This is a genomic window from Brevibacterium sp. UMB1308A (assembly GCF_030230605.1).
Taxonomy (GTDB): domain Bacteria; phylum Actinomycetota; class Actinomycetes; order Actinomycetales; family Brevibacteriaceae; genus Brevibacterium.
The window spans coordinates 1-57671 of sequence record NZ_JASPDO010000002.1; the positions used below are offsets into that span (position 1 = coordinate 1).

The 57671-nt window shown below is 56.9% G+C and carries 50 protein-coding genes and 1 tRNA gene (1 of these 51 running past the window's edge); 28 read left to right on the forward strand and 23 right to left on the reverse strand.

The window, feature by feature from the left end; all coding sequences use genetic code 11:
• Positions 1-81: 81 nt before the first annotated feature.
• Together QP868_RS01270 and QP868_RS01275 are read right to left on the reverse strand one after the other, a co-directional pair.
• A tRNA-Arg gene (locus QP868_RS01270) sits at positions 82-154 on the reverse strand.
• 133 nt (positions 155-287) lie between these two features.
• Positions 288-1430, reverse strand: a complete 1143-nt coding sequence (locus QP868_RS01275) for a thiolase family protein (RefSeq protein ID WP_284924721.1) — start codon at positions 1428-1430, stop codon at positions 288-290.
• Between the two features lie 140 nt (positions 1431-1570).
• Between QP868_RS01275 and QP868_RS01280 the strand changes: the two genes are divergently transcribed.
• A complete protein-coding gene (locus QP868_RS01280) occupies positions 1571-5956 on the forward strand; it encodes a DUF4011 domain-containing protein (RefSeq protein WP_284924723.1) in 4386 nt (1461 codons plus the stop codon).
• Positions 5957-6201: 245 nt separating this feature from the next.
• On the opposite strand, the gene mscL is transcribed toward QP868_RS01280, so the two are convergent.
• The 4 genes from mscL to QP868_RS01300 form a co-directional block, all read right to left on the reverse strand.
• Positions 6202-6678: a large conductance mechanosensitive channel protein MscL gene (gene mscL / locus QP868_RS01285; RefSeq protein WP_284924724.1), complete on the reverse strand. Its 477-nt coding sequence runs from the start codon at positions 6676-6678 to the stop codon at positions 6202-6204.
• Positions 6679-6813: 135 nt separating this feature from the next.
• The gene (locus QP868_RS01290) at positions 6814-7470 is read right to left on the reverse strand and encodes an SAF domain-containing protein (RefSeq protein ID WP_284924725.1); all 657 of its coding nucleotides are present in this window, start codon (positions 7468-7470) and stop codon (positions 6814-6816) included.
• Positions 7471-7597: 127 nt separating this feature from the next.
• The gene (locus tag QP868_RS01295) at positions 7598-7933 is read right to left on the reverse strand and encodes an FmdB family zinc ribbon protein (protein WP_284924727.1); all 336 of its coding nucleotides are present in this window, start codon (positions 7931-7933) and stop codon (positions 7598-7600) included.
• A gap of 111 nt (positions 7934-8044) precedes the next feature.
• The gene (locus QP868_RS01300) at positions 8045-8674 is read right to left on the reverse strand and encodes a 5-formyltetrahydrofolate cyclo-ligase (protein ID WP_284924728.1); all 630 of its coding nucleotides are present in this window, start codon (positions 8672-8674) and stop codon (positions 8045-8047) included.
• A gap of 22 nt (positions 8675-8696) precedes the next feature.
• Here QP868_RS01300 and galU point away from each other — a divergent pair, with 22 nt between their 5' ends.
• The 4 genes from galU (at position 8697) to QP868_RS01320 (ending at position 12335) form a co-directional block, all read left to right on the forward strand.
• On the forward strand, positions 8697-9593 hold the full coding sequence (gene galU, locus QP868_RS01305) for a UTP--glucose-1-phosphate uridylyltransferase GalU (protein WP_284924729.1): 897 nt from the start codon (positions 8697-8699) through the stop codon (positions 9591-9593).
• Positions 9590-10165: a hypothetical protein gene (locus QP868_RS01310; protein ID WP_284924731.1), complete on the forward strand. Its 576-nt coding sequence runs from the start codon at positions 9590-9592 to the stop codon at positions 10163-10165. Before galU ends, QP868_RS01310 begins: the two co-directional genes overlap by 4 nt.
• A gap of 2 nt (positions 10166-10167) precedes the next feature.
• Entirely contained in the window at positions 10168-10779 is a 612-nt protein-coding gene (locus tag QP868_RS01315) for a GNAT family N-acetyltransferase (protein ID WP_284924732.1), read from the forward strand.
• A gap of 68 nt (positions 10780-10847) precedes the next feature.
• Complete coding sequence (locus QP868_RS01320) at positions 10848-12335, forward strand: hypothetical protein (RefSeq protein ID WP_284924733.1); 1488 nt, start codon at positions 10848-10850, stop codon at positions 12333-12335.
• An 80-nt stretch (positions 12336-12415) separates the two neighbouring features.
• Here QP868_RS01320 and QP868_RS01325 read toward each other — a convergent pair whose 3' ends face one another.
• The gene (locus QP868_RS01325) at positions 12416-13873 is read right to left on the reverse strand and encodes an NAD-dependent succinate-semialdehyde dehydrogenase (protein WP_284924735.1); all 1458 of its coding nucleotides are present in this window, start codon (positions 13871-13873) and stop codon (positions 12416-12418) included.
• Positions 13874-13941: 68 nt separating this feature from the next.
• Complete coding sequence (locus QP868_RS01330) at positions 13942-14241, reverse strand: GNAT family N-acetyltransferase (RefSeq protein WP_284924736.1); 300 nt, start codon at positions 14239-14241, stop codon at positions 13942-13944.
• A 34-nt stretch (positions 14242-14275) separates the two neighbouring features.
• Here QP868_RS01330 and QP868_RS01335 point away from each other — a divergent pair, with 34 nt between their 5' ends.
• Both QP868_RS01335 and QP868_RS01340 read left to right on the forward strand, forming a co-directional pair.
• The gene (locus tag QP868_RS01335) at positions 14276-15241 is read left to right on the forward strand and encodes an ornithine cyclodeaminase family protein (RefSeq protein WP_284924737.1); all 966 of its coding nucleotides are present in this window, start codon (positions 14276-14278) and stop codon (positions 15239-15241) included.
• Positions 15234-15833 (forward strand): GNAT family N-acetyltransferase, encoded by a 600-nt coding sequence (locus QP868_RS01340; protein WP_284924738.1) that lies wholly within the window; start codon positions 15234-15236, stop codon positions 15831-15833. The genes QP868_RS01335 and QP868_RS01340 overlap by 8 nt, the downstream gene beginning before the upstream one ends.
• Here the strand turns inward: QP868_RS01340 and QP868_RS01345 are convergent.
• Positions 15817-17226: an SLC13 family permease gene (locus tag QP868_RS01345; RefSeq protein ID WP_284924739.1), complete on the reverse strand. Its 1410-nt coding sequence runs from the start codon at positions 17224-17226 to the stop codon at positions 15817-15819. The two genes, QP868_RS01340 and QP868_RS01345, sit on opposite strands and share 17 nt — an antisense overlap.
• A gap of 174 nt (positions 17227-17400) precedes the next feature.
• On the opposite strand from QP868_RS01345, the gene QP868_RS01350 reads away from it, so the two are divergent.
• Genes QP868_RS01350 through QP868_RS01360 form a run of 3 tightly spaced genes read left to right on the forward strand, consistent with a single transcriptional unit; the run spans position 17401 to position 20771 of the window.
• On the forward strand, positions 17401-18363 hold the full coding sequence (locus QP868_RS01350) for an NADPH:quinone oxidoreductase family protein (protein ID WP_284924740.1): 963 nt from the start codon (positions 17401-17403) through the stop codon (positions 18361-18363).
• Positions 18364-18379: 16 nt separating this feature from the next.
• Positions 18380-19150: an enoyl-CoA hydratase gene (locus QP868_RS01355; RefSeq protein WP_284924741.1), complete on the forward strand. Its 771-nt coding sequence runs from the start codon at positions 18380-18382 to the stop codon at positions 19148-19150.
• A complete protein-coding gene (locus QP868_RS01360) occupies positions 19143-20771 on the forward strand; it encodes a long-chain-fatty-acid--CoA ligase (protein WP_284924743.1) in 1629 nt (542 codons plus the stop codon). The genes QP868_RS01355 and QP868_RS01360 overlap by 8 nt, the downstream gene beginning before the upstream one ends.
• A 39-nt stretch (positions 20772-20810) precedes the next feature.
• Here QP868_RS01360 and QP868_RS01365 read toward each other — a convergent pair whose 3' ends face one another.
• On the reverse strand, positions 20811-21671 hold the full coding sequence (locus tag QP868_RS01365) for a hypothetical protein (RefSeq protein ID WP_284924744.1): 861 nt from the start codon (positions 21669-21671) through the stop codon (positions 20811-20813).
• A gap of 42 nt (positions 21672-21713) precedes the next feature.
• Positions 21714-22064, reverse strand: coding sequence for a nuclear transport factor 2 family protein (locus QP868_RS01370; protein WP_284924745.1), 351 nt, complete (start codon positions 22062-22064; stop codon positions 21714-21716).
• 169 nt (positions 22065-22233) lie between these two features.
• On the opposite strand from QP868_RS01370, the gene QP868_RS01375 reads away from it, so the two are divergent.
• Complete coding sequence (locus tag QP868_RS01375) at positions 22234-23613, forward strand: NAD-dependent succinate-semialdehyde dehydrogenase (RefSeq protein WP_284924746.1); 1380 nt, start codon at positions 22234-22236, stop codon at positions 23611-23613.
• Positions 23614-23672: 59 nt separating this feature from the next.
• The gene (locus QP868_RS01380; protein ID WP_284924747.1) at positions 23673-24128 is read left to right on the forward strand and encodes an NUDIX hydrolase; all 456 of its coding nucleotides are present in this window, start codon (positions 23673-23675) and stop codon (positions 24126-24128) included.
• On the opposite strand, the gene QP868_RS01385 is transcribed toward QP868_RS01380, so the two are convergent.
• The 3 genes from QP868_RS01385 to QP868_RS01395 form a co-directional block, all read right to left on the reverse strand.
• A complete protein-coding gene (locus QP868_RS01385; RefSeq protein WP_284924749.1) occupies positions 24105-24320 on the reverse strand; it encodes a hypothetical protein in 216 nt (71 codons plus the stop codon). The genes QP868_RS01380 and QP868_RS01385 overlap by 24 nt on opposite strands.
• Before the next feature lie 100 nt (positions 24321-24420).
• Positions 24421-25020, reverse strand: coding sequence for a DUF805 domain-containing protein (locus tag QP868_RS01390; RefSeq protein WP_284924750.1), 600 nt, complete (start codon positions 25018-25020; stop codon positions 24421-24423).
• Between the two features lie 157 nt (positions 25021-25177).
• Positions 25178-25978, reverse strand: a complete 801-nt coding sequence (locus QP868_RS01395; protein WP_284924752.1) for a DUF805 domain-containing protein — start codon at positions 25976-25978, stop codon at positions 25178-25180.
• A gap of 45 nt (positions 25979-26023) precedes the next feature.
• On the opposite strand from QP868_RS01395, the gene QP868_RS01400 reads away from it, so the two are divergent.
• Positions 26024-27763 carry a formate--tetrahydrofolate ligase gene (locus QP868_RS01400; protein WP_284924754.1) on the forward strand — a complete coding sequence of 580 codons (1740 nt, stop codon included), beginning with the start codon at positions 26024-26026 and terminating at the stop codon, positions 27761-27763.
• Positions 27764-27909: 146 nt separating this feature from the next.
• Here QP868_RS01400 and QP868_RS01405 read toward each other — a convergent pair whose 3' ends face one another.
• The 3 genes from QP868_RS01405 to QP868_RS01415 form a co-directional block, all read right to left on the reverse strand.
• Positions 27910-28746: a MetQ/NlpA family ABC transporter substrate-binding protein gene (locus QP868_RS01405; protein WP_284924755.1), complete on the reverse strand. Its 837-nt coding sequence runs from the start codon at positions 28744-28746 to the stop codon at positions 27910-27912.
• A gap of 115 nt (positions 28747-28861) precedes the next feature.
• A complete protein-coding gene (locus tag QP868_RS01410; protein WP_005885233.1) occupies positions 28862-29524 on the reverse strand; it encodes a methionine ABC transporter permease in 663 nt (220 codons plus the stop codon).
• Complete coding sequence (locus QP868_RS01415) at positions 29511-30551, reverse strand: methionine ABC transporter ATP-binding protein (protein ID WP_284924757.1); 1041 nt, start codon at positions 30549-30551, stop codon at positions 29511-29513. Before QP868_RS01415 ends, QP868_RS01410 begins: the two co-directional genes overlap by 14 nt.
• 207 nt (positions 30552-30758) lie before the next feature.
• Between QP868_RS01415 and QP868_RS01420 the strand changes: the two genes are divergently transcribed.
• From QP868_RS01420 to QP868_RS01450, 7 genes are all read left to right on the forward strand, one after another.
• Complete coding sequence (locus QP868_RS01420; RefSeq protein WP_284924759.1) at positions 30759-32876, forward strand: acyltransferase family protein; 2118 nt, start codon at positions 30759-30761, stop codon at positions 32874-32876.
• Between the two features lie 75 nt (positions 32877-32951).
• Entirely contained in the window at positions 32952-33512 is a 561-nt protein-coding gene (locus tag QP868_RS01425; protein WP_284924761.1) for an acyltransferase family protein, read from the forward strand.
• Positions 33460-34676 (forward strand): IS3 family transposase gene (locus QP868_RS01430; RefSeq protein ID WP_284924762.1). Its coding sequence is split into 2 segments (ribosomal slippage): positions 33460-33721 and positions 33721-34676, totalling 1218 coding nucleotides; the frame shifts between segments, so codons are not numbered across the junction. The genes QP868_RS01425 and QP868_RS01430 overlap by 53 nt, the downstream gene beginning before the upstream one ends.
• Positions 34677-34740: 64 nt before the next feature.
• The gene (locus QP868_RS01435; RefSeq protein WP_350309954.1) at positions 34741-36369 is read left to right on the forward strand and encodes an acyltransferase family protein; all 1629 of its coding nucleotides are present in this window, start codon (positions 34741-34743) and stop codon (positions 36367-36369) included.
• 16 nt (positions 36370-36385) lie between these two features.
• Positions 36386-37354: a glycosyltransferase family 2 protein gene (locus QP868_RS01440; RefSeq protein ID WP_005885229.1), complete on the forward strand. Its 969-nt coding sequence runs from the start codon at positions 36386-36388 to the stop codon at positions 37352-37354.
• On the forward strand, positions 37355-37834 hold the full coding sequence (locus tag QP868_RS01445; protein ID WP_005885228.1) for a GtrA family protein: 480 nt from the start codon (positions 37355-37357) through the stop codon (positions 37832-37834).
• Positions 37831-39333 (forward strand): hypothetical protein, encoded by a 1503-nt coding sequence (locus QP868_RS01450; RefSeq protein ID WP_284924764.1) that lies wholly within the window; start codon positions 37831-37833, stop codon positions 39331-39333. Before QP868_RS01445 ends, QP868_RS01450 begins: the two co-directional genes overlap by 4 nt.
• On the opposite strand, the gene QP868_RS01455 is transcribed toward QP868_RS01450, so the two are convergent.
• The 6 genes from QP868_RS01455 to QP868_RS01480 form a co-directional block, all read right to left on the reverse strand.
• Positions 39233-41386, reverse strand: coding sequence for a DUF6716 putative glycosyltransferase (locus QP868_RS01455; RefSeq protein WP_284924765.1), 2154 nt, complete (start codon positions 41384-41386; stop codon positions 39233-39235). The two genes, QP868_RS01450 and QP868_RS01455, sit on opposite strands and share 101 nt — an antisense overlap.
• Position 41387: 1 nt before the next feature.
• A complete protein-coding gene (locus tag QP868_RS01460) occupies positions 41388-42818 on the reverse strand; it encodes a polysialyltransferase family glycosyltransferase (protein ID WP_284924767.1) in 1431 nt (476 codons plus the stop codon).
• Positions 42815-43807: a glycosyltransferase family 2 protein gene (locus QP868_RS01465; RefSeq protein ID WP_284924768.1), complete on the reverse strand. Its 993-nt coding sequence runs from the start codon at positions 43805-43807 to the stop codon at positions 42815-42817. Before QP868_RS01465 ends, QP868_RS01460 begins: the two co-directional genes overlap by 4 nt.
• 58 nt (positions 43808-43865) lie before the next feature.
• A complete protein-coding gene (locus QP868_RS01470; protein WP_284924770.1) occupies positions 43866-44747 on the reverse strand; it encodes an N-acetylneuraminate synthase family protein in 882 nt (293 codons plus the stop codon).
• Between the two features lie 57 nt (positions 44748-44804).
• Positions 44805-45986: an acylneuraminate cytidylyltransferase gene (locus QP868_RS01475; protein WP_284924778.1), complete on the reverse strand. Its 1182-nt coding sequence runs from the start codon at positions 45984-45986 to the stop codon at positions 44805-44807.
• An 89-nt stretch (positions 45987-46075) separates the two neighbouring features.
• The gene (locus QP868_RS01480; protein ID WP_284924779.1) at positions 46076-47623 is read right to left on the reverse strand and encodes a dolichyl-phosphate-mannose--protein mannosyltransferase; all 1548 of its coding nucleotides are present in this window, start codon (positions 47621-47623) and stop codon (positions 46076-46078) included.
• 62 nt (positions 47624-47685) lie between these two features.
• On the opposite strand from QP868_RS01480, the gene QP868_RS01485 reads away from it, so the two are divergent.
• The 8 genes from QP868_RS01485 to QP868_RS01520 form a co-directional block, all read left to right on the forward strand.
• Complete coding sequence (locus QP868_RS01485; protein ID WP_284924781.1) at positions 47686-48345, forward strand: DUF4190 domain-containing protein; 660 nt, start codon at positions 47686-47688, stop codon at positions 48343-48345.
• Between the two features lie 62 nt (positions 48346-48407).
• Positions 48408-49247, forward strand: coding sequence for a 16S rRNA (cytidine(1402)-2'-O)-methyltransferase (gene rsmI / locus QP868_RS01490; protein ID WP_284924782.1), 840 nt, complete (start codon positions 48408-48410; stop codon positions 49245-49247).
• A gap of 18 nt (positions 49248-49265) precedes the next feature.
• On the forward strand, positions 49266-50849 hold the full coding sequence (gene metG, locus QP868_RS01495) for a methionine--tRNA ligase (protein WP_284924783.1): 1584 nt from the start codon (positions 49266-49268) through the stop codon (positions 50847-50849).
• On the forward strand, positions 50849-51787 hold the full coding sequence (locus QP868_RS01500; protein ID WP_284924785.1) for a TatD family hydrolase: 939 nt from the start codon (positions 50849-50851) through the stop codon (positions 51785-51787). Before metG ends, QP868_RS01500 begins: the two co-directional genes overlap by 1 nt.
• Positions 51788-52056: 269 nt before the next feature.
• Positions 52057-52350 (forward strand): co-chaperone GroES, encoded by a 294-nt coding sequence (groES, locus tag QP868_RS01505; protein ID WP_005885208.1) that lies wholly within the window; start codon positions 52057-52059, stop codon positions 52348-52350.
• Positions 52351-52392: 42 nt separating this feature from the next.
• A complete protein-coding gene (groL, locus tag QP868_RS01510) occupies positions 52393-53991 on the forward strand; it encodes a chaperonin GroEL (protein ID WP_284924788.1) in 1599 nt (532 codons plus the stop codon).
• Between the two features lie 167 nt (positions 53992-54158).
• The gene (locus tag QP868_RS01515; protein ID WP_284924789.1) at positions 54159-56891 is read left to right on the forward strand and encodes a choice-of-anchor M domain-containing protein; all 2733 of its coding nucleotides are present in this window, start codon (positions 54159-54161) and stop codon (positions 56889-56891) included.
• On the forward strand, positions 56888-57671 hold the start of the coding sequence (locus QP868_RS01520) for an anchored repeat ABC transporter, substrate-binding protein (protein WP_284924790.1). Its footprint extends 794 nt past the window's final position; the window shows 784 of its 1578 coding nt (coding positions 1-784); it begins with the start codon at positions 56888-56890; its stop codon lies beyond the right edge, outside the window. The genes QP868_RS01515 and QP868_RS01520 overlap by 4 nt, the downstream gene beginning before the upstream one ends.

Sequence of the window (57671 nt, forward strand, 5' to 3'; positions counted from 1 at the left end):
ACACTGCTCTAACCCTGCGGCGTAAAGTGTCAACCATGTCGCGACTGACAATGTCAACGATGTCCCGACTGATCACAGGTGCGCCCCCGGCGTGATTCGAACACGCGACACCGGCTTTAGGAGAGCCGTGCTCTATCCCCTGAGCTACGGGGGCAACTAGACCAGGCAATACTACCAGGTCGCTGTATGTAGGTATAAGGGCCGGTAGCTCAAAGTGAGTGGGACGGCGCGGATTTTGCGCCGTCCCACTCACTTTGCGCGGTTTGGCCTACTGGTTTTTTCCAGGCTTACAGCAGTTCCAGGATCGTTGCGTTGGCCTGGCCACCACCTTCACACATCGACTGCAGGCCGTACTTGATGTTGTTGTTCACCATGTTGTGAATCATGGTCGTCATCAGGCGAGCGCCCGAACCACCCAACGGGTGACCCAGTGCGATCGCTCCACCGTGCGGGTTCAGCTGCTCAGGGTTGGCGCCAGTTTCCTTCAACCAAGCAAGCGGAACAGGTGCGAACGCTTCGTTAATCTCAAACGTTCCAATGTCGTCAATCGACAAGCCCGACTTCTTCAGTGCCTTCGCCGTTGCTGGGATCGGAGCGGTGAGCATCATGACAGGGTCGTCCCCAGCCAGCACGGCAGTGTGAACGCGGACCAGAGGGGTGAGCCCCAGTTCCTTAGCGCGCTGTGATGTCATCACCAGCATCGCGGCGGAACCGTCAGAAATCTGCGACGCGTTACCAGCGTGAATAACACCGTCTTCCTTAAACACAGTCTGCAGCTTCGCAAGCTTCTCTACACTGCCACCTCGGCGGATACCCTCATCAACGGACACCGTGCCATTTTCCGTCTCTACCGGAATGATCTGAGACTCAAACGCGCCAGCGTCAGTGGCCGCTGCTGCGAGTTCGTGCGAGCGCACAGCGAACTCGTCCAGTTCAGTGCGCGAGAAGCCCCACTTTTCAGCAATCATTTCCGCGCCGATACCCTGGTTCGGGTCATCACCTGGGTAGCGGTCTTTGAACTTGGTGCCATATGGCGACTTGCCCATTGAGGACGAGAACATGGGGTTGCGCGACATGGACTCGACACCACCAGCAATCGCGATGTCATACTGTCCAGACGCAACACCAGCAGCAGCGAAGTGCAGTGCCTGCTGGGACGAACCGCACTGGCGGTCAACAGTGACACCTGTGACGGACTCAGGGAGTCCAGCAGAAAGAGCTGCGGTGCGTGCGATGTCGCCCGTCTGCTCGCCGGCCTGCGTGACACAACCCCACACGACGTCGTCAATCAGGTTGGGGTCAATGCCAGTCGTTGAAACGATGTCTTCAATCACCAGAGCCGAAAGGTCTGCCGGGTGAATTCCACTGAGCATTCCTTCGCGTTTACCGGTGGGGGTGCGGCGCGCGGCAACAATAACTGCGTCGTTCATTCTTCTCCTTGTGCGGTAGGACCTATCCCGGCCAGCTTATGTGCTAAGTCACACTTTCATGAAACGTTGTCCAAGGTGTGGAGTAGGCGGTGTGGCACCACTAAGCGAAGCGTGAAAACAGATAGTGTTGCGATGTGTCTATGAGCAATTCCTCTATTAACTCTGCAGTCGCCGAGTGGAACGAACGTGCCACAAAAATCGGTGGCCGAGACACGATGTTGAACTTTCGTGACTCGCGTGAGGGCTCACTCGACCTCTCCGGCGCCCATCCTTCTGGTGTAGCGCAACTGCTTGCCGGGCGTGCCACACGCTTGTCCAGCCTCATCCGCAACACCGAACAGCTTGCGGATGCCCGACGCCGAGTCAAATCGATTCGCCACAAGGCGGACCAGCTGTCTTATGAACGCGGAATTCACACTGCGCACTTAGCGATCGGTTTCGCTCAGTGGTCCCGCGACATTGACGGCACTCGCACCGACTACTCCGCGCCCATTCTGCTGCGCCACGTTGAGCTCGTGCCTCGCGGCACCAACGTCGAAGACTTCGAAATCACCCTGGCCAACGACACAGTGGTCAACCCGGCCCTGGTGGAATACCTGCGCAAACACCACCGCGTTCACATTGATACCGACGAATGGATCGCCGCCACGCAAGAGTCGCACGGGTTCGACCCCACCGGCGTGTACAAGCGACTGCGGACAGCAACCCGGTCGGTACCCGGCCTGCTCGTCACCCAACGCCTCGTGGTGTCGACATTCGCAAACATCACCACTCCGTTCGGACGCGATGACCTCCCCCTGGACCACCCCGTTGTGCGCGCCCTGGCCGGCGACGCTGACGCTCGGCGCTCCCTGGCCCGAGGTGGTTCCAGTGACCCCGCCCCTGCGCCTGCCTCAGGAGAAGGGAAAGAAACCGCCGAGGTGGCGACGACCTCGGCGAAAAAGCCCGGACTGTCCGCAGGCGTTTCTGACGACAACACGAAGAACCTTCCCACGCTGGGAGCCAACGCAGACTCTGAGAAGTCCGAAGGTGCGGGCACAACGCTTAAGACCTCGGGGGAGAAAAAACAGAAGCGGTTGCGCAAAAGGCGTGAACTCCGCTCCTCGCTGGACGTGCAGACGACCCCACGCCTACCAGACCGATCGCCGTCGTCAGAATTCCTGGCCCTGGACGTGGACGGTGACCAACAGGCCGTTGTCGACGCTGCGCTAGCAGGGGAGTCGTTTGTTGTAGACACACCACCCGGGACAGGCGCCACTCAAGTGGCAACAGCGCTCGCAACCTCCTTGGCCCACGCGGGCAAGAGCGTGCTCTACGTTGCGCAAAGCTCAGACGCACTCGACGACTACGCTAAACGGCTCGACGACGCCGGGGTGCGGAACTTCGTCGTTGACGGACGAGAACGCATGAGCGACCTAAAAAAGCAGCTCGTGTCACTCATTATTTCCGCGGAACGAAGTGCCAAACCAGACCTGAATCAACTGCTCAACAAACTCACCGACACCCGTGAGCGACTGAGCGCGCACACAGCGTCCCTGCACCAAAAACGGGAGCCGTGGGGCACCTCGGTCTTTGCCACCCTGGAACACCTCGCCGCACTTACGGCCTCAGACCCGGGGCCGCTCACAGACGTGCGGTTCGACGACCGAGTCATGAAACTCGACCCGGTTGAGCGAGACGCCCTCAGAGAAGACCTGCTCAAGCTATCTGACCTGGGCGCTTTCACCATGGATGTGGAAGACACCGTGTGGTTCGGAGCCCGATTCGCCAACGACGAAGACGCCGAAACCGCCCGAGCAACCGCCGAACGAGCCGCCCGCCTAGTCACAGAACTGACAAAGCAAGCCGAACCCGTTTTGCGTTCAGCCGGCATGAACCCGGCCCGCAACGTCGACGCATGGGGCGCGTGCCTAGAAACCATCGTTGCCGTGTCACGCATGCTCAAACGATTCACGGAACAGGTGTTCGACGCCAACCTGGAAGAGCTCATCGCAGCAACAGGAACCGGTCAGTACCGGAGGCAACACAACATCGACCAGGGCATGTTTGAACGTGCCCGCCTGAAAAAGGAAGCCGCTGCACTCACCCGCGGCCCCGTTGCTGACCTGCACGAAGAGCTCAAAGGCGTCCGCGAACTCCGCGACCAGTGGTACCGACTCACGCGCGACACCTCAAAAACTCCGCACGCCGTTGACGGAGCAGATGAAGCGTTCGACGTGTACCAAGAACTCGAACTCAAACTGCGTCAACTCGACCCCATCATGGACGACACCCCTGACGGTGGCGACCTGGGACGCATGCTGGTCGAAGAACTCCAAGCCCGTTTGAGCGCAATGGGAGAAGATCGAGCTGCACTGGCAGATTTGCCGGCACGCACCTCGGCGGACGACAAACTACGAGAAGCCGGACTGGGCGACCTGCTCGACGACTTGCGCGCACGCAAGGTCCGGCACGCCGGTGTAGGAGCCGAATTCGACCTTGCCTACTGGGCCACAGTGCTGCAACAAATGGCTGCCGCCGACGCGCAGATCGGTGGTCACGACACTCGCGCACTGGACGACCTAGCGCGAGAGTTCCGCGACGCTGACCGGGAGTTCGTGAAAGCCGGCGGGGAACGTCTCATGTATGCCCACGCCGCAGGGTGGCGGCGCGCAATCGCAAGTTTTAAAGCTGAAGCGGAAAGTGTGCGCACCGCATTGCGCGCGCCTCACCTGCACATTCAACAGCTTGCGCTTGAGTCCCCACGCGTGTTGTCTGCGCTGGCACCAGTGTGGATGATGAGCCCGTTTGAAGTGCCCAACGTGTTTGCGGCGCAAGAGTTTTTTGACGTGGTCATCATTGCCGACGCGGCGCGTTTATCAGTTCCTGAGGCACTGCCCGCAATTGCGCGGGCCCGCCAAGTTGTGGCTCTAGGTGACCCGAGGCTTCCCGGGCCTAAACCGTTTTCCGTGAGCGTGAATCGGCACGCGGCTCCAGCACAGTCGTCTTCGGCAAGCGTGTTTACGGAGCTGGCAGAATTCTTGCCACTGAAAGGATTGCGCACGTACCACCGGGCAGCTCCACAAGGGTTGCTGGACTTGGTGAATGGGCACTTCTACGAGTCGGCAATTTCGTCCCTGCCTACGGCACGTACCAGCGAAGGTACGGGGCTTGAATTTGCATACGTCCCAGATGCAACGGGCGTGCCAGACTCTGTAACAGGCCAGGTGGAGAGCCCTGACCAGGAAGTTTCCCGCGTGGTGGACCTGGTGTTGCGTCACGCACGTACCAAACCACGTCAGTCCCTTGCGGTGATCACCTTGACACCGTGGCATGCGCAACGTGTCGCGTCAGCGGTGCAGACGGCGATTCGCCAGTACCCATACGTGGCGTCGTTCTTCACCGACACAACAAAAGAACCTTTTGTTGTCACCGATGTTGAGCGTGTGCAAGGTTTTGCACGCGACGCGGTGATTTTCTCTGTGGGTTATGGGCGAACCCTCCAGGGCCGAGTCTTGTACAACTTTGGCTCGCTTGAAGAGCCAGACAGCGAGAAGCTCTTGGCCGCGATTGTTACGCGTGCTCGGCAAAAGCTGACCCTGGTGTCTAGCTACGGTCCCACTGATCTGGAACGGTCACGCCTCAAGCATGGGTCACGGTATTTGCTCGAACTGATCACCGCTGTTGTCGCGGCGTCGCGCAGTGAAGCTGCCCGAGGTGGCGAACAGGGTGCTGGTGCGGCAAGTTCCCGTGGCGCGGGTGCAGGCACTGGTGCGCCAAACCCGCTGGTCGTCGACATTGCTGAACGTATGCGCAAGCTGGGTGCTCACCCCATTGTGAACTACAACGGTATCGACATTGCGGTGCCGGTGGGTAAGACCGTGGAACAGGGCATGGCATTGGCAATTGAAACGGACGGCTCCGCCTACGCGTCGACCCCGAGTGTGCGTGAACGCGAGCGTCTGCGCCGTGACTCGCTTGAGCGCCGTGGTTGGACGTGTGCGCGCATGTGGTCGATGGATGCGTTTGTTAATCCGCAAGCGGTTGCTCAACGCATGTTTGATTTGTGGCGCGAATCGGTTGAAGCGCACTCACCGCAGTCGGTGCTGGATGCCGCACGGGCAGCCTCGGTTGTGACTGGGCGCCGGGGCTCACGTCCTCAAGTGACTCCGGGCTTGCCCCTGCACGCGTACTCTGAGTCTGATCTTCACCAGATGCTCGAATGGATTCAGTCGGACAACCAGTTCCGCGACGACACCGAACTTGAGCATCAGTTGAAGAATGCGCTGGCTTACCGTGGGCACACTGATCTCAACGACACCATCGCTAAGGCTGTGCGCCGTTACCGTGAAGCGCAGGCACGTGCGAAAGCTGTGTTTGAAGAGCAGTCGCATGAAGGCTCTGAAAACGGCCGAGGTGGTGAAGAGCAGGAGCTCGACCAGGACGCGATCATGCCCACGTATGACACGGGCGTTCTGCGGGATGAGGACTTGATCGACGCAGGCCTTCGTGAAGATGAGCGAGACGAAAAGCGTGGCGACGCGTAAGGGGAGTTCGGAAGAACCGTCAGAAGCCGCGCGTCGGAAACGAGCACAACTGGCTAAAGAAAAGTACCGACGTTTGCTGGGTAACCGATCAGGTGAGACCGCGGCGGGCGACTCCGGCTTGTCGCACGAAAAACCACCTCACTGGGGCGACCAGTTGTTTACACGGCCCGAGCGTAGGTAGACAAAAAGCAAGCGCCCCGCACATCAATGCGGAGCGCCTGCTAGAAACTGATTGAGCGAAAAGCTTAGTGCTTGCCAGCTTCACCAAAGGTGGTGTCAGCGTCGTCAGATGAAACGCTGTTTGCGTGAGCTTCGCCTGGAAGGCCAGCGCTCTGGTTCTGAGCAACCAGGAGGTCGCGAATTTCGGTGAGCAGTTCTTCGCTGGTAGCAGGAACGTCTTCTTCTTCAGCGTTGCGGTTGCGCCATTCGTTGAGGCGGTTCATGGGCATGATGATGATGAAGTACACAACAGCCGCAATGATGAGGAAGTTGATCGCTGCGGTGATAACGGCACCAAAGTCAACGAAAGTTTCGGCGCGCTCCGGGCGGATGCGGAATCCGAGTCCACCTACTTCAGGCGAACCGACAGCAGCGATCAGCGGGTTGATGATCTTGTCCGAAACAGCGGTAACGATTGCGGTGAACGCGCCACCGATAATAACGGCGGTCGCCAATTCGATGACGTTTCCGCGCAGAATGAAATCTCTAAAACCTTTGAACATGTCTGCCTTTCAACGGGCACGCCAGATTGGTGCCGAAAAATGAAGTGGATTTTGCGCTCAACCGAGCACCACATAATTTACCAAAGTTAAAGGATCAACTTCTTGCTCGTGCCCCGTTTAGTTACGAAAAACACATCATGAGGTGTCCTGCGTCTCATTATCCCCGAGTAACCCAAAACTCAACCCAGCATTTCCCGCTAGCTTGGGCGCATCTTCCTGCCTGACCGCGATTGTGACGACACTGGTCTGGCCGGTGAACTGGTCGTTCGCGGTAGTGACGGAAATGACCAGCGCGTCGTCTACCAGCGAGGTCGCTTCTTCAGATGTCGCAGAATACACCTGAATGCGGTGGCCGGGCCGCAGTACCGAGGTGGTTGCCGGGTCGCTCACGCTGATGGGCACCCGTACGTGCCCTGGTGGGATATGTTCAGGCGCGGATTCCAGTAGCGCCGTTGTGGTTACGGGCGTGCCGGCATCAAGGGAAGACGCCGAGGTCGTTCCGATTACCTGCTCCGGGTCGCTGACCGCGTTTTCAGGTATCAGTTGCGGAGGGAAGACTCGGGTTGTGACAAGGCGGGCGGTGATGACAGTGCCAGGGTCGATGCGTGTGTGCGCTACGACGATGCGATCGCCGTGGGAGCGGGGGAGGAGCACTATAACGAGCGTGACAGTTGCGAGCCCTGCGCACACTGCTGCCAAAAGCCGACGTTGCGTATGCGTGAGCCGGCGTGGTGGTGCGTTTGGACTTTTCTTTTCCGTGGAGCCGGTTAGGCGCTTCAACCATGTGTTCATACATCAAGTGTGAAAGCGCAAAGCGTCTACGGGAAGGGCCTTGGTGAATCTGTGGAAAACTCGTTCACCTGTGTCGTTCAGTTGAAAGTGGCAGAGCTCGGCTGAGCTCGGGAAGTCCCAGTTAGACCTAGGAAGCCGAGGACCCTGAGGAACTAGACCCGGAAGAGCTGGACGAGCTCGACGCTGCAGAAGAACTCGAACCCCCGGTTGAACTAGCACCAGAACCAGAGCTTGAGCCACTGCCACTGGACGACCCAGAAGCACCGCCCGAACCAGACCCACCACTACGCGAGTCGGTGCGGTAGAAACCTGAGCCCTTAAACGTCACACCCACTGAGCCGAAGACTTTGCGCAAGGATTCCTTGCCACATTCTGGGCAGGTGGTCAGCGAGTCGTCGCTGAAGCTTTGGTGGATATCGAATGCGTGATCACATTCGCGGCATGCATAGGAGTACGTGGGCATTATCAACCTTTCTGACCGCCCAATTATATGCACACATGCGCGATGCCGAATGTGTCACGCCAACCGCCAGCGCCGCCAACCACCACCAGCGCCAACTGCTAAAGCCACCAGCTATACCGTGTGCAGCCCCTCTTCCGTCACAACGGCATCAACGCGCAAGTCCCACGCAGCCACAGGAAACTTCTCGCCGTACTCAGCTTCGAAACACACCCCCACGCTCAGTGGCAGGTGATGCCCGGGCTCGCGCAGCAGAGGCGCGACACCTTGCGGCCCAAACGTGCGGTCGTAGAACCCGCCGCCGTTGCCCAGGCGGTCGCCTTCAGTTGAGAAACTCAGTCCTGGAATCAAGGCAAGGCCGAGGTCGCTGACAAGTTGTTCTGCACCCACAGTTGCGCGCGGTTCGCGGATACCCCACGTGCCCGCCGGGGTGAGTTCCTTCATCGGCACCGTCGCCTCTCCAAACATCAACGGTTCGCCCGCCCCTGTCACCACGGGGAGATACACGCGCGCCCCGTTAGTCCGCGCCTGGTCAAGGGCATCGTCAATGGACGGTTCATGCGCAATGCTCGCGTACGCCAAGATGTTGAGGTGCGCACCTTTCCTCATAACAGACTCAATGAGCGCGCTGACCTGAGCGTTCAACTCTGAACGCGCTGGATGGTCTGCGGATAAAGTCCTCCGGCGTGACCTAATTCGCTGACGCAACTCTTTCTTACGGGCGTGTGCCACCGTTCCTTCCATACCAGCACCTTAGAATGAGGACATGAGTAACACGAAGTCTGTTAAAAAAGCCGTCATTCCCGTTGCTGGTTTGGGAACCCGATTCCTGCCCGCAACCAAGGCGACTCCAAAAGAAATGTTGCCGGTGGTCGATAAGCCGGCCATTCAGTACGTGGTTGAGGAAGCAGTCAACGCTGGTATTCACGACGTGCTCATGGTGACCGGGCGTAACAAGCGCCCGTTGGAGGACCACTTCGACAAGGTTGACGGTTTGGAAGCAGCGCTGAAGGCAAAGGGTGACGACAAGAAGTTGCGCTCGGTTCAGCACGCTTCCGAACTCGCAGACATTCACTACGTGCGCCAGGGTGATCCGCTGGGCTTGGGGCACGCAGTGCTTAAGGGTGAACAGCACGTGGGTGACGAACCGTTCGCTGTTCTTCTGGGCGACGACCTCATCGATGAGAACAACCCAATCCTGCCCACGATGATGGCGGTCCAGGAAGCAACCGGTGGTTCAGTTGTTGCCCTCATGGAGGTGCCCGCAGACAGCATTAACCTTTATGGATGCGCAGCCGTAGAAGACACAGACGTTGAGAACGCCGTGAAGATCACTGACCTGGTTGAGAAGCCTGCGGTTGATGAGGCTCCGTCAAACCTGGCAGTTATTGGCCGTTATGTTTTGGCGCCCGAGGTGTTCGAAGTTTTGCGTAACACTCCACCCGGACGTGGAAATGAGATCCAGCTGACTGACGCTCTGAAGACTCTGGCTGAGGACCCCAACTCGAACGGGGTTTACGGCGTGGTCTTCAGCGGTGACCGCTACGACACCGGTGACAAACTCAGCTATCTCAAAGCGGTGGTGACGTTGGCTGGGCGCAGGGACGACCTCGGCGAGGAACTCAACGCGTGGCTGACCGAATACGTTGCGGGTCTTAAGTGACAGCTGGCCAGTTTGAACCACCGCAGTTCAGCGCGGTTATCGCGTATGATCCTGCGGTGGTTTCGCCACAGACTCTCAAGCACGCCCTATATGTGTGCTCAGTGAATGAGTTCAACGCGATTGAACACCCGGTTGAAAACGCCCAAGACATGAGTGGTGTGCTGACGAAGGCAAGAACGTCGCTGGACCTTCTTATTTACCTGGGCGATTTGCCGGTACGGTCCATCGACCCCGTGTGCCACACGATTGAACTCGAACTCGATTCCCGAACTCCCGGTGTCGTGAACCTGGCGCGTGATGTGCTCATGGAGTCGGGGCATACTCGGGCTTTGTTCGAACACATAGTTGCCGGCTGGGTGGGGCGCACGTTAGTGATGACGTTGACGGCGAATTCAGGTGCGTTAACGGAAACGCTTATTGAAATCCTGCCGGCCTACGCCGAGCTCATGGACCCCAACCCTCAGCCACCCAAACCGCGTTTGACAGCGGCGGGAAGCGCAGACGGGCCGGTGAGCGAGAATGACACGGACACCGCCACAATTCTTCGAATGCCCAAGCGTTCTCGCGATTAGCCATGGTGGATTGGTGGCCGTCTCGGCTGGTCGACGCAGACCTGACCTTGCGCCCGCTACTGCGGACAGACAAGCGCGAGTATGTTGAGGTCCGGTCCGTTAACGCGCAGTGGCTGGAACCGTGGGAAGCGACCACCCCGGGCTGGGAGGGGAGCATTCCCACGTTTTCACGTCTGCGCAAATTGCTGAACAGCGCCGGCAAGCGGGGCGAACTACTTCCATACGCCCTGATTGTGGACGGCCGTTTCCGAGGTCAGCTCACCGTCAGTGGGATCAGTTGGGGATCGCTGAGGTCGGCGTCCCTGGGGTACTGGATCGACTCGCGGGTAGCAGGCAGGGGATATACACCTCGGGCCGTTGCCCTGGCAACAGATTTCTGCTTTTTTGAGCTGGGACTTCACCGCATGGAAATCAACATTCGACCGGAAAACGCGGCCAGCCTGCGGGTGGTCGAAAAGCTGGGATTCAGGGATGAAGGCGTGCGAAAAGAGTACATGCACATCAATGGGGAGTGGGCCGACCACCGCACTTTTGCGTTGCTTTCAACTGAGGTGCCAGAAGGACTCATGACTCGGTTCAGGCGTAATACTGAGCCACGTAAGTCACGCGAATAACAGGAGGCTTTCGCAACACTCCGCGCGTGGTCCTCAGCAGTGAATCACATTGCTCATAAGGTAAGAATGTGGACACAAGTATCGTCATTCTCATCATCATCGGAGTGCTTGTGTTCGCGTTACCTTCCCTGGTTAAAGGAGTGGCCAAAGCAGGTGACGCGGACACGGTGCCGCCGTCAGCTCGCGACCTACGAACAGGTTCGCGCACACACTGCGATGGCCAAGCGTCCCAGCCACACACGCTACTCACCGGTGAGCTCGCAGACATTCCAGAAACTGGCGTCCCGTTTGCGACGCAGCCTCCGAGTATTTCTTTGCGCAGGCCTGAGCCTGAACTCACCGTACTTGCTGGCGGGCTGGACACAGAAGAGTTGGCTCACGAAGAAGCCCACGATCACGTGTACTTAGCCCCAGCCTCCGGGATGGAATCCGTCGCTGTTTCACACCGACCATTGGACATTCGCATGACCGCACACACACCTAAGCCCCAAACTCCGCAGTCTCACGGCTCAAAGCCTCACACGCCTCAGTCTCACGCAGCTAAGCTGCATTCGGCGAAGACCCCGGGCAAACCAGCTGGAGGTAAAACCCCTGTGAAGGGCACGCCAGCAAAAGCTACGAAGCCCACGGTCGTTAAGGCTGAGGCTGCCCCACGTCAGGCCGGTGTTTCCGCGCCAGGTCAGCGCGAAACGAACAAGCTCAAGCGGCTACTTGCCCTTGGATTCATGGGACTGCTTGTGGTGGCCGTGGTTACGGGTGCGTTTTCGATTTTTGGCCCTTTGAGCTTCGCCGCGCCGGTGCTCACCCTGGCCGCTTCGCTCGCGTGTCTCACCGGGGTGGTTGCGCTGAACAGTGTGAACGAGCCTGCTTCGGTTGTGGCATCTGCTGAAGCTTCCCGAGTTGGCGCCAAAGTTAGTGCTGAAAAAGCACGCGGTGCGCAGAAAGTGCGTGCGGAAAAAGCAACGCCTGTTGCGCGCGAAAGTGCTGTAAAACCACGAGTCTCGGCGGCAGAGGCGATCACGTCCGAAATCCCAGTCGTCAAAGACCAGGCACGCGACACAGCGCAGAGTAAAGCAACTGAACCAAAGCCTGCAGAGCCAAAGCAAGACGCAACACGTGACTCCGAGCAGACTGAGAAACACACTGTTGCGCAGAACTCGCCGTCCTCAACAGACCAGAGCCTCAGCGTAAAAGAAGCCTCCGAGGCACCGGAACTTCACTTGGGTGAAAAGTTCGAAGAACTCAGCCAAGGTAAAGGCTGGTTCCCCAAGGACATGCCGGTCCCCACGTACGTCACGAAGGCGCACGCGGAGCCGGCAACCACCTCGGGCAAGGTGGAGGCAGCGCAGACCTCTTACGGCGACTCCCCATCTGACCGTGAAGAGCTGGCGCGTGCGTTTGCCGCCGAGGTGGGCGCCCGCCCCGAGCTTGAAGACGCGGCTAAGGACTCGGCCGCTTTGCGTCACGGCAAGGCAGCGATCCGCTCAGACAAGAAGCTGGCAAACGACAACGCTCGCGCGGTGGTCGACGACGTTCTGGCGCGTCGCCGCGCATAATTCTTGCTGTAACCGTCTAGAAACGGCTGGAGCTCGGGTGCTTACTGTAAGCATCCGAGCTCCAAGCGTATGAACCGTCTTTAGCTTCGCGGTGTTGCTACGTACTTCACTTCGAGGTACTCGTCGATTCCGACGTTGGAGCCTTCACGGCCCAGGCCGGACTGCTTGACGCCTCCGAACGGCGCTGCGGGGTTCGACACCAGGCCGGTGTTCAAGCCCACCATGCCAACCTGCAACTGTTCAGACAGGCGCAGACCGCGGTCCAGGGACTGTGTGAAGATGTAGCCAGCCAGTCCAAAGTCCGTGGAGTTGGCCTGCTCAATCGCTTCGTCGTCGCTGGTGAACGTGAAGATCGGGGCTACCGGGCCAAAGATCTCTTCGACTGCGATGTCAGCGTCGCGGGGGACATCGGTCAAAACGGTGGGCTGGTAGAAGTAGCCCGGGCCGTCGATCTTCTTCCCACCCGTTGCGACCTTTGCGCCCTTGGCAACAGCATCGCTGACCAGGCTGTCGACCTTGTCGCGTGCGGATTCTTCGACCAGTGGCCCAATGTCCACACCTTCTTCAATGCCGTTGCCCACCTTGAGTGCTTCCATGCGCTCGACCATCTTCGCAGCGAAGTCTTGGGCTAGGGACTCGTGGACGTAGAAACGGTTGGCAGCCGTGCACGCTTCACCAATGTTGCGCATCTTCGCAAGCATGGCGCCTTCGACGGCAGCGTCCAGGTCAGCGTCTTCGCACACGACAAACGGAGCGTTTCCACCCAGTTCCATGGACGACTTCATGACGTTTTGTGCCGCCTGCTCCAGCAGCCCAATGCCCACACCGGTTGATCCGGTAAAGGACACTTTGCGAGCAATCCCGGATTCCATCCACGGAGTGACAACGCGGCTTGCTGACTTTGAAGTCACAACGTTGAGCACTCCTGCAGGAAGGCCCGCGTCTTCCAGAGCTTGTACCAACATGAGTGAGGTCAGCGGGGTGAGCTTGGCGGGTTTGAACACCATGGTGCACCCGGCGGCAATGGCTGGTCCGATCTTGCGGGTGCCCATCGCCAACGGGAAGTTCCACGGCGTGACCAGCACGCACGGTCCAACTGGTTCACGGGAAACCATGAGGCGTGTCTTGCCGTCGGTGGACATCGTGAAGTCGCCACCAACACGCACAGCTTCTTCCGCAAACCAGCGGAAAAATTCGGCGCCATAGGCAACCTCGCCCTTGGACTCAGTGAGTGACTTACCCATTTCAGAGCACATCACTGCGGCAATGTCGTCCTGACGTTCCATGAGAATTTCAAAAGCGCGTCGCAAAATCTCAGAGCGTTCGCGCGGAGCCGTTGCTGCCCATTCTTTTTGGGCGTCACCGGCGACCTTGATGGCTTCAAGAGCGTCTTCTTGGGTTCCGTCAGCAACGCGTGCGATCACGTCACCGGTTGCGGGGTTTTCCACGTCGAACGTGTTGCCACCTTTGGCATCACGCCACTGACCGTTGATCCAAAGGCCGGTAGGTACCTTGTCAATAATGCTCTGCACGTCCATGTTGTGCCTTTCCTTTTAGCCGGTTGCTTTCGTTTCAGCTAGGGGTTCTGTTTTAGACAGGTGTGGTTTTAAGCCAGATGCTCTTTGTATTCGGGGTTCTTCTCAATGAAGTGCTCAACGTAGGAACACCCAGCTTGGATCAAGAATCCGTCACTGATCGAGTCATCAAGAGCGTGCCGGACAACCTTGCCTGCAAGCCCGAGCCCGCCGTACTCGGGCTGAGTCACGGTGTGGTTGAAATCGCGGATGCGCGCTTCAGCATCTTCGGTGTATGCGCAAAATGCAATCGATGCACCCTGATATTCCACACTGTAGAGGCGGTCTTTTTCGTTGTGGACGATTGCGATGTCGTCTGCGTTGAACTCCATACAGCCAACTGTATGCGTTCGTTATGCTGAGAGCATGGCGAGTCAGGAAGTTTTACATATTGATTCTCACGAAGTAGACGCCGCTTTGGACTTTGCCGGGGCTGTTGAGGTCCTGCGAGGCACCTTGGCTAACGGCTTTGATCCCGAAACTGATGGCGTGCGAACCCGCAGTGAACTCCGAGGTGGTGAGTTCCTCTTCATGCCATCCCAGGTGGGTGCGTACGCGGGGGTGAAAGTACTCACCTCCACACCAGATAACCCGGAACGTGGCGAACCGCTTATCCAGGGAACGTGCCTGCTGTTAGACGGCACTACGCACCGTACACTCGCAACCATTGACGGGGTAGCGCTCACTAACTTGCGCACTCCCGCGGTCTCTCTTGCCGGAGTGCTCCCGTTTGCTAAAGAACGCAACCCTGAAGGCCTGTCCATGGTGGTTTTTGGCAACGGTGTGCAGGCGGTGCCACACATTCGCGCCGCCCACCAGAATCTGCCCATCACTCGCACAAGCGTGATCGTGCGCACCCCAGGCCGTGGTGACCAGGTTGTCAAAGACGCCCACGCACATGGCATCGAAGTCGACCAGATTGTCGCGGAATCCTCGCAGGCGACTGGGGCCCTCCAGGAGGCTGGGCTGGTAGTGACTGCCACCTCGGCGTCCGAACCTCTTTTTGACGCTTCCCTCATCAATGACAGCGCTTGCGTTGTAGCGATGGGCTCCCACACCCCGGACGCGCGTGAACTTCCCGGTGAACTGTTAGGCCGGGCGACCGTCCTGGTGGAAAGCATGGCCACGGCGAAAGTGGAGTGCGGTGACGTCATCCAGGCAGTCAATGAAGGGCACCTGACATGGGGAGATGTCCGAACATGGGCGCACTCACTGGAAGCAGGTGCCGTAGCTAGCGACGCCCCGGTGGTGTTCAAATCGGCCGGAATGTCGTGGGAAGACATCGCGGTCGCAGCTGCGATTTACGAAGCGGTCAAAGGTGAGCGTGGCTGAGGCTTTAACGCCTGTGCGGGTGACCGCCCAAGAGATCAAACCGTGGGTCGCGTTGGTGGAGTCCGCCTACCGAGGTGAGGCTTCCCGCGCCGGATGGACCACCGAGGCGGATTTGCTGGCTGGTCAACGGCTGGACGCCGCGATGGCAGCTGAGGTGCTCGCCCAGGACGACACCGTTGTGTTCGCGGTCCCCGCCCACGTGCCCGGAGCGACTGAGACCAGCACCTCCTCGCCCGAGGCGGTAACTACTTTTGCCGCGTCCGTCCAGTTGGTGCGCATCAGTAAGCGGGAGGCGTACTTGGGTATGTTTGCAGTGTCGCCAGATCAGCAGGGGAGCGGGCTGGGTTCGCGGTTGATGGCGTGGGCAGAAAACTGGGTGCGTTCCCAGTGGGGTGTTCGCAGTATCAAGATGACCGTGATTCGACAGCGCAGTGAACTGATTGAGTTCTACAGGCGCAGAGGATACGAGCCCACTGGGAAACTGAACCGTTCCCGTACGGCGATGAGCGCTTTGGCACACCCCTGCGTGATGATCTGGAATTTGTGGTGCTGTCAAGAGGGCTGGACATACCGAACTAGCTTGCAAGCATAGTTGGCACGACAAGCAAACCGATCAATGCAACTGGCCCAATCACTACCATTGAAAGCCCAAATCGAGTGAGCACTCGAACCAACCGGGGTTTGTCTTCTTCTGGGGCAGTTGCGACAACTGTGGCGCCCAAAGTGGAAAACGGACTGACATCGACCACTGCTGAGCAAATTCCGAGCGCAGCGATGAGTGCCCAGCCTGGAAGGCTTCCATCTGCAATCAGTGGTAACGCGAGAGGAACAAGCGCGGCTAGGATCCCAGTGGTCGAAGCAAAAGCTGAGACCAGACCTCCCACAAGGCACAGAACAAAAGCCGCAACAATGGGCGATCCCGCCGATTTAGCGGCCTCTCCCAGAAGGTCGACCGCACCCATGTGCTCGAGAACTCCCACGAATGTGATGATCCCGCCCACGAGAAGGACGGTCGACCAGTCGATCTTGCTGACTGAGTTCTTTCCTGTAGAAGGGTCGATAAGCGTCAATACGGAAGCAAACGCAAAGCAAAGAATTCCAATATCAGGCTCCTTACCAAAAGCCGCGAGTGCTATCACAGCGCCGATCAAAGCGACGATCATAACGACAGTCAGGATCTGAACCGTGGTGAGTTTTTGGACGGCGACCGACTCGTTGTCAGCGTCTGCAGAGCTGTACATTGCTTCGTCGTCATCGCTAAGAAAATCACCGCTCGCGATTGACGCTTTCCCTCGGTTGAGAGCCGTTTCCCGCTCAAACGGGTGGTTGCCCTGTGTGCGAGCAGTTGCCAGGTCCGGTACGCCAATCGAACGTTGAGTTGACGTCTGCGTGCGCATAAGCGAACGCCCGAACATGGTGTAAGTGACTGCCAGCATAATCACGTAAGTGGCTACAGCGATTCCAAACAAAACAAACGGGTGCAATGATATGCCTGCTGAGTGCGCTGTTCCGTAGGTGACGATGCCGTAAAGGCTTGTAGGAGCAAAACCACCAGCGCCAATTGCAAAACACACAGCCAAGCCCATCAGCGCAAAGTCGATCTTGTACCTGCGAGCAACTTGCATCGCTACAGGCATCATGACCAGTCCCGCGAGTGGTGCACCCATCGATGCAATTCCCATGGTGAGAAGAAAGAACACAAGTGGCAACAAGGCGGCTCGGTTTCCGACCTTCGTTAGTGCTCTATCAATGAGGGCGTCAATGGTGCCGTTAGTTTGTGCGATCGCAAAGAAATACGTGACTCCGACGAGCAGAATCATGATGTTCAGTGGGAAACCTTCAACGATTTCCTTTACTTCCATCCCCGCGAGAACGATTCCTGTTCCTGCCGCTCCAGCAATCATCAGCACGCCAATGTGCACACCTCGAATGGCGCCGATCGCAAAGAGAGCAACGAAGATGAGTAGAGCAAAGATCTCAGCCATTGAAATTTTGTCCTCTCGTCTAACAAAGTCTTGAGTATCGTACACACCCTGCTGAAATCTGTTGTGCTGACGAGGCCTTTGACCACACCATGATACGGGTCACACATTTTTTCACTCCCATACTGATCGAGCGTTAAGATGAGCTCGTTGGTGCTAATACGTCAAAGGAGACTCATGAAAGCCGTTCAGCTACCGGAACTCACAGGACCACAGGCCCTGAAAGTTGTCGACGCCGACATCCCAGAACCACCAGCTGGCTGCGTCGTTGTTGAAGTGCACACGGCCGGTGTGACATTCCCGGAACTTCTACAAACCCGCGGCATGTACCAAACCAAACACCAAGTCCCATTCATCATCGGTTCTGAAGGCGCCGGAACCGTCCATGCAGTTGGCAAGGGAGCCGACTTCGAAGTGGGTGACCGCGTCGCGTTCATCACGGATAAAGGGGCATGGGCACAATACGCGGTCGCCCCGGCAACGCACACCGTCAAACTCCCTGACGAAGTGAGCTTTGAAGCTGCTGCCGGAATGCCCATGAACGTTCTGACTGCTGACTTCGCGCTGCGTCACCGTGGCAACCTTCAGGCCGGACAGAGCGTTCTTATCCACGGTGCAGCAGGTGGTTTGGGAAGCGCCTTGGTGCAGGTTGCGCTCGCGATGGAAGCCGAAGTTATCGCGGTGGTATCCACTGAAGAAAAAGCGGCCATCGTGAAGGAGCTCGGCGTACAACACGTGGTTCTTGCCGATGGTTTCAAAGACCGCGTAAAAGAAATCAAACCCCGTGGCGTAGACCTGGTCGCAGACCCCGTGGGTGGAGATCGCTTCACTGACTCACTCCGTTGCTTGGCCACGTACGGAACGCTTCTGGTTTTGGGCTTCACCGCTGGTGGAATCCCAGAGGTCAAAGTCAACCGTCTGCTTTTGAACAACATTTCCGTTGCCGGTGTGGGCTGGGGTGCGGCAACCGTGCCCAACCCGGGGCTCATCGACGAACAGTGGCAGACCTTGCTTCCTCACGTCAAAGCCGGAAAGCTTAACCCGCGTATCCACGCGACCTTCCCGTTAGAAGACGCATCCGCCGCCCTAGCTGAACTGGACAACAGGTCAGTCATGGGCAAGATCCTACTCACCCCATAAACTCATTGGAGGAGCTATGAGCCAAGGAGTGCTCACCGATCTCACCGACGGTATTCTCACGATTCAGTTCAACCGTTCAGACGCTATGAACGCGTTGCACCTCGAGGCTTTCCTTGCACTGGAAGACGCCCTGGCCAACCTGGACCCAGAAGTGCGCGCAGTCATTGTGAAAGGTAACGAGCGCGCGTTCTGTTCTGGAGCTGACGTGAGCCTCATGTCCCCAGGCCAAGGCAGCCTGGGCATGGAAAAAATTACCCGTCTCATGCAGACCTACCGCAACGTCGAAGTCCCTGTGATTGCGGCGGTGTCCGGTCCGGCTGCAGGGATCGGGTGCTCCTTGGCCCTCATGGCTGACTACGTTCTTATGAGCGAAAAGTCATACCTCATGCTCGCGTTCACTCGGATCGGACTCATGCCCGACGGTGGGGCAACCGCGTTAGTCGCGGCCAGCGCTGGCCGCCACCGCGCCCTCCGGATGGCGCTCACTGCAGAGAAACTGCCTGCCACCTCGGCGTTTGAATGGGGGCTGGCGTCCGAGGTCGTTGCCCCTGATCTTTTGGATACCCGGGCCGGCGAAGTTGCGGCCACCTTCGCAAATTCCGCGACCGTGGCGTTGGGGCGCACCAAACGTGCCATCAACGACGCGACACTCACTGAACTTGATGCGGCTCTTGGCCGGGAGGCAGAAGGGCAAGATGCACTTCGGACAACAGAAGACTATGCAGAAGGCGTAGCCGCATTCTTGGAGAAACGACCCGCAGTATTCAAAGGAGTGAACCGTGCTTAAAGGACGCGCTTCAACCCAGGGAGACAACTTCCCGCTCAACCTCACCACGTTCCTGACACGTTCAGTAGCTGTGTTCCCAGAGCGCGAAATTGTGCACCGCACAATTGACGGCGAATGGAAGCGCAGCAACTACGCTGAACTGGGACGCCGCGTTAAGAAACTTGCCAACGTTCTGGGTGACTTGGGCATTGGCCCAGGTAGCGCCGTTGGTGTGCTCGATTGGAACTCGCTGAGGTGCCTGGAGCTGTACTTTGGTATTCCGGCAGTGGCAGCCACCCTGGTACAGCTGAACCTGCGGTTGGCCACCCACGACCTCGAGTACGTGGTGTCCCACTCAGGTACCGAAACCGTTTTTGTTGACGAATCACTTCTGCCAATCGCTGAGCAGCTGGCACCCAAGGTGTACGTCAAGAAGTGGATCGTCATGACGGACAAGCCGTCCTCGGAGATCTCCACAACGCTTGACAACGTTGTCTTCTTTGAAGACCTCATGGCAGAAGCCAGCGAAGAGTACGACTTTGAGTTCGTCGAAGAAAACACCGCCGCATTTGCCGGATACACCACCGGAACCACTGGGCGTCCCAAGGGAATCTTCTACTCCCACCGCTCCGTAGTGCTCCACGCTCTGAACCTGTGCCAGATCCTGTCAGTGACAGAAGCAGACACTGTCATGCCCTGGACACCTATGTTCCACGTGATGTCGTGGGGCTTCCCACAGGCGGGTGTTGCAGTGGGAGCCAAGATGGTTCTGCCCGGCAAGTTCAGTGCGAACGACATCGCAGAAGTTGCGCCAGCGCTCGTGACAGAAGAAGTGACACTGGCCAACGGGGCACCAGCTATCTTTGCTCCAGTGCTCGACTACCTGAAGACTTTGGACAACGTGCCAGACCTGTCGCGTCTGCGCCTGGTTTCGGGTTCAACAGCACCTGCTCTGGCTCTCATTAAGGGCTTCAAAGAAGTCGCAGGAGCTAATGTCATCCACGCCTACGGAGCATCTGAAACCACACCACTGGTCACCGCCAACGTGCGTACCAAGCCAGGGTCAACGCTCACTGAAGACGAAGAGTGTGACCTCAAGCGCTCGCAGGGTCTCCCAAGTTTGCTCGTCGAAATGAAGATCGTGGACCCCACAGGCAAAGAGCTACCACGTGACGGCAAGTCCGCAGGTGAACTTCTGCTACGCGGACCGTGGATTACCGAAAGCTACTACAAGCTTGACGACAACTCCGACCGCTTCATGGACGGATGGTGGCGTTCGGGTGACGTTGGCGTCATTGAGCCAACAGGACACTTGCGTCTGACTGACCGCCTCAAGGACGTCATCAAGTCTGGAGGCGAATGGATTTCGTCAATCGACATGGAAAACTCCATTCTGGACAACGCAAAGATCCTGGAAGCCGCAGTGATTGGTGTGCCGGACCCCAAGTACCAAGAGCGCCCAGTAGCGTACGTGGTGCCACGCCCAGGTAACACCGTGACAGAAGACGACGTCTACGCCACTTTGAGTGAACGGTTTGCCAAATGGCAGCTCCCAGACAAGGTGATCATTACAGACGAACTGCCACGCACCTCGGTCGGAAAGCTGGACAAGAAGCTTCTGCGGGAGCAGTGGAACGGATAACGTTCCAGCTGCTTGACCGCTAGGACGGGTGGGACTGGCTCAGTCGTGGGTGAAGATGTACGTGTTGTCTTTGCGCAGACCCGCCAGGTCCCACCCGTCTTGGGTGAGCTGGACTATTCCGCGACGCAACGCGTGACGCCACTGGCTAGCTAGTTCTGCGTCGGCGCCCCGCAGGGTCTCAACATCGGCAGGGATCTGTACCGCCGCGTACGTGGTGGACCTAGGCACGTCGCTTTCCACCGGCTCACCGGAATCCCCGACGTGGAGCGCGTAGTTCATATCCAGGTCATCGATTTCATCTAAACGTTTAGATGACGTTTCTTTAGGCGCACGGTCCAAACTCCAGCTGACCATCATGCGGTCTGATGCCTGACCTGCGTTTACACCGTCGCGCATCTGGCCGTAGAAGTCTTCGTAGTAGTCAACGAAGTAGACACCCAGTTTGCGGAAGTTAAATGCCGCGTTGCGTGCGATCAGCGGGTCGAACGTCCATGTCATCTGCATGATCCCGTGGTTGAGGCACCACAGGCGCTGGTGGAGCTTCATCGCAGCGCCGGTTCCGCGCCCCACCTGGTCATGCCGCACACCTGCGATGTGTGAGTGCATGGACTTGCCAAGTGGCCGCCCAAAGAACCCGACGGTGACACCAATGAGTTCGTTTGTGTCGTTGTCAAAGGCACCACCCACGTAGTTACCAGAGTGGGCAAACGCCACAAGCAATCCGGGTTCCAGTTGGGTAGTTCCCGCTTTGCCCACGTTCCACACGTTGTCCAAAAGCAGTGACGCTTCAGCGGCTTCGTGCGCGTCGTGGAGTTCACGCATGGTGACGTTTGCGACTTCTTGTGCGTGGGCCAGTTCGTTTTCTGCGAGCGCCAAAACGGCGGAGCTTGTCGTACTCATGTTCAAAGTTTGCCAGGCTCACCCGGCGAAGTCACGCACGTTTCACACTGCTGCGCGATAAAAGAATGACCTGCGTGCCGCGATGAGCCCGTCGCCGTCAAACTGGATGAAGTCGGCGAACCTTTCATGGGCTTCGCTACCGTCTTTGAGTACCCCGTCGAAAGTGCCGTGGACGGCTGCGGTAGACCCCTCAACCACGACCATGTTAACGGTGTGGGCACCGGATTCGATCACACGAGAGTTGCGGTAGAACTCCCGGATTTCTTCACCTTTGAACGTGTCGTATCCGGGGCGGTCGTAGGTGGCGTCTTGTGCAAAAAGGTCCGAGGTGGCTTCCGGGTCACCTTTGTCCACGGTTTCGTAGTAGTTGAGTGCGAGCTGTCGAATATCCATGTTCTTCACCCTAGTCATAAAACCGCTGGAAAACACGGAGTGGCTAGGGTTTCGTTCGAGTTCAGAGTCCGTATTGAGAAATACGTGGCAATGGGGTTTAACACCTCTTGAACGTTGATAACGTGTAACTAACCGGCTCATCAGAGTCCGTCAACAGAAGGGATAAACCGTGTCTGAATACAAAGTTGTAAATCCGGCAAATGGCGAAACCGTCAAAGAGTACCCCACCGCTACTGATGACCAGATCAAAGATGCCCTGGAACGTAGCCACAAGGAGTACGCGAGCTGGAAGACCACCCCGGTAGAACAGCGTGTAGAAGTTTTGCGCAAGGTCGCTGCCATCTACCGCGAACGGTCGGAAGAGCTTGCGAAGATCATCCAGACTGAGATGGGTAAGGTCATTCCTGCCGGTCAGGGTGAAGTCGAGATTTCGGCTCGGATCTACGAATACTACGCAGACAACGCCAAAGCGTTCATTGAAGAAGAAAAACTGCGTGGCGCCAACGACGGGGACGCGTACTTGCTGCGCAAACCAACCGGGTCGATTCTGGGCATTATGCCGTGGAACTTCCCGTACTATCAGGTGGCGCGTTTCGCAGCACCTAACCTGGCTCTGGGGAACACGATCCTGCTCAAGCACGCTCCACAGTGCCCATGGTCAGCAGAAGTTATGGAGCAGATCTTCCAGGAAGCAGGCCTTCCTGCAGACGCGTACATCAACATCTACGCAACTAACGAACAGGTTGCGGACGTCATTTTGCCCGACCCGCGTAACCAGGGTGTTTCTCTTACCGGTTCAGAACGCGCCGGAAAAGCTGTGGCAGCTGAAGCAGGGAAGAACCTCAAGAAGGTCGTTCTGGAACTGGGTGGATCTGACCCATACGTGGTGCTGGACACCCCAGACGTTGCCAAGACCGCAGACCTCCTGTTCAACACCCGTATGGGCAACATGGGGCAGGCGTGCAACTCGCCTAAGCGCATGATCGTCATGGAAGACATCTACGACGACTTCGTGTCGTCCATTACGCAGGCAGCCAAAAACATCGCTGTGGACAACCCGTGGGAAGACCCGGGCACGCTCGCTCCGCTGTCGTCGACTGGGGCAAAGGAACGCTTTACCGAACAGGTCAAGGCGACCGTAGCTGAAGGGGCAACCCTCTTGGCAGGTGGCGAAGACTACGACGGTCCAGGTGCGTGGGTTCGCCCGGTTGTCCTCACCGACGTGAAGAAGGGGAGCCGCGGGTACTACGAAGAACTCTTTGGCCCGGCGTTCATGGTGTTTAAGGTTTCAAGCGAAGAAGAAGCCATCGAACTTGCCAACGACACTCCTTTTGGCCTGGGGTCAGCTGTTTTCTCCTCGGACTCCGCACGCGCGGAAAAGGTGGGATCGCAGATCGACTCCGGAATGGTGTTCATCAACACTCCTGAAGAATCACGCGAATACCTGCCGTTCGGTGGTGTAAAGCGTTCTGGCATTGGCCGTGAACTGGGCCCACTTGCCATGGACGAATTCGCAAACAAGCAACTCTTCTTTAAGAAGAACGCATAAGACACAGTGATTCAGGCCCGAGGTGAGAACCACCTCGGGCCTGAACGTGTAAGGATCCCATGAAGAACATCACCGTTTCAGCCTTAGTTATTCAACACCCCAGCGAACCTGCGCTTCTCATGGTTCGCAAGAGGGGGACTACCTCTTTTATGTTGCCGGGCGGAAAACCCGAGCCAGGCGAAACAGCTCAGGACACGGTGGTGCGTGAAATTCGCGAAGAGCTGGGGCTGCACCTGGACGAAAGCCAGCTATTTTTCTTGGGGACCTTCACCGCTCCCGCTGCCAATGAAGCACAGCACATGGTGACTGGACACGTCTTTGTGTGCGAAACGGTTCCGGCGGATCTCAGCGTTGAGGCTCCGCAGTGTTTGCACGAAATCGAAGAGATCGGATGGTTTAGTTACGAACAGCTGCCCCCGGACACGGATGCTCAGCAGTTCGCACCACTGACTCGGACGCGTGTGATTCCGGCTCTGATGCAACGTTCGGGCTCAGCGGGCGAAGAACACAGCTAGACACACTGCCGCCACCACGAGCACGCTCGCTGTGATAATGCCCGAGGTGACCGCCAAGCCTACGCGCGGGCGTTTACGAGGGCGGGCGAGGGGTCCGTGGAGGGGTGCCGGTGAGGGGCGTGGGTCGGTGTTCGGTCCTGACGGGAGTCCGTAGAGATCGGTTGACCACGCATCGGACTTGTATGGTTGCATGCCTGTTCACTTTCCTTCTGGTGTTCCTCCTTTAGTCAACGCCACATGCACAAAAAATGGGACTGCCACGTGTGGCAGTCCCGAAACAGGTGGTTATTGATTAGCCTTCCGAGGTGTCAAACCAGTCCTGTTGCCATTTTTCTTGGTTGGTGGGCATGGCGAGGAGTACCACGATAATGAAGGTTCCGAACGGAGCGAAGATGAGTAAGTACCACCAGCCGGAAAAACCTGCGTCGTGTAGCCGCCGGATAGATGCTCCCAGTGATGGTAAGAACGTTGCGAAACTGATGAGACTCGTCAAGCCGCCCCCCACCAACAGAAAAACGAATCCAAGCCCGGAAGTTACCACGCCTCCTGCGCCACTTCCGTCATACGACGCTGACGCGGCCGCACTCAAGATGCCGGCAAAAACCATGATGTATCCGATTGAGAAGATGACGCTCGGAATAAGCCCGATCAAGGTCAAGCCTAAGAATGACCACCAGTATTCGCCACGTGACGCGAAGCCGTTGAAGCGGACGTACTTCTTAAAAAAGCGTTTGTTTGCCTCCATGAAGCCAATTCCGTACCACGGCTGGTTAAGTGGCACCGTACCGTCTGGGCCGGGGTGGCCGAAGCCCGGTGGCACGCTCACATAGGTATGTGCGTGTGGCTGTGGGTACGGGGTCGCTTGCGGTTGCCCGTAGTTGTACTGCGACATGTTTAGCTCCAAAAAAGGGGGTTCACAAGAATCTCATGCTTATCCTACGGGGGCGTTTCGCCTATATGTCCGTGTACACGTTGCTGTTTGGTTACGTTGCAAAACACGAGTGGGAGTCACATCCGTGACTCCCACTCGTTAAGGATTGTTGTTGCTGTTAGGCGTTTTGGTCATACCATTCGGGTTGCCATTTTTCTGGTTTGCTTTCCAAACCGCAGAAAATAAGAACGACGATACTTCCGAAAGGGGCCAAGGACAAGAGGTACCACCAACCGCTGAAACCGGCGTCGTGAAGACGACGAACCGACAGTGCGATGGAAGGCACAATGACGGCCAGTCCAAATAGGAAGAGGAGTCCACCAGAGAGGAACACGAGGATAGTTCCAAACGTGGCCGCCCCTCCGCCACCAGCCGTACCTGTTGATGAGTACGACGAAGCGGCAGCAGCCGTGCCCGCGGACATCATCACAATTCCAATGATGTAGGGGATCATGAGGATGAGCTGAATAACAATGAGCGAGAGCATGGGCCACCAGAATTCGCTCCTGGAAGCAAACCCGTTGAAACGCGCGTACTTCTTGAAGAAGCGCATGGTCGCTTCTTTAATCGACGCACCGTAGTGGGGCTGGTTGAGAGGAACCGTTCCATCAGGTCCGGGCTGACCGAACCCTGCTGGCATTCCGCCTCCCATGCCCTGGTTGGCGTATGAGTTTCCGTAAGCAGGTTGCTGGCCGGCGCCACCCGCTGGCTGGGAGCCGTAAGGTTGCTGGCCGGCACTGCCTGTTGGCTGGGAGCCGTATGGCTGCTGACCTGCGCCTGTTGGCTGGGAGCCATAAGGCTGACCAGTTCCGTAGTTTTGTGATTGTCCGGGCGCTCCGGATGCGTATGGGCTATTGCCACCAGGCTGGGGGCCGTTGCCAGATCCGGGCGTGTTTGGGTATTGAGGGTAATTACTCACGCTTTTCATAGTACCTGGAACGCAGTGTGTGTAAATATTGTGACTATGAGCATTGACTTAGAAATTGCGCATAAGGCCACTATCCGACCTATCTCTACCATTGCAGCCAAGTTGGGCCTCAACGTTGAGGACATTGTTCCTTTTGGACACGACAAGGCAAAAGTTCCGGCAACCACAGTCACGCGCGACCGTGAAGCCGCTGACTCTTCAACACCGTCGACGACCCCGGCCAAGCTGGTTCTGGTCACAGCGATGAGCCCCACACCGGCTGGCGAAGGTAAAACCACTACCTCGATTGGACTCGCTGACGGCATCAACGAAGTTGCACGCGAAGAAAACTGGAACGTTCCAGAAGGCAAAACCCCGGCCGTCCTGGCACTGCGGGAACCGAGCCTGGGACCTGTTTTTGGGATGAAAGGTGGAGCTGCCGGCGGTGGCTACGCCCAGGTCTTGCCCATGGAAGACATCAACCTGCACTTTACGGGTGACTTCGCGGCAATCGCTTTGGCTAACAACCTGGCGTGCGCAGCGCTGGATAACCACATCCACCAGGGAAACACTTTGGGGATCGACCCTCGCCGGGTTGAGATTCGTCGCGTTGTCGACCTGAATGACCGTGCTCTTCGCGATATTGCGATCGGTTTGGGTGGCTACAACAACGGGATGGCTCGCGAAGACCACTTCGACATTGTTGTGGCAAGTGAGGTCATGGCCGTGTTCTGCTTGGCCACGTCGATTGCCGACTTGAAAGAACGCTTGGGCAATATTGTGGTTGCGCGCACGTTCGACAAGAAACCAGTGACGGTGGCTGACCTCGAAGTCGCTGGTTCGATGGCCGCGCTTTTGGCTAAAGGCCTTTCACCTAACCTGGTGCAGTCGATCGAAGGAACACCAGCGTTCATCCACGGTGGTCCGTTCGCAAACATCGCCCACGGGTGCAACTCGGTTTTGGCTACCACGGCTGCGATGAACTACGGCCAGTATGCGATCACCGAAGCGGGATTCGGCGCTGATCTGGGTGCTGAAAAGTTCATCGACATCAAGTGCCGGGCTGCGGGAATCTTCCCTTCAGCTGCCGTGATCGTGGCTACCGTGCGTGCGTTGAAGTTCCACGGCGGGGTCGCTAAAGCTGACCTGGAGAAGGAAAACGTTGACGCAATGCGGGCTGGTTTGGTGAACTTGGACAAGCACATTGCGAACGTCCGTGATGTTTACGGTGTCACCCCTGTTGTTGCGGTCAACACGTTCCCATCTGACACCGACGCTGAACACACAGCCCTGCTTGAGGCGCTCAAAGAGCGCGGTGTGGAAGCGTCACTTGCGCGTCACTGGGCAGAAGGTGGAAAGGGAGCAACCGACCTTGCACGCAAGGTGATCGCGGTTGCAGAAGCCGCGGACACCTCGGGCAAGGAACCCCAGTTCACCTACCCACTCGACTCCACACTGGAAGAAAAAATCACGACGATTGCCCAGCGGGTTTACGGTGCCGACCGGGTAGAGCTTCCCAAGAAGGTGCGCAACAAGCTGGCGCTGTTTGCAGAAGACGGGTATGGCGACTTGCCGGTGTGCATTGCCAAGACCCAGTATTCGTTCTCGACTGACGCGACCGAGCTGGGCGCACCAACTGGGCACGTGCTCGAGGTGGCCGACGTGCGTCTGTCTGCCGGTGCGGGCTTCGTGGTTGTGGTCTGTGGCGACATCATGACCATGCCAGGGCTTCCAAAGAAGCCGGCAGCCAACACGATCGACGTTGACGACGACGGTAACATCAGCGGTTTGTTCTAAGCAGTTCTGGTGGTGCAGGAGCCACTTGCGTAGCTGACCCAAAGCGAGGGGCTCCCTGGTTGATCACCAGGGAGCCCCTCGCTTGTGCATTCAGATGGTCGTGTTTGGCCGGTCAGAACCGACTAGTACCTGAGCACCTCAGTCCTTTAGAACGCTGGGAGAACAGCGCCGTCGGTCCAGGTGTCTTCGATGTACTTCTTGACTTCAGGTGAGTGCAGAAGTTCGTCGAGCTTCTTGATCGATTCGTTGTCCTGGTCGCCGTCTCGCACGGCAAGGAAGTTGGCGTATGGGTTGTTTTCTGCCGATTCCACCAGGATCGAGTCCTTGGTGGGGGACAGGCCAGCTTCGAGTGCGTTGTTTCCGTTGATGATCGACGCGTCGGTGTCGTCCAGGGTGCGTGCCAGCTGTGCTGCGTCGGCTTCCTGGAACTTCAGGTTCTTGGGGTTGTCCTTGATGTCGTGGATGGTCGCAGTGGTTGCGTCCTTGCCATCAGCCAGGGTGATGACACCTTCCTTGGCCAGCATGTCCAGCGCGCGACCCTGGTTGGCTGGGTCGTTGTTGATACCAATGGTTCCGCCGTCAGGAAGTTCGTCAACCGACTTCACCTTCTTGGAGAAAAGCGCGATCGGTTCAATGTGAACACCTTCGAAAGCGTGGAGTTTGTAACCCTGTCCTTCAACTTCAGAATCCAGGTATGGCTTGTGTTGGAAGTAGTTGGCATCCAGGTCACCGTCAACAAGTGCGCGGTTCGGCAGCGTGTAGTCGGTGTATTCCTTGATTTCGATGTCGAGGCCGGCGTCCTTTGCCAGGTTTTCGTCGACGTATTTCAGGATGTCACCGTGTGGGACCGGTGAGACGCCCACTGTAAGCGTGGTGATGTCGCCGTTTTTCTTGCCGACTTCCTTCGCGTCCCCACCTGCGAGACCGCAACCGGTGAGCAGAAGGCTGGCAGCTGCTACGGCTGCTGCAATGCGGAGTTTCATACGTGTTTCCTTTTCTCTTTGAGTGAAATTGGTAAGTACGGGCCAGGTTGCCCGCCGAGGTGTCAGTCACCTCGGCAGGCGCCTTCGCCCAAGTGCCGCTAAAGTTCTGGAGTGCTTATCTGTGGTCCACGGCGTGTGCGATCCGGTCGCCTACGAACTGCAGTACGCCCACGAGTGCCACGAGCACGATGATGCACACCAGCATCGTGTCTCCTTGGTAGCGCTGGTAGCCGTAGGAAATGGCGAGGGCGCCAACACCTCCGCCGCCGGCCGCACCAGCCATGGCGGTGTAACCAACCAGGGTCACTGTTGTCACGGTGGCTGCCGAAACCAGGCCGGGCAGCGCCTCGGGAATCATGACCTGGCGGATGATCTGTCCGCGGCTGGCCCCCATCATGGTGACGGCTTCGATTTTTCCGGTGGAGACTTCGCGCAAGGCTGATTCAACTAACCGGGCGTAGAACGGGATCGCTCCTACGGTCAGAGGTACGACCGTTGCGTACCATCCCAGCGCGGTGCCCACCATGAAGCGGGTGAACGGGATGAGCGCGATCATCAAGATGATGAACGGGATCGAACGCCCGATGTCCACGATCGTCGACAGGATTCGGTACAGAACCGGGTTGGGGGACAAGGAGTTCTTGGCGGTTCGCCACAGCAGGATCCCCAACGGAAGTCCCAAAACAACGGAGAACAAGGCCGAAAGCAGCGTCATGAACAGGGTCTCGCAGAATGCGGGCCACAGTTCATTCGCGATGACGGGGTTATTCAGCCACATCGTTGGCCTCCTTTCCGTTGTTGTGGGTGTTGTTCGCCGAGGTCGTTCCACCTACCGTGTACCCGGCCCGCTGGAGTGCTTGGGAAAGGCGGGGTAGGTCTTCGGGTCGTTGGGTGGAAACGCGCAGGCGGCCTACTTGCCGGTTAGCGATGACTTCGACGGTGCCGGCTTGGACGGCCGAGATCGGCACTCCAGCCTGTGATGCAGCTTCGAAGACACCTGAAACTGTGCCGGCGCCCGCCTCGGGACCCATGACCCAGGTGGCAGGCAGGGCAACTTCCAGGGTCCCGGTGATGTCGGTTCCTTCTGGGAGCGGAATGAGGCTCTTGGCCAGCGGTGAGGCTGGTTCGCTCAGCACACTTTGCAGGGTTCCGGTGTGGGCGATCGTGCCGTCGACCAGGTGGGTGACCGCGTCGCAGATTTCGCGCACGACTGACATTTCGTGGGTGATGATGAGCACGGTAATGCCCAGACGGTCACGCAAGGAACGCAAAAGCTGCAGGATCTGGCTGGTGGTCTGTGAGTCCAGCGCCGAGGTGGGTTCGTCACACAGCAAAAGTGAGGGTTCCGTGGCAAGGGCGCGGGCGATACCCACACGCTGACGTTGACCTCCGGACAGCTGTGCGGGGTAGTTGTTGGCGCGGTCGCTTAGGCCCACCAGCTCGAGGAGCTCTTGTGCTCGTGCCTTGCGCTTAGCGGCTGGGACGCCTGCCACTTTGAGTGGGTGCTCCACGTTGCCTTGCGCAGTGAGGGAGTCCAGCAGATTCGCGTGCTGGAACACCATACCGATCGAACGGCGGGCACGCCTCAGACCCGAAGCAGATTGCCCGGTGATGGCGGTGTCGTCGATGGTGACGGTGCCGCTGGTGGGCGTTTCTAGCCCGGTGATGCATCGAATGAGCGTGGACTTTCCGGCACCCGAACGTCCCACAATTCCGTGGATTTGACCGTCTGGGATGGTGAGGTTGATTCCATCCAGTGCCGGAGCGCCAGCAAATTCTTTGCGAAGATCGCGCAGTTCGATCACGTGGTACTCCTTGTATGGTTTAGCGTCTCTCATATTGCGGAACGTTGATGCTAAGTGGGGTCGGGTTTGTCATGAAATGACATAGTGTGACCCGGGGCACGCCTGAATGTGACACGTATGACATTTGAGGGTGTTCGCGCCGATGAGTAGGAGACACGGTGGGGATAATCGTTCAGGCGCCTGGCGGGTAGTGTTGAATGGTTCATTATGACGACTTCGAGGCCAAGCTCTGCGCAACGCTTTAGGCCAGAGATTCAGTTTTTGCGGGCCCTGGCCGTAGTCGCTGTCGTCGTTTATCACATCAACCCCGCCTGGTTGCCCGGTGGTTTTGTGGGTGTGGATGTGTTCTTTGTGATCTCTGGATTCCTCATTACGGCCGGTATCCTCAACCGAATCGAAACCACGGGGCAGTTTTCGCTCATGCAGTTTTGGGCGAACCGCGCTCGCCGGATCTTGCCAGCAGCCACGGTGACCATTGTGGTGGTGTCGATTCTGTCGTTGTGGTTTCTGCCTTTGACACGTCTGAAAGATGTGGCCACGCAGGGGGTTGCTTCAGCGCTTTACATTCAGAACTTCGCCCTTGCGCGCCAGTCGGTGGACTACATGGCTGCTGACGCGAAGCCCACTCCGTTCCAACACTTCTGGTCGTTGTCCTTAGAAGAACAGTTCTACGTGGTGTGGCCACTGCTGGTTGTGGCGGCCGGTTTGATCGCGGGACAGGTCCTACGGAAGTACCCAACGGGGTTCTATCAACACCGCAGGCGGTTCAGAGGTATCACGGTGGTGTTCTTCTCCGTGTTTGTCGCTGTGAGTTTCGTTGCCAGCGTGGTCCACGTGGCAAGTGGTGACCCCGCCGCGTACTTTGTGACGTGGACGCGCCTATGGGAGTTGGGTGCTGGCGGGCTTTTGGCGTGCGTGCTCATCGAATGGACCTCGCACCCGTGGTTGCGACTGGCCCTCCAGTGGGGTGGAATTGCCGCCATCGTCATCAGCACGGTCACGTACTCTTCGGCAACTCCGTTCCCCGGCGTCGCCGCGCTTCTCCCCATCGCTGGGACGGTGGCGGTCATCGCAGCGGGGACGACCTCGGGCGTGGGTTCCCCAGACCGCTTCATGCGTTTAGCTCCCATTCAGCGGGTGGGGGACTGGTCGTACTCCTTGTACTTGTGGCACTTCCCGGTAGTGGTGTTCGCGGGAGCCCGCATCGCCGGTGGCATCACCGCGCTGGGCGGACTGCTGGTTTTTGCGGTGAGCCTGGTAGTTGCGTGTGCCAGTTATTACCTGGTGGAAAGGCCAATCTTGTCGTGGACGTGGCTCAAGGCTCGCAACGCGCACACGGTTGTGGGCGCGGTAGCCGTGGCGGCAGTTGGTGCCGTGGTCGCCGTGGTGCCCGGTTGGGTGAGCGCACACGAGTTGCGCCAGCAAAACCTGCGTGACGATGTGCTGGCTGCTCCTACGGTTGATCTGCCTACTAAGTTGGCGCCTGGGTTCGGGTCACTGCGCGAGTACGACTACGACGTATTCTTTGGCGAGGACACCACCATTGAGCCCGCTCCGATTAGCGCGCGAGAGAGCGAGCCCAAGTTTCCAGAGTGCTCCTTTGAGGTGCCCGTGCCGGTTTCTGAAAAGCGCACGCGGGATTGTGTGATTGCGGGTTCGGACGGCGGACGGACGATTGCTGTCGTGGGGGATTCTCACGCGGCGCAGTGGGTGCCGGCTCTGCGTAAGGTCGTCGAGGGCACCGACTGGAAAGTCGTGGTGTACTTACGGCAGAAGTGCCCGTTCACGGTGGGTGAGTTCAACGCTGAGCAGGCGGGCGGCCTGAAGTGTCAGGATGCAAACCGTGATGTTTTGGAAAGGTTGAAAAAGGACCGGCCCGAGGTCGTTCTCACCTCTGGCCTGGTCCGAGGTGACGCTGTGGCTCAGGATGCTGAGAAGGTGCCGGGGACAAAGGGGTTTGCGGACGTATTCCGGGAGTTGAGCAGTGAAGACATCAAGGTTTTGGCTTTTGTCGATTCGCCCAATCCGCCGGGGGACATGCCTGAGTGCGTGAGTGAACACATGGACGATCCATCTGCGTGTGACTTCAAACGAAGTGACGCAAAACTGGACCAGGGCACGAACGCGGCCATGCGCGAAGCGGCGCGTGAGGTGTCGGACGTGGAATTGGTGGATACAGCTGACGCGTTTTGCGTCGAAGACGTGTGCCCAGCCGTTGCTGGCTCGCGGTTGGTGTACCGCGACACTAACCACGTGTCGCCGGCATACGCAGAAACCTTAGAGCCCTGGTTGGGGTCAATTATTGACGAAATAGTCCGACACTGAGACTTTAAGCGCTGTGTAGCGGGTTATATTTCTTACACTAGGTGGGCTGGTTTCCGTCTCATGAGAGTTTAGTAGATGCGAAAGTTTCGTCCTGAGATTCAGCTTCTGCGTGCGATAGCTGTTTTGGCTGTCGTTGTTTACCACATTCAGCCTTCGTGGTTGCCGGGTGGTTTTGTTGGTGTGGATGTGTTTTTTGTGATCTCTGGTTATCTGATCACGGCACACATGCTGAAAGAGGTTGAATCTACGGGGCGTTTGTCGCTGAGCCAGTTTTGGGCCAACCGGGCTAGGCGTATTCTCCCGGCTGCGACTCTTGCGATTGTTGTTACATCGATCGTTTCGCTTTTCGTTCTTCCAAGCACTCAGTTGGTGGATGCCACAAAGCAAGGCATCGCCTCGGCCCTCTACATACAAAACTTCCTACTGGCGGACCAATCGGTCGACTACCTGGGGCAGGATGCGGCACCTTCGCCGTTCCAACACTTCTGGTCGCTTTCGGTTGAAGAACAGTTCTACGTTGTTTTGAGGTTACCCTCGTTGAGTGGACACCCTATTAGTGCGGATCTTGTGTCCGTAGGAAAGGATGTTCATTGTGAGTCAACAGCGCAAGAAGTACACTCCGGAGTATCGGCGTGAAGCCGCGAACCTGGTAATAGAGTCGGAGCGTCCGATTGCTCATGTGGCTAAGGAGATCGGTGTTTCCGCCGGGCTTTTAGGCCGGTGGGTCAAACTCGAGCGTGAGCGCCGAGGAGCATCAGATGGGATGAGTGAGGCTGATCTTCGTGCTGAGAATGCTCGTCTGCGCCGGGAGCTGGCTGAAGCCAAGATGGATAACGAGTTTTTGTCAAAAGCGACAGCCTTCTTCGCTGCGAAGCAACGCGAGCAGAAAAGTTCGAACTAATGCAGCAGGAGAAGGCGAACTACAGCATCAAGCGCATGGCACGGCTTTTAAAAGTGTCTCGGTCTGGATACTACAAATGGGCTCATACGCAGCAGAAGCGACTCTCCGGCGAAGATGATCGTGCAGCATTTTACGATGATGTCGACCGCAAGATTCATCGGATTTGGAAAGACTCCGGTGAGGTTTATGGTGCTCCGCGGATCACTGCAGAACTTGCCGAGCGCTACCACATTGCGCTTAACCGTAAGACTGTGGCTAAACGGATGCGCATGATGGGCATTGAAGGGATTTCACCGCGGGCCTTTGTCCCGGTGACAACGATTCAAGCTAAGCGTAAGTCCACGCTTCCTGACCTGGTCAAGCGCATGTTTGATACTGGTGAGCTCAACCGGGTTTGGATGTCAGATATTACCTACCTGCGCACTGCTGAAGGCTGGTTGTACTTGTGCGCGGTTCGCGATGGCCATTCCCGCCGGGTGCTGGGCTGGGCTATGGATAGCGTTCAAGATACTTCCCTGGTCGAACGGGCCTTGCGGATGGCGCATACACTTCGTGGTGACGTTCCTGATGGGCTGGTGTTTCACGCTGACCGCGGAACCCAATTCACCAGCGAGAAACTCTGGGAGGTTTGCCGCAACCTGGGCATTGCTCAGTCCGTGGGGCGTACCGGGGTGTGCTTCGATAATGCGATGGCCGAGTCGTTCTGGTCGACGCTTAAAACCGAGTTCTACGACCGTAAGCGCTGGACGACCCGTGATGCCGCACGCAAGGCCGTTGCCTACTGGATTGAAGTCGTCTACAACCGTCGACGCCGACATTCCGCACTCGGGATGGCCACCCCTGTCGACTTCGAGAACCGAATTGGTCTAACCATTAGCAGAAAAGAAATAGCTGCCTAACCACTAGGTAGCTCCACTACGTGTCCACGATTTGCGGGCAACCCCAGTTTGGCCATTGTTAGTGGTGCTAGCGCTTTGGAGTACGCGACGTTTGCAGAACCGCGGGCGCCATAGCGCAGATGTATTTCGGCGCCGGTTCCGGTTCATTGCGTTTGTACTTTTTGCGGTGGTGTGCCTGGCTTCGTTTGTGTGGAGTGTTGTGTCGGTGGGTGCTAATGACCCTGCCTCGTACTTCATTACGCCTACTCGTGTGTGGGAGTTGGGTATTGGTGGTTTGCTTGCGTGCATTTTAGGTGATCCGCAGAGGTTTAATGGTGCGCGCAAGGTGATGGCGATCGTTGGTGTGGTAGCGATTGGTGTTGCATGTGTGACGTATTCCGGTGAAGCCCCCGCTTTCCCGGGTGCTTCTGCTTTGATACCTACATTGGGAGCGGCTACTTTGATCGCTGCTGGCTGGACTACCGGGTTGGGCTCTTTGGGGCCCATTATTAACTGGAAGCCTGTTCAGTTGGTCGGCCTATGGTCATATTCGTTGTACTTGTGGCATTTCCCTGTTGTGGTGTTTTTTCATGAAAGGAACGGGCGCCCGGCTGAAGGGATTTCAGAATTTATTGCGGTCTTTGCCGTGAGCATTGTGCTTGCGATGCTCTCCTTCTACTACGTGGAACAACCCCTACGTGTCCTACCGTTCCTCAAGAAACACAACAGGCGAGCACTTATTGCGGCTGGAATGTCAATGGCTGTGACGTGTGCTGTCGCAGCGGTTCCGTTTGCGTCGCATGCAATTGAGGTTGAGCGTGAGACCCGCAAGATCGAAGAGCTCAAAGCGGGCAACGTCGAGGGTATTGGCAGTGCTTCGCTCAGTAAGACGTCCTTTACCCGCTTTGCAGAGGGTTACTCTGGCACAATTTTGCCCGTCGTCTCGCGCGCAATCGAAGACAGGCCGTATTACCCCGAAGACTGTCCTGCTACACCTGCGGAACCTGAAACAAAAACCGCTGCAGAATGTGTGATGGCTAACCCAGACGGGTCGAAAACCTTGGCACTAGTGGGAGATTCGCACGCGAGCCAGTGGGTGCCGGCTTTTCAAGAAATGCTGAAGGGCACAGATTGGAAACTGGTTGTGCATTTGCACTACTCATGCCCCTTTAGCCTCGCGGAGCGGGGATATGAGACAAACGGTCGTTTGGAATGTAGCGAGCCAAACAAGAAAACTATCGAGAAACTGAAAGATGAGAAACCCGATCGGGTGGTGATCGCGAACATGCCGGCTACAGATTTCAAACGCCAAAAAGGCGAGAAAAGGCCCGGACAGACTGGTTACGCGGATGCGATGCGCCCTTTGGTGAAAGCAGGTATTGATCTGACGGTTTTGGGGGCAACACCGATACGAACGACGAAGGTGAATATTCCCGACTGTGTGGCCAAACATCAGGACAGCGGTGATTATGCTAAATGCGATCTCAGCCTCGATGACGTAAGCGAGTTCCGCGAAGCGGGGCGAGCTGTGGAGGATGCCTCGAAAAAAGTAGGTGCAAAGTATGTCGACGTGTGGGAGAAATTTTGCACCGAACAGGAGTGTCCTGTTGTTGTCGGGAACGTCCTTGTATATCGTGATCACAACCACGTTAGTGCGACATACGTAAAAACGCTTACACCATTTCTTCAGGACCAACTGCGTCTTGAGAGCTGACGAATGGAACGACTAGATGACGGTTGATCTGTCTACTTACAAAATTGCTGCCATTGTGCCTTGTCATAACGAGGAAGTGACTGTCCGCAAAGTAGTCACTGACCTCAAGGCGGCCGTTCCGTCAATGGACGTGTACGTGTACAACAACAACTCCTCCGACCGCACAGTAGAGGAAGCCATTGCGGCAGGAGCAATTGTTCGCCATGAAGAACGTCCTGGAAAAGGTAACGTTGTTCGGCGCGCATTCGCTGATGTTGAAGCCGACATTTACGTCATGGTAGACGGCGACGACACGTATGAAGCTTCGCATGTCCCTGACATGATTGAAATGTTGGTGAACGGTCCGTACGACCACATCCTGGGTGTTCGGCGTGACACAAACCCTGAGTCTTCATACCGCGCAGGGCACGAATTTGGCAACCGAATGTTCAACGTCATCACGAGTAAGCTTTTTGGCACCCATGTCAGCGACATGCTTTCCGGTTACCGTGTCTTTTCACGCCGCTTCGTCAAATCATTCCCGGCAGTGAGTAAGCGCTTCGAAATTGAGACGGAACTTACCATTCACATGATGTCGCTCCGACTTCCTTGCGCCGAATACAGCATTGACTTCCGTGACCGTCCGGAGGGAAGTGAGTCGAAGCTCTCCACCGTGTCAGATGGCTTTAAAATCCTTGGCACGATTGCGCAAATGATGCGACACGAACGCCCTAACTTGTTCTACGGTACGCTTGCCCTTCTCATGGTGATCGCGTCGCTTGTGTGTGGTGTGCCGGTCATCGTTGAGTTCATGAACACTGGATTGGTTCCACGGTTCCCTACAGCGCTTTTGGCAGTGGCGCTCATGATTATCGCCGCCATTTTTGCCACCGTTGGCATTATTGGTGACGCGTTACGGCGCGTGCGACGTGAATCAGCACGCCTACACTATCTGGAACTACTCCCGCCCAAGAAAACCGTGGGCCTGAGCGGGTCTTCATCTTAAATGCCCGCTGACTCTCAAAAATGGCGTTCCCTACTTGTGGAAGTCATGCGCTTCCTCATGGTTGGTGGCGCCGGATACGTTGTGGATGTGGGCTTATCCAACCTGCTGGTGTACGGCTTTTTGGGCATCCCTGCCACAATGCCGGGGAGCCCGGTCAAAGCAAAAATCATTTCAACGATTGCCTCTGTCATTGTTGCTTGGCTGGGAAACAAACTGTGGACATATGGCGACCGCACTACAGGGTCAAACGTACGCGGATTCATTCTCTTCGTGGTTGTGAACGCCATTGGAATGGTCATCACGGTGTTACCGCTGGGAGTGACGTGGTATCTCCTCAACCTGCGTGACCCGATCTCGTACAACATATCCACCAACATTGTAGGAATCGCTCTCGCCATGGCATTTAGGTTCTATGCATACAGAACATGGGTTTTCAAAGAAGCGGATTCTCCCCGAGCAGTGAAAATCGAGGAAAAGTGACGAAAGTGATGAGCTTTTCTAAACACAACAAAGCGCTACTGTGGGACGTCGGGCTCTTGCTTCTGTGCCTCGCAATTGCCGCCGTTACTTTCTTAGGCTTTTACCCAGGGCGTGCCGAGTACGACATTTCGGAACAAGCGAAACAAATGCTGGGAATGAAGAATCTTTCTGACTGGCATCCGCCTATCGTCGCTATTCTGTGGCGGGGTTTGTATGCAGTAACGGGCAAGCTCGGTTCGCTACTAGCCTTCCAGCTTGGTATCTATTTCCTGGCGGTGTTTCTGCTCGCCGTATTTGCGCACCGCATTCTAAAAAGTAAATGGGCGTCTTTGGCAATGATTGCGATCTTGGTTTCGCCTTGGGCCTATAGCCAGCTGGCTGTTATGTGGAAAGACACAATCATGGCAGCACTTTTACTTTTTGCCGCCGGATGTTTAGCGCTTGTCACTCCCAAGAACAAGAAAACACTTTGGTTTATTGTGCCAGCGGTTTCGCTGCTTGTATTTGCCACAGTAGTAAGGAAGAATGCGGCCCCTGCTGTTGTGCCAATGTGCATTTTTATTGGCTGGCGGCTTGCTCCACTTTTCGCCCCAAAACTACGGAATCTCATTCCGAAGCTGAGAGAAGGGCGATCCAAACAATTCATAAGTGCCTTTATCATGGGTTGTGTCATCGTGGGATTTGTAGGAGCGTCAGCGGTTTCCTTGGATGGTGCAATTGCAAAAAAGTGGAACGTTAAACCGACGCACCAGATCTACCAGGTCATTCTCGACGATGTTATGTTCTCTGTCCCTGAAAATGAGCTCAATGAATCAGCAGCACCCCAGGAGCTCAAGGACAAAATTAATAAGGCGCGCCCCAAGTGCTATGAAATGAACGAGCCCTATGACGCGTACTGGAACTGTTACGGTCGCGGATCTAGTGGCAGCGATTATTCACCGCTTGGCTACAGAGACGAGCTGAAACAACTGTGGCTGGATCACGTCATCACCCACCCACAACGTTACGTTGAATATCGATGGTCGGTGTATAAGTTTTATCTCACCACTTCTCGACTTATCTACTTCCCAAACAAAGTGGTCAAACCCGCTAAGGAAGTAGGTTTTCGCAAGGGAAGCACGAAGTTTGATAAGGTCGCGAAGTTCTACGTCGTGGACTTTGGTGTCGACACGATTGGCTTTGTGTTTAAGCCGTGGTTTTGGCTGCTGGCAGGAGCCATTATATCCATCGGTGCGTGGTGGTCGGGCCGTAGCAGGGCGTTTGCTCTCATGCTGACGAGTTCAGGGTTCCTGTATGTTTTTGCGTACTTCCCGGTGATACCCGCGAATCATTTCCGTTACACGTACTGGCCCGCCCTGGCGGTTTCAGTGGCGTTTATAGCGGTCGTTGCAGGTTCGGTTAAAGCTTGGAAAGACCGTCGCGAACGCGCTGGGGCATTTCGCGCCTCACAAGGCGATACGCTTGAACCACGGGTTTTGGAGTCCTCGAGCGCACGGTAGCGCGTAGCCCACGGTAATTCTGCTGAAGCGCGCCCGTCCGAATATCCGGAAGCTGTTGAGCACGTGCTCGTTTCGCTAATAGTTGCAGAGCATGTGGTAATTCGTCGGTGAACGGTTGGAAATAGTTGGTTGTGAGCCACGCTTCAGACGGGAACCTAAAGTCCGACCGTTCTAGATCGCTCAACGGCTGCGCGATCCCAGAATCGGCGAACGCCTCATTGAGCATGTCCTCATTAACTCCAAAGTCAGCAATAATAAGTGTTGCCAGGCCACGGTCCAAGCTTTCAAGCGCAGCTGTCGAAGACACTGTCGCCAGAGCCGTTCCCGGCTCAAGGAAATCGGACATAGGACCAACCTCAACCGACAGACGTCCCGGTATCACTTTTCCTTCACGCTCCAAATCCTCCAAGAGCGCGGTGTAGGAGTGTTCTTCGTGATGAGTCTCCTGTTCACCTGGCCGGCTACGCACCTTCACAATAACTGAGGACTTCGGAAAATTACGTGCGAAGCGGTTCAGAGACAACAAGATCTGCTCGCGTTCGTCCTTCTCCACGGGCACTTTTGCCTGCGGAGCAAAAACCAAACGGGTCGGAATATCCCCGGGAGTAAATCTAGCGCGAGGTGGTTTCTTCGACTTCAGCATGGGTAGACGAGCGACCACCACTTCGACAGGGAAGCGACAATCGGTTAATACCTGCTCGTATCTTTCTTTTTCAAAAGCGGAATGTGTGATGAACATGTCACCGAGACGCCTGTAACGTTGCCCCTTCGAAGTCGCAGGAAGTCCCACCCCAGGGAGGCCGGAGACCAGCCCAGGGCGGTGCGAGAGAAAGGCAGCAGTTGAATATATGACCTGCACAATAGGCCCAGTAGCAGCCGCGAGAATCACATTCGGCCGAAGGTCCTCTAGAGCGACTTTGAGCTCTGAATTCTTAACAACAGGCACATGCGCACTGCTGAAACCACTTCCGGCCAACGCGTTTGCGATCTGCTCGCCAGTGGGCAGGATCGGGTTGTCAACCAGCCACACGTGGACATCAAAATCCTCACGCAGCTGATCGAGGAGCGAAGCCGACCATTTCAGATAGGACTCTGAGTCGGAAATGGAAACAAGGATGGGTTTTGTAGTCGCACGGTTTACTGCTGTGTTGAGCTCCATTTTTGTTTTCATTGTGACGTTCGGTTTCCACCAGTCGTCAGGGACAAACGTGGTCTTGATCTTGGGTGCGTCCATCGTCAACGGCAACGTTTCGGTCGCGGTTGTGGGTAGCGAATAAACCTCAGAACCAGCTTGCGCGTGGGAAAGGCGAATTTCCACTGGAAGTCCTGCCGCATAAACCGTAGCGCCAGGGATACTTCCGACCCGATTCAGAAATGCGGAACTTTCGCGCCGGTGAGCAATATAGGCAAACTGATCGAGCCCAAGGTTTTCGAGCCAGCAAAAGTATGAGTCTTCATCGATCACACCGTCGGCGACCATTGCTGAACCAATGACAAACGGTCCTGAAGTTGGCAAGTCGTCCCAAGGAAAGGACCGGATCGTCGAGAAGCTGTGTGACTCAATGCGTACACCAGCGTTCTCTACGCGGGTCCGGAGCGAATCGTTGAGGGTGAGAGCTGTGAACCACGTGATATGGCCACGCTGTGCATGTGCGTAGAGAATACGAGAGGCAACATGGCCAAGCCCGGTACGGACAACAGAATTCGATACCCGTGAACGAACGAGTGGTGCCTTAGAAACCACGTTTTCGAACGCCGTGATCGTCGCACGTCCATCGTCAACAACGGTCAGGGCAGGTAACTTGCCACGCGCGCGGACCAGAAGTAGCTGAAACGATCCTGAGTTGAGGTCTCCCACGATCACGTTCTGAGCAGCAGTGAACGTGCGTGTCGGAGGGAGCCCCCACTTCACAGTGACGTCCGCGAGAAACGACAAAGGCAACTTTTCAACGAAGTCACGCATAGTCGCTGAGTCATAACAGAAAAGCGTCGAGGCTTTGTGTGTCTCCAAAGCCGCCAGAAACTGTAGCGGTGACTCAACTATCGCGATCATGTCAGTCCTCCACAGCGTCCCTTTTGGCACTTTGTCTCTTCTGGAATGATTTGTAGGTTTCACGCGCGAGCGTTTTTCCAGCGGACAACGATTTGCGAAGTACCGTGCGAGGACGATTCCGCTTTGGAAGTCCGCCTGGCAGATCGAGCGAAGTGAGACGACGTTTCTTAAAGTACTTCATGGTATTCGAGCCACGTCGCTTGCTTAGGAAATCCTGGGCTGTCTCCCGCAGGCGGAACGCAATTTCTGGTTGCATTGCGTAGGATACGGAGTCGACGAGTGCTTGCAACTCTTTGACCTGTTCAGTTGAGAGCTCCGCATTCGAACCGTCGAGTGTAGCGTCGGCAATCGTCACGGGAATGCGGTTGGAGTTTTGGTAAGGCGTGATGCGCTCTAAAAGCAGGTCTGTCTTTACTGCCTTTGCCGGGATGCGGTACAAGGCGCGGGCGGTGACCAGTGCCGTTGAAAAACATCCAATGACCAACGCCGGTTTGAGCACTGCGACAGCAACTTCGGCAATGACTGGGGAGCTGTACACAAAAAAGCCGATTCCCAATTCGTGTGCATAGGCACCCAGTGCTTGCACCATGTCGGGTGGCGAAGCGGGATGTGGCTTGAACACCACGGCTGTCATTCCTGCCTCGTGGGCAGCAGAAACAAAATCACGGTGCAGGTCGTGTTCTTCTTGGGGCGTCAAGATTCCTAATGCGGAAAGATACTGGCCAAACGCCATGGCTGTCGTTGATGAGTCAAGCGCCTTGATTTCATCGCTGAGACCCAGGTCAGTGTCGCGCGCGATTTCGTCAACGACTTTGACAAAAGCTTGGCGATCGAGAGCAATCGGAGTGATCTCATACTCGTTTAAGAGCCGTGGCACGAGCCCTTCAACAAGTGGCAGATAATGCAAAGACGACATCCGCTGTCCGTTAGCCAGCGGGATAAAGTTGCGAGTTGGGCCGTAACTCATGAGACCGTCAGAATGTACGCGAATCATTGCTGTGTGAAAGATACGGCCAAGCGCGATTGCAGGATTCACTTGGGGAGATTCCACAACAAGCTCAATGGTTTCGTCGCCAAGTTGCCAGCGCGAGCGTAGCTCAGTTTCCCACAAAGGCAGGTCTTCGGTGCGTGGTGCCCATGAGTTTGGGTGATTAGGTGCAATAAAGTCGTTGAGATAGATCACACGGTCGAAGCGTGTTAGTAGTGAGGCGGCGCCGGGTGCCTCGTCGATAGGGGTTGCAGCTTCGAGGACCACAGCGTTGTTTGAGAGGAGCAGAATGCGCTCGCTCGGAGTCTCAAAAAGCGCGTCGGGAGCTCCTGGGCCTTCGAGTGATGCCGCTGGGGTTACCGCCGAGTCATACACGCCTGAATCGATTCCGGCCGCAAGTCCCGCGACCTGAAAAAGGGTAGAGGCAAGGAAGATCTGCTTCACTTGATGAGCTCCTTTAGCGCGTCTTTCGTCAACCCGAGAGCAGGGAGTACCGCATGCTGGCGGTTGGGTTTGGACTGGGCAAACTCGCGGAGAAGTACGTCTTTGGGAACCATGGCTGATACCGTTCGGCTCTTTTCGTACAGCTTGTTCTTCATTACTTGTGGCGAGAGGGAGAACCGCTCGACTTGAGCCTGCACAATGGCAAGCCAGTTGCGTGCCGCTTTCTGCCACCACATATCCGCGTCACGGTCGTCTTCCACGAGTCGGAAAATTCCTTCGAAGGCATCGGCGAACATTAACTGACGTTCATCAACGATCTGGGTAAGCGATCCGGCAACATCCCGACGATACAGAATGCCTGGAGCATCAACTACGGCAAAGGAATCGGCGTTTAAATGCAGGTTCCAAATCCACTCGCGGTCTTCTGCCGTCATGAAGTCTTTGGGGAAATACAACATTCCTGAGTCTTTGACTCGACGGTGGAAGATCCCAGCCCACGCATACGGATAGTCCACCATAGTGGAGTCATGTACGGGCAAAATTCCATAACGAGGGTTCAGCGGTCGGTTGCGCAATGCCATTGGAGCACGCTTCAAAACACGCTTGTTGCCCGTGACAGTGACGTGGTCGCACCGAATGAAATCTACGTCGAGTGCTTTGGCGGCGTCGAGAAGTGTGGGGAGATGATTGTCGGCTAACCAGTCGTCACCATCGAGGAAAACGATGTAGTCACCTTTTGCGCGGTCAAGCCCCTGGTTGCGCCCATTTGCGAGGCCCACGTTGGTGGCGTTTGTGACTTCTTCAAAGTGGGGGAACTGCGCGCCGTATTCGTCTAGCAACAGCGGGGTGTCATCCGAAGACCCGTCGTTAATGAAAATAATCTGTACTTTGCTCATATCACCCTGTTTGTGGAGGGAAGTAAAGAGCGTGCTCAGATACGGGGCCGCATTCATCGCTGGGATGATGAGCGAAAGTTCAGGTGTTGACACGGTTCTCCTCGACATAGAAAGGTGCGGTCGGTAGAACCGACCGCACCTTTAGCATCAGCTACTTTACGACGCGCAGGGAAGCGATCTTGGATTCTTCGCCAGGCATGACGCGCTTCTTACCGTCACCCAGGGCCGTGGTGACTTCGCGGATTTCTTCGCCCAACTTGATGAACTCGTCAGGCTCCATGGACGCCTTCTGGTCCGACCCCCACATTTCGTTGTCCAGAGTGATGTGACGCTCGACGGTCACAGCGCCCAGTGCAACGGCAGCGGCGGAGATCGCAGTACCGATTTCGTGGCCAGAATAACCAACGGGAACACCGTAACGTTCGCGCAGAGCTGGGATTGCCAGCAGGTTCACTTCCTCAGGAGGAAGTGGGTATGTGGACGTTGCGTGCATGAGCACCAGGTTGTCTTTGCCTATGACCTCAACAGCCTTGTCGATCTGTTCCAGCGTGGACATTCCGGTGGACATGATGACGGGCTTTCCGGTGTCGCGAACAGCTTCGAGGAGTGGAATATCGGTAATGGAAGCCGAGGCAATCTTGTAGGTCACAGCGTTGAACTTCTCCAAGAAGTTCACCGAATCAATGTCCCACGGAGATGCGAACCACTGCAGGCCGAGTTCCTTGGCGTATGCGTCGATCTCTGCATACTCAGCGTCTTCAAACTCCACCCGGAACTTGTATTCCAAGTAGGTCATTTCGCCCCATGGGGTACTACGAGGCTTTGACTTCTGGTCTTCCGGAACAGCAACGTCCGGGTTGCGCTTCTGGAACTTAACAGCCTGAGCGCCGGCCTTTTTAGCCACATCCATGAGCTGCTTAGCGATCTCTACATCGCCATTGTGGTTTATGCCAATTTCGCCGATCAAGTAAACCGGGTGGCCAGCACCAAGCGTGTGTTCGCCGATTGCAACGGGCTTAATTTCAGCGGTCATTGCAGACTCTCGCTTCCTTTTGTCTTAAGGAACCGTTTGCGGTTCCAGGTACAACTGTCATTGAGTGGCCTCGGGAATGCTCACCAAGTCGCAGACTTCGCGAACAGCCCCGTGACCGCCGTTCTTCTTCAGGACAAATCTGGCAGCCGCCAACACCTTGGGGTGCGCATCCGCTACTGCGATTGGCCACCCCACGGCGCTAAAAGCCTCCAGGTCGTTAATGTCATTTCCTACATAGGCAACACGTTCAGGATCCAGACCCTTGTCCGCCATCCATTCCGAGATTACCTGAGCTTTGTTGTCAATTCCCTGTGCCACCTCGACACGCAGTTTTTCTGCGCGCCTAGTGACAACGGGGTTGCGTTCTTTAGAAAGAATGAGGAATGGGAACTCAGCTTTGACAAGTCGGCTGACACCCATGCCGTCGCCTCGGTGGACACGCACTGATTCGACGCCGTTTTCATCAACATGCACGGCGTCATCGGTGTGTACTCCATCGAAGTCGGTGACCAATGCGTCGATGTCGAGGTGGGTAGTTTCCGTACGCCCCGCAGCCATGGCACGCAAAAGCGTGAGATCAGACATGGTGTCGATTTCACGTGCATCTTCTGGTGGGACCTCCTCAATTTCAACTCGCCCAAAGAAACGGTGGTTACGCTCTATGAATCCAGCGGTGCGCATGACATAGAAAGCGCCGGTTTCATTGAAGTGCTTTTGGCGGTCTTGGCGACGTGGACGGTAATCCATGCTGTGGCCCACAGCGACTGCGTGGTGTGCTTCATCCAAGGTCCACAAGAAACTGTGATCCTCAACGGCCGAGAACACAACATCTGCAACATTGCGCTTAACCCGTGCGATCGCGTTGTCCATGTTCTGTGGGTTGATAAACGGGGAAGTGCACTGGATGAACACAGTGATGTCGAATTGTGTGCCACGAAGCTTTTCCAGCTGCTCGAGCGTGTAAATGAGTGCTGACTCACTGGTCGCGGTGTCGCCCGAAATTGCGTCGGGGCGCCTGACTACAGTGGCGCCATGCCGTTCAGCTTCCGCGGCAATCCCGTCGTGATCAGTCGACACTACGACCAAATCGATCCCGTGGGTTGCCTGAGCAGACTCAATCGCACGCGCGAGCAAAGACTTGCCAGCAATCTTCTGCAGGTTCTTCAGTGGTACGCCTTTTGAACCACCGCGGGCGGGAATGATCGCAACGGTGCTCGGCGTTGTCTGTTGAGTAGTCACAGGCCTCCATTATGCGCAGAGTTTCCTTCACCATACAAGACCAAACACACGCTTCAGTACTGTGACATGGCGTTTTTACTCACACGTCATTAAATCCACGACGGGTTAAACATGTGCTGTCGCCAGCTGTCATACGGCACAGTAGTGCCCGTGTATAGAGGCCAGAAGTAGGCGAAAAGTAGCACTGCAACTGCGAGGAACACTCCCACAGCCACGCGCCGGGCGCGCAAGGATCCAGTGGGGCGACCTCGGCCCCACACAAGGCCCAAGCAGTAGGTCACTGCAAGAACAACGAACGGAACCATGACGATTGTGTAGAAGGTAAAAATAGTGCGGTCCTGATACGTAAACCAGGGGCCCCACGTGGCAAGCATGCCCGCTGCAATGCCTCCTGCACGCCAGTCTTGCCGTACTAGCCACGCAAGAATCACGATCACTAACGCGACCGCGGCAACTCCCCACAAGGCAGGGTTGCCCACCGAGGTGATGGCTGCCGAGCACTTGTCCCAAACGCAACCGTTCTGACCGGGTTCGGGGGAGCGGTAATAGAAACTGGTGGGTCGCCACTGCACAATCCAGCCCCACGGGTTTGACGCATAGGGGTGTTCGGAACTCAAACCCACGTGAAACTTGTACGCCGAATGGTGGTAGTGCGCCAGAGACGGAATCCAGTCGGGGAGCCAGCTCCACCAGCCTTGATGCTCTTTAGCCCAGTGCCTGTCATAACCATTGCTGGTAAAAATCCAACCTGACCAGCACAGGACATACGCGATGAAAGCAACGGGAACGAGCGACATAAAAGCGGGAACGGAATCGCGTACCAGCATGCCGCGCACTGGATACTTCACCCGCGCCAGGTAACGGTTTCTTACGTCCCACACAACGATCATGATGCCGAACACGGCTAGCGCATAGAGTCCAGACCACTTCACGCCCATCGCGCATCCCAGCGCCACGCCTGCAGCCAAACGCCACGGGCGCCACCCCAAGTGCGGGCCGAAAGTCGAAAGGTCCGCGGATTCCTTTTGCGAACTGCCGGTGGTGAGTTCCACCATGCGGGAACGGGCGTAGTCACGGTCGATCACTAGAAGCCAGAACGCAACGAGTACGAAGAACATCAGGAAGAGATCCAGCAACGCGGTGCGTGAGTGAACGAAATGCTCACCGTCGGTCATGAGGAGAAGTCCCGCAATGAAGCCCATCCACACGGAACCAAACAAACGAATTGCTAAGCGCACAATGATGAAGACGGTCAATGCTCCAACTATGGCTGCTGAAAACCGCCATCCGAACGACGAATCCTGGCCAAAAATCATTTGGCCCACGGACAACATCCACTTGCCTAAAGGTGGGTGAACAACGTATCCGGGATCGTCCAGCGGCATAGGATTGCCTGCGACAAAATCGGGGTTAGGTTCTTCCGGCCACGCGCGCTCCGTACCGTACTTCCACAGTGAGTAGGCGTCTTTGACATAGTAAGTTTCGTCAAAAATCAGTTCTTTGGGGTGGCCCAGACCAATTATGCGCAAGATTGCCGCGATGACAGCCAACCCCGCGGCGACCGCCCAGCCAATAGGGTTGCGGAGCGCGTCATGCGAAAGCACGTGTTTAGTAGGAATTCGCTTAGAAGAAACCACGCGCCTAGTTTACGCATGTGACTTCCACTAGTCTTGGGTTTAGGAGTCTTAGGAAGGAAGTCATGTCGTCGAACACTCCCAGTTCACACGAGGGATCGAGTCGCCCGTATAACGACCTCCCCTCGTACGGTTCAGGCCCGTCGTCAAGTAGTCAGGGTCCTGCCAGTTTTAAACCTGGGGCTTCGCACGGTTCGGGAGGATCCGCGTACGGGTCGGCAACTCCAGGGGTGGAGTCTTCCGGATCTGCTGCATACGGTTCTGCTTCCTACGGTTCGTCGCCCAGCGACTACGGGAATAGCCAAAGCGGAACTTACGGTGGTGGCGACTACTCCTCAGGTAACTATGGAGCGCCTGCAAGTGAACCGGCTAACCCAACTCCGGCATACAATCCTGCACCAACATATGACTCACAGTCTTCCCCGTACGGAGCGCCCTATGGGGCTCCCGGGTATCCCGTACGTCGCGGAACAAATGGCTTAGCTATTGCATCTCTGATTACAGGGATCGTGAGCTTGATGGCCACCTGGCCTTTCGGGTTGGTTGGTATTGCTCCTGTCATCATGGGTCACATTGCAGTCAAGCAATGCAAAGAGCGTGGGCAAGAAGGAAAAGGGCTGGCAATTGGTGGGCTCGTCACCGGGTACATTGCGATCGGTGGCTTTATTTTGATCGTCCTTTTCTTCGTTCTGGTGTTCGGTTTAGCCGGGTTTGCATCCAGCTGAAGCTTGAGAAGCAGAAGACTACGAGTGACGGAATATCTGACCTGCTACCCGCAGACGCGCACATGACTGGCCCGGCTCTGGTGCTCGTGGGTACTCCGATCGGAAACCTCGACGACGCGAGTCCCCGAATGCGGGCAGAGATCGAAGCTGCCGACGTCATCGCGGCTGAAGACACACGTCGCTTTATGGGCCTGGCTACCCGCTTAGGGATTACGTACTCAGGTACTCTGATCAGCCTTTTTGACCACAATGAACGTTCTAAGGCCAGCGAAATCGCTCAGCAGATTGAGAACGGCGCCAGGGTTGTGCTGCTCACCGATGCAGGAATGCCAGCAGTGTCAGACCCCGGCTACCGCGTGGTCAAAGAGGTCGTGGCGCGAGATTTACCCGTGACGGCAGTTCCGGGCCCGTCGGCAGTGTTTACCGCTATCGCCTTGTCCGGTCTACCGTCTGACCGCTTCACGTTCGAAGGTTTCGTGCCGCGCAAAGCCGGGGAGCGTGGGCGCTTGCTGGCAGACCTTGCCAGCGAACGGCGCACCATGGTCTTCTTCGAAAGCCCACACCGGATTCATACAACCCTGTCTGACTTTGTCACCCACTTTGGGGCAGACCGGCCTATGACGCTGAGCCGGGAACTCACCAAAATCTACGAAGAAACCCTGCGGGGGACAACCCAGAGCATCCATGAGCAAGTAGTCGCCCGGGGCGGTCTGAAAGGTGAGCTCACGTTGGTGGTGGCAGGTGCGCCCGAGGTGAGTGACACCTCGGCGGCGGACCTCACAGAAGACGTTGCCCAGTTAGTGGAATCTGGGATGCGAGCCAAAGACGCGGCCGCCCACATTGCGAAGATCCACGGACTGAAATCCCGCGACGTGTACGAGGAATACATCCACACAAAGTGAGTGCTTAGACTAGAGGCCATGACGTTTTACATGACCACCGCAATTGCATATCCCAACGGTGCCCCACACATCGGGCACGCGTACGAATACATCGCATCTGACACGATTGCGCGTTTCAAGCGTTTGACTGGTGAAGACGTATTTATGCTGACCGGTACAGACGAGCATGGGCTGAAAATGCAACAGTCGGCTCAGAAGGCTGGAATTACGCCGCGGGAACTTGCAGACAAGAATGCGGCAGGCTTCCGCGCGTTGCACGATGCGCTGGGATCGTCATACGACAGGTTCATCCGCACGACTGACCCCGATCACTACACAGCCAGCCAAGAGCTGTGGAAGAAAATGGACGAGGCTGGGGACATTTACCTCGACACCTACGCCGGCTGGTACTCGGTGCGCGATGAGGCCTACTACGCAGAAGACGAAACTGAAGTGCGGGAAGACGGTGAACGTTACGCGATTGCTACCGGCACCCCCGTGGAATGGACAGAAGAAGAGTCGTACTTCTTCAAGCTTTCGGCATACGAAGACCGGTTGCTGGAATGGCTTGACTCCGTCGATGACACAGGCAGGCACCCAGTTGGCCCCGATGTACGACGTAACGAAGTCGTGTCATTCATCAAGGGTGGCCTGAAAGACCTGTCGATTTCACGCACCACATTCGACTGGGGTGTGCCAGTGCCCGGTAACGACAAGCACGTGATGTACGTGTGGGTCGACGCTTTGACCAACTACCTCACCGGTGCGGGGTACCCCAATGTGGACTCGGAAGAGTTCCAGCAGCGTTGGCCCGCTGAACTGCACGTTGTAGGTAAGGACATTCTGCGCTTCCACGCCGTGTACTGGCCAGCCTTCTTGATGAGCGCTGGACTGGAACTGCCCAAGCGGGTACACGCCCACGGGTTCTTGTTCAATAAGGGCGAAAAGATGTCCAAGTCGGTGGGCAACGTGGTTGACCCGTACGACCTCGTCGACGCTTTTGGTCTGGACACGCTCCGTTACTTCCTACTGCGAGAGATTTCGTACGGTCAAGACGGTTCATACTCGGCCGAGTCGATCATTGGACGCAAGAACGCAGACCTGGCTAATGAGTACGGCAACTTGGTTCAGCGTTCCACCTCCATGGTTGCCAAGAACCTGAGTGGAGTAGTGCCCGAGGTGGCTGAGGCTGATCTGACTGACGCCGACCGTGCTCTGCTCGAACGCACTGACGGACTGCTGGAACGTGTTACCGCTTTTGTGGACGTGCAAGAACTGCACCGTTATGTGGAAGCGTTGTGGCGAGTGCTAGAGGAAACGAACCGGTACTTCTCTGCCCAAGAACCGTGGAAGCTTAAGAAAACCGACCCGGACCGCATGGGTGTCGTTCTTTACGTCACGCTCGAAGTTCTGCGCCGAGTGTCGATTCTGGCTCAACCAGTCATGCCAGAATCCACAGGCAAGGTCCTCACCCAGCTGGGAGTTGCCGAGGACGCGCGGACCTTTAACGACCTCGGCCAATGGTTGCCAGCCGGAACGGAACTGCCCGCGCCGGCCCCCGTATTCCCGCGGTACGAAGCCCCGAACGAAGGTGACGCCGGGACTGCAGGAGGCGCCAAATAATGGCATCTCGCGCTGCCGGCGAATACCCACCGGTGCCTGAACCACTCGCGGTTCCGGCCGTGGACACGCACACGCACCTGGACATGTGTACGGGCGCTCGCGGTCCTATCAAGTCCGGTGAACCTGCCCCGGAGGTCGAACCCGAAGAGGACGAAACGTTCCCGCCCCTGGACTTCTTCTATGACACGGCCATGGCCACGGGTGTGAGCCGAATCGTACAAATCGGGTGCGAAATGGGTGCTGCTCGGTGGACGACTCGTGTAGTGGAGGAGCAGGCTCAGGCTGGCCGCGACTGGATGCTGGGCGGAGTGGCGATCCACCCCAATGAGGCGCCCAGACTTGCGCGGGCCGGCATCTTAGAAGAGTCACTGGACGAGATCGAAGAGTTGGTCACTTCCCATGCGCGCATGCGCGTGGTGGGGGAGACCGGGCTTGATTTCTTCCGCACCGACGCTGATTCCGCGCGCGATATGAAGGCGCAGGAAGAGTCGTTCAGGGCTCATATTGAGATCGCGCAGAGGAACGGACTGACGCTCCAGATCCACGACCGTGAAGCGCACGCGGATGTATTCCGGGTTCTGCGTGACACAGGTGTTCCCGACCGCACCATTTTGCACTGCTTTTCCGGTGACGCCGAGATGGCTAGGGAAGCGGGCAAATTGGGGATCTTCTGCTCCTTCGCTGGCAACGTCACCTTCAAGAATGCTCACGGGTTGAGGGAAGCCGCCGAGGTGGTCCCACCTGACCTGCTCCTAACAGAAACTGACGCACCATTTTTGACCCCGCACCCTCACCGTGGAAAGCCCGGCGGGCCATACATGGTTGCGCACGTGGTGCGGACTCTTGCCCAGGTGCGCGGAGTTAGCGAAGAAGAACTGGCCGAGCGCGTCACCGCGAACGCTGTGCGTGCGGTTGGGTCGTGGGAGTTGACGCTCTGAGCTGAAAATTCGCTTAAGGCTTGTGAAAAATTGGCACTCGAGTTGAAAGAGTGCCAACTGCGGAATAGAGTTTCAATTAGCACTTGGGCAATGCGAGTGCTAACCGCACGGTGAGGTGAGTGTCGCACTCGGCGGCACCTAGAGACACCGGCAACCTGCACTAAAGCTTGATGCTGATTCGGCACCCGCGACGACGAACAACACTAAGCGAGCTTGCCCAGAGAGCACACAAAACACATCTCGACACAGACTCAAAAGGAGACTGTCACATGTCGGTAGCTATTAAGCCACTCGAAGACCGCATCGTAATCCGTCAGCTCGAAGCAGAACAGACCACTGCTTCCGGCCTGGTTATCCCAGACACCGCTAAGGAAAAGCCACAGGAAGGCGAAGTTGTTGCAGTTGGCCCCGGCCGCGTAGCAGACAACGGAAACCGTGTACCTGTTGACGTCAACGTTGGCGACAAGGTCATCTACTCCAAGTACGGTGGAACCGAAGTGAAGTACCAGGGCACGGAATACCTGGTGCTGTCGGCTCGCGACGTTCTCGCAGTAATCGGCTAATCACACCTTCACGCACTCACACTCATTAGAAGGAAGTGAAAAATGGCTAAAACTTTGCAGTTCAATGACGACGCTCGCAAGGCACTTGAGCGCGGTGTGAACGTTCTGGCTGACACCGTCAAAGTGACACTGGGCCCACGCGGTCGCAACGTTGTTCTTGACAAGCAGTGGGGCGCACCCACAATCACCAACGATGGTGTCACCATCGCACGTGAAGTAGAGCTCACCGACCCATACGAAAACCTGGGCGCTCAGCTGGCAAAAGAAGTTGCCACCAAAACAAACGACGTTGCCGGTGACGGAACCACCACCGCAACCGTTTTGGCTCAAGCACTCGTTCACGAAGGTCTGCGCAACGTCGCAGCCGGCGCAGCTCCTGGCCAGCTGAAGGCTGGCGTTGAAGCAGCTGTCGACGCAGTTGAAGAACGCCTTAAGGAAATCGCTCGCGAAGTCGCTGACTCAAAAGAAATTGCACACGTTGCGGCGCTTTCGGCTCAGTCGCCTGAAATTGGTGAACTGATCGCAGAAGCCTTCGACAAGGTCGGTAAAGACGGCGTCATCACGATCGACGAATCACAGGCGTCCTCGGTTGAACTTGAGTTCACTGAAGGTATGCAGTTCGACAAGGGCTTCCTGTCGCCATACTTCGTAACCGACGCTGACCGTCAAGAAGCAGTTCTGTCAGACCCATACATCCTGATCCACCAGGGTAAGATCTCCAACATTCAGGATCTGCTCCCTGTTCTGGAAAAGGTGCAGCAGGCAGGCAAGCCACTGTTCATTGTTGCCGAAGACGTGGAAGGCGAAGCGCTGTCCACTCTGGTTGTCAACAAGATCCGTGGAATCCTCAATGTTGCAGCCGTGAAGGCACCTGGGTTCGGCGACCGCCGCAAGGCGATCCTGGAAGACCTCGCAATCCTCACCGGTGGACAGGTCATCACCGCTGACATGGGTATGAAGCTCGACCAGGTTACCCTGGACCAGCTGGGTACCGCCCGCACCATCACCGTCACCAAGGACAACACCACTGTTGTTGACGGTGGAGGATCGCAGGACGACGTTGACGCTCGCACCGCCCAGATCCGTGGCGAAATCGAGAACACTGACTCGTCATGGGACAAGGAGAAGCTGCAGGAACGCCTGGCCAAGCTGGCCGGCGGTGTTGCAGTGATCAAGGTGGGTGCCGCCACCGAGGTCGAACTCAAGGAACGTAAGCACCGTGTCGAAGACGCTGTTTCCGCTACCCGCGCCGCCATCGAAGAAGGTGTGGTTGCTGGTGGTGGATCCGCGCTGATCCACGCAGCTAAGGTCCTTGACGGTAATGACCTGGGCAAGGAACACGACGCCGCAACCGGTGTGAACATCGTTCGCCGTGCAATCGTTCAGCCACTGCGCCAGATCGCAGAAAACGCTGGACAGGACGGCTACGTTGTTGCATCGAAGGTTGCTGAGCTGGAAGCAGGTCAGGGATACAACGCCGCAACCGGCGAATACGGTGACCTGATTGCTCAGGGAATCATTGACCCAGTCAAGGTGACCCGTTCGGCACTGCGCAACGCTGCATCGATCGCAGCTCTGGTTCTCACCACCGAAACACTGGTGGTAGAGAAGCAGGAAGACAACGACGAAGACGACAAGTAAACGTCGCCTCTGAAGAATCGGGCCGCAAGCATCACGCTTGCGGCCCGATTTTTGTATGCCGTCACGCGCCTCACGCATGCACGTATATTTACATAAAGCTATGACACTATAACGTTTCGTTTTTACTGTTTGGGAGGAAAAGACAATAGAGATAGAAAGTCGAAACTGTGCCGTTTCTTGGTCGTGCTGTGGCGGGATTCGCCACCTCTGTCGCACTCATCGCATCAGTGCTGGGCACCGGAGCCCACGCCACCCCAACTGACAACACCTACACTGCATCATCCGCACCCGTCTGTGGCGCCGACGCCACCGGACTTCGCGGAGACGTACCGAAAATCGGCAAACGCAACGTTGTCGCCACCGAACACGCTGACGCAGTTGCCATGTGCATTCGTGGCGGAAAAATGCACATGTTCTCCAAAGTCGACTGGGCGCCAACCGACGGCAAATACGAGCACGCACGCGAACCTGCCAACGAACTGCTATTCCACGTCAACGACGCACTCAAGCAAGAAATACCTGCCAAAGGCTTCGAATTTACTCACGCGGCAGGAAAACAGGCATGGATGATCCCACAGAACCAGAACCACGAAGGGCTCTGGGCAGGGTGGAACACGCAAGACATCGCTGAAAAGGATGTCAAAGGTGGCAAGGTCACCATGCGACTGAACCAGAAGAAGTCCCAAGCACCAAAGGGCGCTCACGTCGAGGTATTCCAGACCGGATGGTCGGGCTCGAACCGAATCTTCTCACTCACCGACCCCAAGCACTCCAGCTACGAGCAGATCGCTAACGCTCACGTTCACGCTAACTGGGTTTTCACCCACCCAGGTGTCTACCGTCTGGTCTTTGAATCCAGTGCAGTAGTCAATGGCAAACGCGTCACAGGCGAGCAAGAATACGTCTTCGTCGTAGGTGATCTGAACAAGGCCGAACTTGAAGACCTTGACAAGCCTAAGCCTGCGCCACAACCCACAACACAAACACCAAAACCAGCTCCCACCTCGGGACCAACGACAGCACCTTCAGCGCCTGCCACTGATAAGCCAGCCCCCTCACCAAGTGGCAAACCTGGACAGCCGGCACCAGAACAGCCGAGCGTCACAGTCGAAGCGCGAGCTGACAAAGATCAGTACGAGGCCGGTGACACCGCGGTCCTCAGCGCCACAGTAAACGGTGGCGATGAAAACGGACTTGTGTCATGGGAACGCAAAGCACCCGGTTCAGAAAACTGGGAGCCCGTTGAAGCGGCACAAGGAAAAGAACTCCGGATCGAAAACCTCGAAGCTACTGACTCGGGCACCTTATTCCGTGCCGTATATGCCGGGGAAACGCGGTCGAACGAAGTTGAACTGAAGGTGGGAGCAGGCGAACCTGAAGCCCCTGAGGGCCCACAGGAACCAGAGCCATCTACCTCGGAAGCCCCATCCGACGAGGACAACTCTGAGTACGACTTCACACTCACCACGACCTTGGACCAAGACGAATACGTCGAAGGCCAAGATGCACGCGCAGAAGCCACCTACAGCCAAACCTCTGATAACGGCGGACAGCCACTTAAGGTCGCCGGAAAACTGGTGTGGGAAACCCGCGCGTCGGAGTCTGAAAAGTGGATGGAATACAAGGACGGTAAGAAGGCAGTGTCCTCGCGCCAGATCATCATTCCGTCCGTGACCAAAGAGTTCGACGGCGTTCAGTTTCGCGCTGTTCACACCTCAGGTGACGAACGCGTCGAGTCCAAACCGGTCACTTTAACGGTGGACTCAAAGGACGACGCTGACGGGAACGGCGGGAGCGCCAACGCTGGTCAAAGCGGTGGCACAGGTGCCAACCACAACTCTGCGCCAGCCCAGGCCCCCGTGGTGTGCGAACCAACCGGTGCTTCTGGTGCCACTGGCCAGGGTACTGACGCCAGTGGGCAAAGCAACTCCGGTACAAGCCAAGGAAACAACGGCAGTACAGGCGGCGGAGGCGGCCAGCAGGCTCCTGCAGGTCAGCGTGTTCGCGTGACTGACGGTCACTTCGACTTTGGTGCCCGCCTCAACGGGAAGCGCGCAACAGCGGAAGTGAAAGACGACCGTACCTCGCCACCCGTGTGGCGCAACCCGTCAGACGTGATGTTCGTTCTGGGGGACGCGTCGAAGAAGAAGGTCCCAGCCGAATTCGGATTCTTGGGCAAGCCCGGTTCAGACATTTATATGATCGGTCAAACCCAGGAGTCACAAGTTCCATGGTTGGGGTGGAACACGCAGGACGAGCAACTCGTCAATAACGCCACGAAAGTCACCATGCGACTCGATTCGCTCAACGGTCCCGGCAAACTCAACGTCTTCGTGGGTGGCGGTGGCCTAGGTGGCGGAAGCGTGAAACACGTGTTCCGTAACGCCGGGGACTCCTACGACATTCCTCTGCGCACACACGAACACGGCAACTGGGTGTTCTCGGCCCCCGGTAATTACACTGCGACTCTGACGTTCACCGTGAAACTCAAGGACGGGTCCACCAGCCAGGCCACCGGAACCCTGAACTTCGAAGTGGGCCAGTCTGCGAAGGCCGGGGCCGGAAACATCACCCCAACTGGCCAGTCGGCACCCGATCAGAACGCTGACGCACAGTCCGGCGACCAGCAAGCCGACCAGCAGGGCGACTCACAGCAGGGCGGCCAGCCAGCTGACCAGCAGGGCGACCAGAGCACCTCGGACCAGGCAACTGCTGACGCCAACGGCGGTGACTCAACCGCTCCCGTCAGCAACGCTGATGCTGGCAACATGGAAAACTGTGCTCACCCATCCCTGCCGCGGACAGGTGTTTCCGGAATCTCCGCCGGTCTGATCGGTGGTGGTCTGCTCGTAGGGATCGGAATCGTTGCCGTAGTTTCGCAACGTCGTCGCCGTTCATGATCAGGCGTACGTTCCTCGCGGTCAGCGCTGTCCTTGTGACGGTGCTGGCCGCCGGGTGTCAGGGGAGTGCGTACACCCACCGGAACGCTGACCAGCTTCAGGTGGTTGCCACGACCGGCATCATCGCAGACCTCGTGAAGAACGTCGCAGGTGATGCGGCGAACGTGGTTCCGTTGGTACCTGCCAACGCGGACCCGCACTCCTACGAACCCACCCTGCGCGATGTCCGCAACATCGTGTATTCCGACGTTGCCTTCTCCAACTACGTCATGCTGGAAGAACACAAACTCATCAAAACCCTGGACGCGAACATTCCACCGGACGCGCCCAACATTGGGCTCGCGGAAGGCGCTACCAAGTATTCCGCGCGCGTCATCCCTTTGGTCGAGGACGTGACTCTTGACACCGTGTGGCTGGGCTTGCGCGTTTCAGGTGCCGGCAGTGAGTTGGGTGCTGACCGTTCCAGTGAGGTACGGATGAAAATGACCGAGGTCGTTGCCCCTTCCGGGGGCACCGTCCACGGGTTTCTCACGCAGGCGTTAGGGCAGAACACCCTGTACTTTGACAGTTCAGACGGTACTGGGGACTCTGACGTGGCGACACTGCCGGTCAACGCACACACCCACTTAAGCTGGGCGTTTTCCAAACCCGGAGTGTACAAGGTCACGTTCGAAACACACCTCGCCACCGACCCAGAACACGAAACCTACATCGGAAAGGGTACGTACACCTTCGCCGTTGGGGTCGACCCTCACTCCGACCCACAGCTGAAAAACAAAC

Bases quoted from the DNA above. Each gene is read 5' to 3' on its own strand.
- QP868_RS01300 (WP_284924728.1), bottom strand. From the start codon at position 8,674: ATGGAAGGAACGGTGGCACACGCCCGTAAGAAAGAGTTGCGTCAGCGA.
- QP868_RS01405 (WP_284924755.1), bottom strand. From the start codon at position 28,746: ATGAAACTCCGCATTGCAGCAGCCGTAGCAGCTGCCAGCCTTCTGCTC.
- galU (WP_284924729.1), top strand. From the start codon at position 8,697: ATGAGTAACACGAAGTCTGTTAAAAAAGCCGTCATTCCCGTTGCTGGT.
- QP868_RS01470 (WP_284924770.1), bottom strand. From the start codon at position 44,747: ATGACCGCTGAAATTAAGCCCGTTGCAATCGGCGAACACACGCTTGGT.
- QP868_RS01390 (WP_284924750.1), bottom strand. From the start codon at position 25,020: ATGTCGCAGTACAACTACGGGCAACCGCAAGCGACCCCGTACCCACAG.
- QP868_RS01335 (WP_284924737.1), top strand. From the start codon at position 14,276: ATGGCGAGTCAGGAAGTTTTACATATTGATTCTCACGAAGTAGACGCC.
- QP868_RS01275 (WP_284924721.1), bottom strand. From the start codon at position 1,430: ATGAACGACGCAGTTATTGTTGCCGCGCGCCGCACCCCCACCGGTAAA.
- QP868_RS01295 (WP_284924727.1), bottom strand. From the start codon at position 7,933: ATGCCCACGTACTCCTATGCATGCCGCGAATGTGATCACGCATTCGAT.
- QP868_RS01440 (WP_005885229.1), top strand. From the start codon at position 36,386: ATGACGGTTGATCTGTCTACTTACAAAATTGCTGCCATTGTGCCTTGT.
- QP868_RS01445 (WP_005885228.1), top strand. From the start codon at position 37,355: ATGCCCGCTGACTCTCAAAAATGGCGTTCCCTACTTGTGGAAGTCATG.
- QP868_RS01315 (WP_284924732.1), top strand. From the start codon at position 10,168: ATGGTGGATTGGTGGCCGTCTCGGCTGGTCGACGCAGACCTGACCTTG.
- QP868_RS01350 (WP_284924740.1), top strand. From the start codon at position 17,401: ATGAAAGCCGTTCAGCTACCGGAACTCACAGGACCACAGGCCCTGAAA.
- mscL (WP_284924724.1), bottom strand. From the start codon at position 6,678: ATGTTCAAAGGTTTTAGAGATTTCATTCTGCGCGGAAACGTCATCGAA.
- QP868_RS01425 (WP_284924761.1), top strand. From the start codon at position 32,952: ATGCGAAAGTTTCGTCCTGAGATTCAGCTTCTGCGTGCGATAGCTGTT.
- groES (WP_005885208.1), top strand. From the start codon at position 52,057: ATGTCGGTAGCTATTAAGCCACTCGAAGACCGCATCGTAATCCGTCAG.
- QP868_RS01330 (WP_284924736.1), bottom strand. From the start codon at position 14,241: ATGGAGTTCAACGCAGACGACATCGCAATCGTCCACAACGAAAAAGAC.
- QP868_RS01410 (WP_005885233.1), bottom strand. From the start codon at position 29,524: ATGTGGCTGAATAACCCCGTCATCGCGAATGAACTGTGGCCCGCATTC.
- metG (WP_284924783.1), top strand. From the start codon at position 49,266: ATGACGTTTTACATGACCACCGCAATTGCATATCCCAACGGTGCCCCA.
- QP868_RS01290 (WP_284924725.1), bottom strand. From the start codon at position 7,470: ATGAACACATGGTTGAAGCGCCTAACCGGCTCCACGGAAAAGAAAAGT.
- QP868_RS01380 (WP_284924747.1), top strand. From the start codon at position 23,673: ATGAAGAACATCACCGTTTCAGCCTTAGTTATTCAACACCCCAGCGAA.
- QP868_RS01385 (WP_284924749.1), bottom strand. From the start codon at position 24,320: ATGCAACCATACAAGTCCGATGCGTGGTCAACCGATCTCTACGGACTC.
- QP868_RS01345 (WP_284924739.1), bottom strand. From the start codon at position 17,226: ATGGCTGAGATCTTTGCTCTACTCATCTTCGTTGCTCTCTTTGCGATC.
- QP868_RS01500 (WP_284924785.1), top strand. From the start codon at position 50,849: ATGGCATCTCGCGCTGCCGGCGAATACCCACCGGTGCCTGAACCACTC.
- QP868_RS01365 (WP_284924744.1), bottom strand. From the start codon at position 21,671: ATGAGTACGACAAGCTCCGCCGTTTTGGCGCTCGCAGAAAACGAACTG.
- rsmI (WP_284924782.1), top strand. From the start codon at position 48,408: ATGACTGGCCCGGCTCTGGTGCTCGTGGGTACTCCGATCGGAAACCTC.
- QP868_RS01400 (WP_284924754.1), top strand. From the start codon at position 26,024: ATGAGCATTGACTTAGAAATTGCGCATAAGGCCACTATCCGACCTATC.
- QP868_RS01280 (WP_284924723.1), top strand. From the start codon at position 1,571: ATGAGCAATTCCTCTATTAACTCTGCAGTCGCCGAGTGGAACGAACGT.
- QP868_RS01420 (WP_284924759.1), top strand. From the start codon at position 30,759: ATGACGACTTCGAGGCCAAGCTCTGCGCAACGCTTTAGGCCAGAGATT.
- QP868_RS01325 (WP_284924735.1), bottom strand. From the start codon at position 13,873: ATGGACGTGCAGAGCATTATTGACAAGGTACCTACCGGCCTTTGGATC.
- QP868_RS01370 (WP_284924745.1), bottom strand. From the start codon at position 22,064: ATGGATATTCGACAGCTCGCACTCAACTACTACGAAACCGTGGACAAA.
- QP868_RS01485 (WP_284924781.1), top strand. From the start codon at position 47,686: ATGTCGTCGAACACTCCCAGTTCACACGAGGGATCGAGTCGCCCGTAT.
- groL (WP_284924788.1), top strand. From the start codon at position 52,393: ATGGCTAAAACTTTGCAGTTCAATGACGACGCTCGCAAGGCACTTGAG.
- QP868_RS01355 (WP_284924741.1), top strand. From the start codon at position 18,380: ATGAGCCAAGGAGTGCTCACCGATCTCACCGACGGTATTCTCACGATT.
- QP868_RS01455 (WP_284924765.1), bottom strand. From the start codon at position 41,386: ATGATCGCGATAGTTGAGTCACCGCTACAGTTTCTGGCGGCTTTGGAG.